Consider the following 57671-nt stretch of genomic DNA (forward strand, 5'->3'; position numbering starts at 1 on the left):
TAACATCATTAATGATGTTAAGCGGACGACGGGAATCGAACCCGCATTCCCAGCTTGGAAGGCTGGAGCACTAGCCATTGTACTACATCCGCAAAGTGTTTCTCTGTATCAGCAACAATATATATAATACACACTTGTTCTGACAAAGTCAACACTTTTGTTATTTAACTTGCCTTTATATCTATTTCTTAATGATGAATAAACATTGCATCACCAAAACTGAAGAAACGATACTTTTCAGCAACCGCATGCTTATAGGCATTTAGAATATTATCACGACCTGTAAATGCGGCAACTAACATTACTAAAGTTGATTTAGGTAAATGAAAATTAGTAATAAAAGCATCAACTACTCGCCACTCAAATCCTGGTTTAATAAATATATCTGTCCACCCAGAATCCGCGTGTAATTCACCATCAAATTTGGCACCAATCGTTTCCAGAGTACGAATTGAGGTTGTCCCAGTAGCCACAATACGGCCACCGTTAGCGCGAACTTCATTCAATGTTTGCGCGGCTTCTTCACTCAATTGATAAAATTCTGAATGCATCTTATGATCGTCAATATTATCTTCCTCAACTGGCCTAAATGTGCCTAACCCAACATGTAACGTTAGCTCAACCAATTTAATTCCCTTGTCAGCAACTTTTTGCAAAAGCTCTGGTGTCCAATGCAACCCAGCTGTTGGCGCAGCTGCTGATCCATTAACTTTTGAATAGACAGTTTGATATCTTTCCTGATCTGCCAACTTTTCCTTAATATATGGTGGTAATGGCATTTCACCCAGTTCTTCTAATATTTCTAAAAAGATGCCATCATAATGGAATTTAATCATACGTCCACCATGTTCTAATTCTTCAATTACCTCAGCCGTTAATTGTCCGTCACCAAACACTATTTTTTGGCCAACTGGATACTTACGTGCAGGTTTAACAAGCGTTTCCCAGACATCATCCTTTTCTTGACGAAGTAATAATACTTCAACATGACCGCCAGTTTCTGGCCGAACACCATAAAGACGTGCTGGTAACACACGCGAATTATTCATCACTAATGCATCACCTGGATTTAGATAGTCTATAATATCGTAAAAATGGCGATCATGAAGTTCACCAGTATCCGCATTCAACTCTAATAATCGCGAACCATCACGCCTTTCTAGAGGTGTTTGCGCAATCAATTCGTGTGGTAATTCATAATCAAAATCATTTAAACTTGTATAATTTTCAGTCATTTATTTGTACTCCTAATTATTTTTATCGGGTAAAGGCAAATGCAGATGTTCATACGCTGCCAAAGTAACAACACGTCCCCGTGGTGTTCGTTGTAAGAAGCCAATTTGTAATAAATATGGTTCATACACTGATTCAATCGTATCAACTTCTTCACCAATATTAGCGGCGATTGTACCAACACCAACTGGTCCACCTTGATAAAATTTAATCATTGTTTCTAAAATTTTGTGGTCTACTTCATCCAATCCCATGCCGTCTATTTGCAATAAAGCAAGCGAAAAATTGACCATTTCGTCAGTAATTGTTTTTAATCCCTTAACAGTTGTAAAATCACGAACGCGTCGCAACAGGCGATTTGCTATACGAGGTGTTCCTCGCGATCGTCTCGCAAGTTCGTACGCACCTTCATCCGCAACTTCAATATTAAAGATATCAGCCGAACGCTGAATTATCTTTGAAAGTTCACCCGGCGTATAGTATGCCATATGCTCAACGATACCAAAACGATCACGTAATGGTTGCGACAACATACCTGCTCTTGTTGTCGCACCAACCAATGTAAATGGTGGTAATGGAAAATGAATTGGATGCGCAGTTGGACCTTCTCCGGCTATAATATCGACATAAAAATCTTCCATTGCAGAATATAACATTTCTTCAACTTGCTTAGGTAAACGATGAATTTCATCGATAAAAAGAACGTCACCCGGTGCCAGTTCGTTTAACAACGCCAATAGATCCCCTGATTTTTCAATTGCAGGGCCAGACGTTGTTCTCAAGCCAACGCCCATTTCGTGAGCTACAACCATTGCAAGGGTTGTTTTCCCTAACCCTGGTGGTCCATATAACAAAATATGGTCTAACGGTTCTGAACGTTGTTTTGCTGCCTCAATATAGACATGCAATCTTTGTTTCAAATCTTCTTGGCCAATATACTGCTGTAATGTACTGGGTCGCAATGTTTGTTCAATCGACTGTTCACCAGTGTCAGTAGACATATCATGTAAAAAGTCCTCTGCCATTTATTTCTCCCCAAAAATTACTGCAATAATCTTAAACCAGAGCTAACATAGGCTGCAGTAGTTAAGTTTGTCTGTTTTGTTAACTCTTTTTCAACACGCTTAATATCTTTTTTAGCATATCCCAACGCCTCTAGTGCTAGTAAAGCATCAGCTAATTCTGAATCCGTCGCTTCTTCTTGTACCGACACGTTGTTATCGTCAATTGATAGCGTCAAATCCGAGAGTTTATTTTGCAAGTCTAACACAATTTGTTGCGCCGTTTTTTTACCAATGCCTGGGAATTTTGTCAAAAAGCCAATATCATTTTGCGTGATAGCGTTAATTAACCCGGTATGATCACTGTTTGCTAAAATTGCTAATGCAGATTTGGGTCCAATTCCTGAAACATTCAGCAGTTTCTGAAATAGATCTTTATCTTCTTTAGTTAAAAATCCATATAAATTCTGATCATTATCGCGAATTATCTGCTCAACATAAACAGTCATTGTACTGTTCAAAGAAAATGCATATGGATTAGCAACTAACACACGATACCCAACTCCCTGTATATCAATCACAATATAGCTTGGTAATATTGCGGTTATCGTACCTTTTAGATATTCGTACATGTTTTTCTCCACTTCTACAAGTCACTGTTTTCATTATAGCAGAAAAAAATCACTAACCTTCGATTTACTGAATGATGACATTTTTAAAATGTGAAATTTTGTACAATAATATTCACATTTTGTTCACATTTCCTGGTTAGTATGTAATTATCGACTTAAAGATAAGTAATGAGCAAGCCTACACTCATCACTTGGTCGTTTCGTCACCCACATGACGAAGAGTTTTTACTTTCCTAGTAAATCTACTCAATTAACATATCTCTTATTAAACCTACAACAAAAAAGAACTGGTTAATAGCCAGTTCTTTTTTGTTGTTTAATGAAAATATTAATAACGTGCACGAATATCACAAAACGAGTAGAATAAATGGTTATAAAAAACAATTTAATTAGGAGACAATAATCATGTTGAAAGAAAAATTGTCAGAAATGCCTACCTGGCGGCGAAATCTATTCGTACTTTGGTTTGGTGTATTCATGACTGGCATAGGTTTTAGTGAGGTCATGCCTTTTTTGTCTCTCTACGTAGACACTCTAGGTAACTTTACCAAAGACCAATTAACACTTTATAGTGGCATAACTTTTTCCATTACCTTTTTAATGACTGCAATCATATCACCTTTTTGGGGTAAGTTAGCTGATAGTAAGGGACGCAAACTCATGCTATTACGTGCATCATTAGGCATGGCTGTTGTGTTCTTCTTAATGGGTGCTGCTCAAAATATTTGGCAACTTATTTTCTTCCGAGCATTACAAGGGCTATTTGGTGGTTTCATTTCAAATGCGAATGCAATGATTGCTACACAAACACCAAAAGAAAAAGCCGGCTACGCATTAGGAACCTTAGTAACTGGCGTAACTGGCGGTCAATTACTTGGCCCATTTATTGGTGGTATATTAGCTTCAATTGTCAGTTATCGTTTATCTTTCATTATTACAGGTATCATATTTTTACTAGTATTTGTACTTGTACTAACACTAGTAAAAGAAGAATTCACGCCCGTTGCACGTGGTGAATCTCTTTCACGCAAAGAAGTATTTAAACAACTAAAGCACCCGCAATTAACTATCAGTTTATTTCTAACCACTTTTATCATTCAAATTGTTAATCAATCAATCAGTCCTATCGTAGCTCTCTTTGTCCGCGAACTAAATCATGGTGCAGTTGGTACAACGTTCTGGGCTGGTGTTGTGGCCGCCATGCCTGGTATAGCAACAATGCTGGCAGCCCCTAGATTTGGTCAATTAGGTGACCGAATTGGTACACATCGGATTATGTTGATTGGCTTTACACTTGCCTTTTCATTTATGTTACCAACAGGTTTTGTTACTGCAGTCTGGCAACTAGCCATCTTACGTTTTATGATTGGTATCTCTGACGCAACCATGTTACCTGCTGTACAAACATTACTAACGAAAACGACACCGACACAAGTCACCTCACGCATATTTGCTTACAATCAATCATTTCAATCACTAGGTTCTGTAGCTGGACCAGCTATGGGAACTGTCGTTGCAATGTTCTTTGATTATCGAGGTATATTCATTGCCAGTGCAATGCTCATTGTTGTTAATGCTGGTTTATTCTTTTATCGCACGAATTCATTAAAAAATGATGATTCACTAAATCTTTAAATTAAAGACCTTGATATACTTTAGCAAGTTGAGACTACCAACTAATGTTTAAAGTATATCAAGGTCTTTTTTAATCTATATTTATACGACGAACCATATGGTAAAGCACTAACAAGGCAAATTGCAATGCGCCAAATGAAATAACAAACACTAAACTATGCATTGATATGGAAGCCATAAAAAGTTTTATGACTTTTTGTGGATCACTGACTATTTCCCACGAATTAATGCGCAAAAATCTGCCCAAATAAATACCATATGCAGAAACAAATGATAAAACGACATAAAACATAATTGTCCAAACGGTTGATAATTTCTGGCAGTATACCCGACCAACAATATGGGCTGAAGAAATCCCCAATATTAATCCGGTCAATACACCTACTGCTAAAATTGCATAATTGAAAAACTGTGTCTCCGTCATTAATCCGGTACCGATTGATGATAAATGACTAAAATCAGTTACCATATACATGGCATTCGGGAAGAACACTAACCAAACAATTGTTATTAAAATCTGTACTAGGCGGTACTTTTTAAAATAACGAATCAATAAGGCCAAGTCAAATGGGATTAGCGCTAAAATTATATTCCAAATTAAAAAATTGTAATTGGTTGGTACCAACCAAATAATCAAAAGTAAACCTAAAATAACTAAGTGTACTCTTACAATATCTGTTTTCATCTTTTTCTTCCAATACTCTGTTATTAATCTGACACGAATACCCCATATCATACAGTAACCAAAATAAATGCATCATAAAAACTTACTTTAGTGTTGCCGTTTTAGCATTTACTTTATTGATGTACGGTACTTCATACCAATTAATTCCGCCCAACTCAATTTGTACTTGTCCAGCCATCTCATTTGTCAGCGCTTGCTTAAATACCGTCATTTCCGAATCGGCAACAGCAATCGTAACAGTCACATCAGCAGCAAATAATGTATCCAAAATTTGATAATTTTTTTGCTCTAACCAATATTTTAGCGGATCAAATTGCTTATACGCAATTTTTAAATTGACTTCATGTCGTTGAATGCGTTCAATCAACCCACTTGCCTCAATACCACCAACAACAGTTCCAGCATAAGCTCTAACAAGGCCACCCGCTCCAAGTTTAATGCCTCCAAAATAACGTGTCACAACGACAGCAACATCACGAATAGCATTGTTTTTCAAAACCTCTAATATAGGTACGCCAGCAGTTCCAGCCGGTTCACCATTATCAGAGTACCGTTGAATTTCATTACGATTTCCTATCAGATATGCCCAAACATTATGCGTTGCTTTTCGGTGGGTCAAACTAATATCGTCAATGAACTGTTTGGCTTCTTCTTCATTGGCTATTCGAGCAATATTCACAATAAATCGTGACTTTTTAATCACTTGTTCCCAAGTATTTTGTTTGTCCGCAATTGTTATATATTTTCCTAACTGGCTAACATGCTCAGCTTGATTTCCTGCCATGGTTCCTCCTTCCATTTCAATAAATGAATAAAACTCGCTTATTCTCAGCATTACCGAAAACAAACGAGCTATAAACTTGTCAAATTAACAATCAATCTTACTCTTCATATTCAAATTGGAAATCTAAAATTTGTACAACGTCACCATTTTCTGCACCTGCTTCATGAAGGGCTTCATCTACACCCATAAACCTGATTTGTCGTGCAAAACGCATCAATGACTCAGTAAAGTTCGTATTTGTACGTTTGAACAATCGTTCAATTTCATTACCAGATAGAATCCAAGTGCCATCTTCATCTCGTGATAACTCAAATGGTTGTTCTCGTTCTTCAAATTCATAATTTGCTTGCTCATCGTCAGCATCCACCATACCCTTAGGTATAAAGACTGGTGTCTCGTCTAGCAAGTCCGCTGTTCGACGTAACAACGGCTCCAACCCTTCACGCGACAATGATGAAATTGGCATAATTTCAATGTCATCTGGCACATTATCATCGTTTCGTAATTGCTCTTCAAACATCTCAAGAGCCGTTTGTGCATCGGGCATATCCATCTTAGTTGGCACAATAATTTGTGGTCGTTCCAATAGTGCTGGATCATAGGCTGCTAATTCTTGATTGATTTTTAAATAATTGTCATAGGGATCTTGTTCGGGATCAACCCCTGACATATCAATCATATGTAAAATTACTCGCGTACGCTCAACATGGCGGAGGAATTGAATACCTAAGCCAACTCCTTCAGAAGCCCCTTCAATCAATCCAGGTAAGTCCGCCATAACAAAGTCACGACCGTCATCTAAACGAACCATCCCCAAATTAGGTACTAATGTGGTGAAGTGATAAGCTGCCACCTTTGGCTTTGCTGCTGTTACAACTGACAACAAGGTTGATTTCCCAACAGAAGGAAAACCAACTAACCCAACATCCGCCAAAACCTTTAACTCTAAGGAAATGTCTAATTCTTCACCTGGCTCACCATTTTCAGCAATTTCTGGCGCCGGATTTTTCGATGAGGCAAACCGGATGTTACCACGGCCACCACGACCACCTTGCGCAATGACTAACCGTTGACCTTTTTCAGTCAAATCGCCAATCACTGCGCCAGTCTCTGCATTTGTAATAGTCGTTCCTTGTGGTACCTTAATGATCAGGTCTTCTGCCGATTTTCCAGTCATCCCCTTGGTTGCACCATTACCACCCACTTGTGCTTTAAAGTGACGCTTATACCGAAAATCCATCAGCGTACGTAGTCCTTCATCTACGACCATAACGACTGAGCCACCATGACCACCATCGCCACCGAATGGACCTCCCATATTAATATATTTTTCATGACGGAATGAAACTGCACCATCCCCGCCTTTTCCTGCTTTAACAAAAATTTTTACTTGGTCGACAAACGCCATCGTTCATGACCTCACTTTCTTTTTAGCTTTCTTGTAGCCAACTGTAAACTGTCGACTTACATTTTACAGTACTTTTTCAGGTTTGACCACCTTTAGTCATCGTGATTTTGCATTGCTGCCAATGATATTCGAATATTATTGGCAACCCTCTCAGATATACCTAGCTTTTTCAAATCGTCTAATGAAGCAGAGGCCATTTTGTTCATTGAACCGTAGGTCGTTAGTAATTTTTGGCGTGTTTTGGGTCCCACACCAGCAATGCCATCTAGTCTTGATCCTAATGAACTTTTAGAATGTAGCTGTCGATGAAATGTAATCACAAATCGGTGAACCTCATCTTGAATGCGCTGTAGCAAATAAAAGCCTTGCGAATTAGGATCAAGGTGGACATGTGCCGCCCCCTCTTCTTTTAACAAATCAGCTGTTTTGTGCTGATCATTTTTAACCATAGCTGCAACTGGTATTGAAAGACCTAACTCATCTTCAATGACTTCTCGAGCAGCATTTAGTTGAATAACACCCCCATCCATCAAAATGAGATCAGGCATTTCACTATGTTCTTTCAACAATCTTGTATAGCGTCTACGAATAACTTCCATTGTTTCTGCACGTTCATCAGCATTTTCAACGGTTTTATTTTTATACTTACGATATTTATTTTTATTCGGTACACCATCTTCAAAGACAACCATTGCAGAAACCATATCTGAACCCTGTAAATGAGAATGATCAAACGCTTCAATGCGGTGAATTTCAGGAATATTTAATGCATCAGCAATTTCTTGCATCGCGCCACTTGTTTTTGATTCATTCATCTCTAGTAAACGGAACTTCTCATCTAGGACAATCTTGGCATTTTTACCTGCAAGTTCTAGTAAAGCACGTTTTTCACCTCGTTGTGGTGTTCGTACTGGAATATTTAATACTTGGGAAATGGCCTCTTTATCTACCCCCGCTGGCACCAAAATTTCCTTAGGTAACACAGCATTCTGTCGATTATAAAATTGAAGAATGAAACTGGTCAATTCTTCTTGGGCAGAACCAACGATAGCAAACAAACGCTTTTCTCTTTTCATTAAACGTGCTTGCCTAATAAAGAAAACTTGAACAGATAACCAACCTCTATTCATATAGAAATTAAATATATCTCTTGGTGTACCATCACGTGAGATAATTTTTTGCTTTTCAACAGTTGCTTCAATAAACTTCAATTGATCTCTCAAGTCTGCTGCTCGCTCATAGGCTAAGTTTGCTGCAGCTTCTGCCATTTTTTTCTGTAACATTTTCGTGACAACTTTAGTATCACCGTCTAAGAAGCGTTTAATCTTTTTTATTTGCTCGTTATAGACCTCTTCAGGAACTTCTTTATAACATGCTCCCAAACATTGCCCAATGTTAGCATATAAGCAAGGACGCCCTTGGTAACCATTGCAACGACGTAACGGATACACTTTTTGTAAAAAGTGTAACGTTTCCTGAGCAGCATAAACATTAGGATACGGTCCAAAATAATGACCACCATCATCTGCAACTTCGTTTGCTAATAGAATTTGTGGATCCCGCTCATTAGTTATCTTGATATATGGATACCCTGTACCACGTTTTAACCTAATATTGTAATACGGTTGGTATTTCTGAATCAGGGTAATTTCTAAAAGCAATGATTCTTTTTCGGAACTGGTGACAATAAAATCAAAATCTGCGATATTTGCCACCAGTTGCTCTGTTTTTCCTGTATGTTCACTTTTAAAGTAAGAGCGAACTCTATTTTTTAAATTTTTAGCTTTCCCGACATAGATTATCTTCCCATCCTTATCTTTCATCTGATAAGAACCTGGTAATTCAGGTAGTAAAGCTAGTTTTTGCTCAATATGTTCTGATGCCATCTATTTGCCTTCCCTAATTATTAGCTGACAATCTAATATGTTATGTTTATCCCAATTTTTCTCATTTAACCAAATTTTAATTAAACATGCTATAATAATGCTAATTATTAAATAGGAGGTCCTTTACATGCCACTACAAACCAAAAGAAATGATGAATTATCTCGCCAAATTGACGAAGTATTTGATATTCCTGATTTGAAAGACAAGAACAAAGATCGTTTCCTCGGAAATAATAAAGACGAGGAAGAAGAAAAATAGTGATAACCAAACGCCGTATTTTTCGGCGTTTTTCTTTATTGATAAGTATCATATCAATAATAACTGTCAATAATCACTTCTACATCATAACAACCCTATGCTACTTTCTCAATAGCATAGGGTTGTTATGGTTAATCTTCAATTGTTTTTTTACTGAATAATCCTTTTAAGCTTAGTAATGCTGCTTTAGTAATATTACCATCTGTATATGTCAACACATTTTTCTTATAAACACGCAACCCGTATCTGGCAAGGAAAATCAACACAACTACTTCCAATAATAGTGCAATTAATGCATCTGTCATATTGGCATATTGTAGTCCTAATCGTGCTGGCATTAAAGTTTGCGAAATGAATGGTACATATGACAAGACATTGATCAAAAGATTATGTGGTTGCCCTTCCAATACAAATGATAAAATATACCCAATCATTGCTACATAAGTAATTGGCGATACAGCCTGTTGCACTTGACTTAAATCATTAATCATTGCTGAGATAATTGCAGTCAAAATCATATACAAGAATATCCCAACAATCGCTAATAATCCGGTCATTATGGCGAAGTTAATATCAACACCAGCTAGCATATCCCTAACCATATCAATATACTGATTTTTAGGCATAAAGATTGCAAAAATTCCGCCAGCTAAAACATAAACAAGACCATGTGTGATTGCAAGACCAGCCACTCCTAAAAGTTTACCGAAAAATTGTACACCTGGTGAAGTGACCGCTAACAAAATTTCCATAATCCTAGAAGACTTTTCGTTGGCAATTTCTTGAGCTATCATGCCAACATATGCCGTTAGAAAAATAAATATAAAAATGCCTAATCCCCCAGCCAACATACTGTTGGCAGTATTAGAAGTTGCACCACCTGCAGATGATTTACCATTTTTATTATAAACAGTCGAATCAAATGCTGGTGGATCCATCAGCGTCTGTAACTGATCCGCGTTTAAGTGCAATTTTGTCGCTTGATTAAGCATATAATACTGATTAATTGTTGATTGTAATGTATCTTCAGATAATGAATCTGCATCAGTAGACATTGTCAGATGATATTGCTCATTAGCAGAGGTTAAATAGCCATCAATTTTATCTCGTTTCAAAGCTTGCTTCGCTTTAGTAGCTGATGGCATATTTTTATATCTTGCACCCACGGCCTTATTTTGTTTTAGATAGGTGGTTAATGATGCATTATTTACAACCGCAACTGTTGGTTTCTCAGTACTTTTAGTGGCGTCCATAACAAATACGATGCCACCAATGACTAACAAGATCAATATTGGTGCTAAGACAATTGACCAAAATCCAAATGTCTTTAGGCGATTAGTGTATGTTTGTCGGGCAACCAAAAATAATTGATGTTTAGTCATTTGTATCACCTCCAGCCACTTCACGACGGAAAATCTCATCTAAAGTTGGTGGTTGTTGTGCAAATACTGGCACATAACCATCTTTAGAAACCGTCCGAAACACTTCTTTTCCCGCATCATCATTAGATAACTTCAAATGTCGACCACGACCATCTTGTTCAACTGATAACACCCCAGGTATTGCCAATAATTCAGCATCAGGAACTGTTGACTCTAAATAAATTTCACTACGCCCAAATGACTCTCTAATCTCTACTAATCCACCACTTAGAACTGTCTGTCCGTGCTTTAACATTAATAATTCATCGGACAATTTTTCTACCCCACTCATATTATGCGAACTAAAGATAATCATGGCGCCATTTTTCTTTAATCGTGAAATTTCATTCATCATTAATTGTGTGTTAACTGGATCAAGACCGGTAAACGGTTCGTCTAGTATAAGTAATGATGGCTCAGTAATAACTGTAGCAATTAATTGTACCTTTTGTGCATTACCTTTTGACAAACTTTGTACTTTGTCAGTGACTTTACCCACCACATCTAATCGTGTCATCCAATGTTTTAATTTTTGTTTTGCATCGGCCTTAGTCATCCCATGAAGTTCAGCAAAATAAATCACCTGCTGCTCAATGCTTAATTTTTGGTATAAACCACGCTCCTCAGGTAAAAATCCAATATTCTGTTTATCATGGTTGGTTATTGCGTGATTATCCCAAGTAATCGTACCGTGAGTTGGCTTAATGAAGTCTAACATCATGCGAAAAGTTGTTGTTTTCCCCGCACCATTTTGTCCAATTAAGCCGATAACATGCCCTTCTTCTAACCGCATATTCATATTATCAACTGCAATCTTATCACCAAATTTTTTGGTTAAATTTTTTAATTCTATCATTTAGAAAACTCCTAACATAGTAGTTTTTAATTTATTGGCAGTTAACACACTATTAGGATAGCATACTTTACCAAGCCCTTTTGGTTTTAAATTAAATGCAATATGACATAATGACTCCTTATAAATGAATAGAGCTGCTAATCCACCAAATTAATTGGTTTGATTAGCAGCTCTTAAACTCACTTTAAAAAGTGAAGTTGATTCAAAATATTAATTCACATTATCCATATAACACTTATTGTGCGTTCTTTTTAAAACGATCCATCATTTCTGGCGTGAATTTTAATTCACGAGGTTTTGATCCATTTGCCGGACCAATCAACCCCCGATCCTCTAATGAATCAATGATACGACCAGCACGATTATATCCCATACCAAAATGTCGTTGAATAGATGATGTTGATGCACCACCTGCTCTAAGAATGAATTCCAATACTTCATCCCATTTTTCATCTAATTCATCAGTCCCCGAATTGTTGCCATTTTCTAATGCCTGTACCTCAGCATCTGATACTGACATTGACTCATCATACTGTGCACTACCTTGTTGCTTAATAAAATCAGTAATTGCAGCAACATCATCGTCAGATATAAAGGCACCTTGCACACGCTGTGGTCCGTTTGAACCAATCGGAGCAAATAGCATATCACCTCGACCTAACAATTTTTCAGCACCATTACCATCTAAGATAGTACGAGAATCAACACCTGAAGAAACCGCAAAAGCCATTCGTGAAGGCACATTCGCTTTTATCAAACCAGTAATGATATCAACAGAAGGTCGTTGTGTAGCAACAATCATATGAATACCAGCCGCACGACCCAACTGGGCAATGCGCACAATGGCATTTTCAACATCTCCAGAAACTGCAGAAGTCATCATTAAGTCAGCCAACTCATCAATGATAACAACTAAATATGGCATTTTCTGAGAAACAACACCTTTTTCTGTTTCGTCACGTTTTGCCACTAATTTGTTATAACCATCAATATTACGGACGCCTTCTTCAGCAAGTAACTTAAACCGTCGATCCATCTCTGCGACAACCTTCTTTAATCCTAGTGCCGCCTTTTTAGGATCTGAAACGACTGGTGTAATCAAATGTGGAATATCGTTATATACTGACAATTCCACTTTTTTGGGATCAACCAGCATCAATCGGACTTGTGATGGTTTTGCCTGCAATAGAATTGATGCTAAAATGCCATTAATAGCAACTGACTTTCCTGACCCTGTTGAACCAGCAATCAATAAGTGCGGCATTTTAGTTAGATCCACTTTTACAACACCACTCGTAACACCTCTTCCAATAGGAACAATCAATGGTTTATCTGTGTCAACACCAGCCTCTTCAACCATATCTCGAAAACCAACTGTTGCTTGTTGATCATTTGCAACTTCAATACCCACAACATTTTTACCAGGAATTGGTGCTTCAATACGTAACGACTTTGCTGCCAATGCTAATGCCAAATCATCAGCCAAGTTTTGAATTTTTGACACCTTGACACCAACCGCTGGTTTAATTTCATACTGAGTAACTGTTGGCCCCAATACAACCTTTTCGACCGTCGCATTAATTTTGAAACTCTGCAATGTTTGATGAAGAATTCGCGCTTTTTCACTTAATGCATCACGTTCTTGTGACTGATCAGTAGAGCCAATATGTTGCAATAACTGTGTTGTGGGCAAACGGTAATTTTTATCACTAACTATCGTTCCTAATCCACTCGCATCAACATCTGGTGTTGGTTCAGTCATTGCTGATGGTGTCACATGTCGATTGGCATGATGTGTTACCTTGTTAGCAGCTTCTTTTTCTGCACGATCTAGAATATCTACATGTGATAATGGCACATCCTGACCAGGTAATAACTCATCATCCGCCAAGTCTTCACCATAAACAACTGGTTCTACTGGATCAGCTGATTGAATCACCCGTTGAGAATCAAAATTTGTTGTCGCTTGTTGTGATGCACTTGGTGCCACAGAAGCAGAAACATTTTTTGTCCGATCAGCAGTCTTTGGCACACGACTAGCTTCACTGTTCTTCATTAACGTTGAATCAACAGACATTGTGGCTTGTTGTTCATGTTGGGAAGTTGGGGCGACAATTTCGGGTACCACAAACTTCGTTACGCTAGCCTCTGAATCGTCATCAGTTAGCGATTGTTTTTTATTGAAATGAACCTCGCCAGACGAAGAGGCCTCGGGTAGCGGTTTTTCTTTCTTTCCCTTTCGTGGACTAAATGGTTCTTCATTAAAGAATTCATTCATCGCCTCTTGTTGCCGGTCTTTTTGTTTGGTACGGAAAGTATTGATAGACTCTGTCACCTTTTCATGAGCAGTGGTTGCTTGTGTTTGGACTAAATCCCCTGCCCCTTCGGCAAACGTAAAGAAATTATCGAATACACCGCGTAATGGCAATCGAAACATAATAACCGTGCCGACAATCAATAAAATAATTGCAATTAACCACGAACCAAAATTACTCATGGTCAAATAAGTATATTGATAGATAATTGCTCCAATAATTCCGCCACCAACAGGTGTTGTTACTGCATGATTATTTAAATCTTGGTTGATCAATTGTTGAATGGTTGCAACATAATCACTATGCAAATTCATTTTGTTAAACAGTAGGATTGATCCTATCAACATTATACCAACATAAAACAATGTAAACCCTAGATAATGATGCCATTTCAATCGAGGTGGCCATGTTCCATATGCCATGACGACTAAGAGTGGTACCAACAAAACAATCAACAATAGTTGATATGATCCGCCAACCAATAATCGAATTAAATTTGCAACTAACTTCCCGATTAAACCAACTTTTGCAATAGCCAATACGGTTAAGATGACTGCAATTAACCCCGAAATCTGTGGTAATCGCGAAATAAACCAGGCTAATGTATCATTATTGCTCTTTTTCTTCCGACTAGATGTCTTTCTTGGTCGCCGATTTGTCGTGCTTTTTCTAGTTGTCGTTTTTTTATATGCCATATGATCCTCCTTTCATAAAAAGTTTAACCTAAAAATTACTTAAGCTTATCGTAATCATATTCATGCGTCAGATCAAGATTAGGGAAACTCTGCTGACGTAAGACCTCATAAATAATAATTGCTGCTGTATTTGATAGGTTTAATGAGCGAATATGCTCGTCATTCTGCGGAATACGCAATGCTTGATCTGGATGCTCTTTCATAAAAGGTTCTGGCAGACCAGTCGTCTCCTTACCAAATAAGAAATAGTAGTCATGATCAGTATTTGTGTAGTCAGCCTGATGGTATGATTTTTTTGCAAACTTCGAAATCAGGAACAATTCATCAGTATCTTTTAAAGTTGCCATAAAAGCAGGCAAATTTTTATGAACTGTAATATCGACGTTATCCCAATAATCCAAACCAGCACGCTTAACATGCTTATCATCTAATTTAAATCCCAAGGGCTCAATTAAGTCTAATTTCGTATTAGTTCCTGTTGCCGTTCTAGCAATATTTCCCGTATTTGCTGGCATCAATGGTTCAAATAAAACAATATGATTTGTACTCATAATTAACTTCTCCTATTTTCTCTAGGTTATTTTAACCTACACGTGATTAATGCATACAAAAACAAGTATAGCACGTACATTCAGTACCTTGTGCTATACTTGTCAAAATTTATTAATGTCTTAATTCTGATCCGTTTCTTTAAACAAATCCGAACTCGTCTGCCACCAATTATAAAAACGATAAATCAATACCTTTAGAATAGCATACCCAGGTACACCAAAGATAACTCCTAAGATACCAAAAATATTACCCGCAGATAGTAAGACAATCAAAACTGTTACAGGATGAATTTTCATAGAAGATCCTAACAATTTTGGTGAAATAATTCGTCCTTCTAACGTTTGTTCGATCATAAAGACGACTAGCACTGAAATTAGCATTACTGGTGACACAAAAATTCCGACAACAACAGCTGGTACCATCGCTAAAAATGAGCCAAGAAAAGGAATAATATTCAAAATTCCTGCAACAATTGCAATTAACCAACCATATGGTAAGCCAATAATCGTATAACCAATTGCAAACATTATCATGACTGCAAAAGCAACTGAAATCTGTCCTCGAATGTAGTTTGAAATTTGAGTACTAATTTCCTTTAGCATTTCCAAAAATGAGCGACGCGCTTTCACTGGTAAAAACTTCGCAATATATGCCGGCATTTGATGCCCATCTTTAAGCAAATAGAAGAGGACAAACGGAAACGTGATAATTGCAATAACAACGCTAGTTACTGTGCCAACAACTGAAGAAACGCCATGTAATCCCTTTTTAGCATATTCAGCTGAGTAGTCTTTCAACCAAGTTGATATTTCACTATTCGTTGTATTGAACCACTTATTAACCGCATTAAATTGTTTATTAGAGGTGAAATGATTAATCATCGTCACAATTTTATGCCAATATGTTGGCCATTCATTAACCAGGCTAATAATTTGACTACTCATCCAAGGGATAAATACAGCTAATCCCCAAATAATCAGCACTGCCAAGACAATAAATTGTATTGAAATCGTTGCAATTCTTGGAAAGTTAAAGCGTCGTTCAGCCCAGTCAACCATCGGATTTAGTAAGAAATAAAACACACCAGCAATAATTATTGGTGCACCAACTGCACTAAAAAATTCTGCAACCGGATCAAAAATAAAGGCCACCTTATGAATCATGAAGACAATAATTAAGAACAACAAAATCATAAACATGGCGGATACGATTTTATTATCCAGCAACCAGCGGTGAAAAATTGATTGGCCATTTGACTTTTCTTTCATGTGTTTGCTCCTTTACATATAACATTTAAATAAATCAGTCTTTTTATAAAAAAGCCCCCATTTGGATGTTCATACATCTTATGTACATCACCATAAGGGGGTTATCATTCAAGATTGGTAATAAAAACTATTAGACAAACAAAACACGAATTGCTTCTGGCACAGCAAAATCCTTTTGAACCAGACGAAGCTTTCCTGTCTCGCTATCACGTGCATAGACTGAAACATTGTCTGTATTTTGATTAGCCGCAACCAAGAATTTCTCATCTGGACTTAAGGCAAAATCTCTTGGGAAATCTCCTTCAGTCGAAATCCATTGTATATGTTCAACCGTTGCGCCATTTTCTTTAACAGCAAATACTGCAATTGAATTATGGCCGCGATTTGACGTGTAAATAAATCGTCCGTCATTTGAAACATAAATGGCAGCACCACCATTATGTGCATCCCAATCTTCTGGAATCATCAACACAGTTTGTAATAAAGTGAATGAGCCATCTGCATTATACTTTAATACTGATAGTTTTGATGACAATTCTCCTAATAAATAGGCATATTGACCATCAGGACTAAAGCGAATATGACGAGGTCCAAAGCCAGCTTCAGTAGTAAAAGTAGCAACTAATTTTAGTTTTCCTGAATCAGAAACATCAAAAGTCAAGACCTTATCAGCACCCAAATCAACAACGACCACACGATTATCCGGCGTTAAATTGCTAAAATGTACATGTGTGCTTTCTTGCTCAGGACGTGGTCCCTTACCTTCGGATTGATATGAGTCCGTCAATGTCAAATCACCATTTTCGGCGATTGCATATACGTCTAACGTTCCCTTATGATAGTTTCCTGTGTATACTAATTGGCGAGATTCATCGACTGCAACATAGGCAGGTGAAGCCCCTTCACTAAGCACTTCCTGTTGTAATGTTGCATGGTCATCTTTATAATCATAGACAGCAACACCACCTTCACCATTGCCCTTATCAACTGCGTACAATTTATTGGCATTGCTTAAGGCCAAATATGTTGGTGACCCAAGTTCTGCGACAAGGTTGGCATTAGATAGTTGACCTGTTTTTGAATCAAAATCCGCAGCATAAATCCCCTTTGATACACGTTTTGTATAAGTTCCAAATAAAATATGTTCTGTTGCCATTTATTTGCTCACTTTCTTAGTCATATTGTATTTTAAATCGCTTACATTATATCATAATTTGAATATATAATTAACTAACATCGCCGCAGTCTAAAGCCTACGACGTTTTTCTACACGACCAACTATAACTGAAGCAACAATTGCAATAGTTAATAGACTAATAATAATAACTAATGAAAATATATTAGAAATATGCAACGTACTACCCAGTGCTTTCATTCCTTCGTTGAAAATCATTTTTACACCGATGAACGCTAATATACCGGCTAAAGCATACTTAATGTAACGAAACATTGGTAAAATACTTGACAATGCAAAGTACAAAGATCGCAATCCCATAATTGCAAAAACATTTGATGTTACCACAATAAATGTATTTTGCGTTACGGCTAATACTGCTGGAATTGAATCTACAGCAAATAATAGGTCTGTCCCCTCAATGAATAATAGTGCAATTAAAAACTGAGTTGCATAGCGTTTACCATTCTCTTTGACTATAAAATGTGGCTCAATAACATCTTCTTTCATTGGCAAAATTTTCCTTAATAACTTTATCAAACGATTATCATTAAGATCCTGTTGCTCTTCCTTCTCAAAGAGCATTCTAATTCCCGTAATGATTAAGAAAATACCGAACAAATACATTAACCAAACGAAGCGTTCTAACAATGCCGCACCACCAAAAATAAATAGCACACGCATAATCAAAGCACCAAAAACACCCCAAAATAACAATCTATGTTGATATTTTATATCAATATTGAAAAAGCCAAAAACCAATATAAAAATAAATAAATTATCGATGCTTAAGGATTTTTCCAATAAGTAGGCCGTAATAAAGTCTAGAGCATGGCCACTTCCCATTGTCGTCCAAATGATGCCACTAAATATGAATGCTAAAATTATCCAAAAGGCACTCCATAATAATGAAGACCGCATCGTTGGTGCATGATTTCCTCTATGAAAGACTCCCAAATCCAATGCTAGCATGATAATAACAAAGATAAAAAACAAAACCCAATAACCTAAACTTACCTCCATCGATATCTCAACTTTCTTTTGTGGTACTGATAGTGTGACAATGTATACAATACATAATCTATAAAGTATACCTGACGAAACCTTAAACATAATTAAAAAGATTGAGATTACAGTAGATATTATAAATAAAATCCATGAATCAACCAATTTGATGTTGGTAGATTCATGGATTTAAACATGTTACAAATAATGAAATCAATTGTAGCAATAATTTTTAATTTGATTTAACATCAAGCGCCATAAAGTTAGCCACTTTTTCTGCTTCATTAGAAACAATCTGCAAAGTTGCCAAACGGTTTTGTTTGACAGCTTCATCTTCAACCATGACCATTGTTTGATCAAAGTATGCAGCAATTGCCGGTTGCAAACCTAATAATGATGAAACTAAATCATCAGTTGTCAACGACTCATTTACCAATAATGATGTTTCTGAATAGAGTTGTTTCTCAGCATCGTTTTCAAATAATGCTGGATTTACAGTAGCCTCTGTTGGGTTTTTAGAAGTTAGACGCATTACTCGAGTTAGTGATTCCACACCCTCACGGAATGTTTGATCATTACTATGAGCTAACAAAGCATTAGCTGAAGTAAACATTTGTGTGGTATCGGTCAATTTACCAGTTGTCACCGCATTAATGACATCATAACGAATTTTTTCGGTCTGCATCGCTTTGACAACACGATCTGTTAAGAAAGTAATTACATCATTAATGACTGACTTCAAATTATTAGCAGCTTCTTCAGGCAGTCCAAAATGTCCATCATCAGCCAGTACTTCATCAACTAATTCTGAAAGAATGATATCGATTGGCAAATGCCAGTCATTTGCGTGCAAAATATTAACAACGCCAGATGCAGCACGACGTAGTGCATATGGATCATTAGATCCTGATGGCATCATACCACCCGCAAAGAATGACAATAAACTATCTAATTTATCAGCTAATGCTAATACTTTACCAAGCACTGATTCTGGTAGAGCACCATCCGCAGAAATTGGCATATAGTGTTCACGAATAGCTTGCGCAACAGCTGGATCTTCGCCAAATAGTAACGCATACTTTTCACCCATAATTCCCTGCAACTCGTCAAACTCTCCGACCATCCCAGTCATCAAATCAAACTTATATATTTCTGCAGCTCGAGCTAGTTGCATTTGTTGATCTGAAGTTAGTGAAATTTGTTGACCAATAATAGCTGCTAGTGCTTGCGCACGTTTTGTATGATTGGCAACAGAGCCTAACTTTGCATGGAATGATACCACTTGTAACTTATCATTATAGAAATCAATGTCATTCTTTTGGTCTTCATGATAAAAGAATTTTGCATCTTCTAAACGAGCAATTAATACTTTCTCATTTCCAGCAATCACGTTATCTAAGTGCTCGCTGTTTCCATTACGAACAGAAACGAAATAAGGTAATAATGCACCTGAATCATCAATAACATGGAAGAAACGCTGGTGTTCACGCATTGAAGTGATCAAAACCTCTTCCGGAAGATCTAGGTACTCAGAATCAAAACGGCCAACGAAAGCGGTTGGATATTCAACAATGTTATTGACTTCCTCCAATAAATCGGCATCCTTTTCAACATGCCAATTATTTTCAGCTGCAAGTTTATCAATTTGAGAAACAATGTTAGCCTTGCGCACACTGGCATCCGCTTGAACATATACTTTTTCTAGATCATTAACATAATCACTAGCCTGAGCAATATTGATTGATTGACCTAAGAAGCGATGTCCACGTGTTTCACGTCCTGAATCTACGTCGACTACGTTAAATGGCACAACCATATCATCTAATAAGGCAACAATCCAACGAATAGGTCGTACATATTCAAACGTATGGCGCGCCCACTTCATTGTCGTTGTAAAGGTCATACTCATAATAACCTCTTTAAAGCCACTTAACACTTCTATGGCTGGCTTTCCAGCTTCAAATTTTGTGACATAAATATACTCATTGCCTTTGAACTCTTTAAAAGTAATATCATCGGTCGTTACTCCTTGACCACGAGCAAATCCCTGTGCAGCTTTTGAATAATTTCCTTCTTTGTCAAAGGCGGCCTTTTTTGCGGGTCCTTTAACTTCTTGTGTTAAATCATCGGCCTTATCTGCAACCTCTGAAATCAAGATAGCTAAACGACGAGGAGTTGAAAATGGCTTGATATCACCATATTGTAATCGATTCTCCTTCATGAAAGTTGCTGCACGTTCAACCAGTTGGTTAATCGCTGGTGTAACCAAATGTGCTGGCATTTCTTCCAAACCAATTTCTAGTAAAAAGTTTGCCATATTAGTTTTCCTCCTCATCAACTGGTAGATACTTTGTACGCAATGCCTCGTCCTTCAATAGCGGGAATCCAAGCTTTTTGCGCTCATCAATAAATGCACGAGCAACTGAACGAGCCATGTTTCGGATACGTGACAGATACTTTGCACGCTCCGTAACAGAAACCGTTCCCCGAGCATCTAGCAAATTAAATGTATGTGATGATTTCAAAATATAATCATATGCTGGATGAACAAGTCCTTCAGCCAACAATTTCTTAGCTTCTGCTTCGTATTCATTAAAATGACGTAATAACATCTCTGAATCTGACTTTTCAAATGAGTAAACTGAATGCTCGTACTCTGGCTCCTTAAAAATATCACCGTATAATACGCCATTTCCCCATTCCAAATCGTAAACTGTTGGGACATCTTGAATATATGATGCAAGACGCTCCAAACCGTAGGTAATTTCAGATGTCACTGCATCAACTTGAATACCACCTACTTGTTGGAAATATGTAAATTGGGTAACTTCCATACCATCAAGCCATATTTCCCAACCAATACCGGCAGCACCCATTGATGGGTTCTCCCAATTATCTTCAACAAAACGAATATCATGTGCTAAGGGGTCAATACCTAGTGCCTTTAATGAATCCAAATATAACTCTTGGATGTTATCAGGTGATGGCTTCATAACCACTTGGAATTGGTGATGCTGATAAAGACGATTTGGATTATCACCATATCGACCATCGGCAGGTCGACGTGAAGGCTCAACATATGCTGCATGCCATGGCTCCGGACCATTTGCACGTAAAAAGGTATATGGGCTCATGGTACCCGCACCCTTTTCAGTATCATAAGCCTCCATCAACATGGCTCCTTGATCAGCCCAAAACTTTTGTAACGTCAAAATAATATCTTGCACACTCATTTTTGCGCTCATTATGACAAATTCCTTTCTTTTGACTGGATAAAACCATAAAAAAGCCCCACATCAACCATAAAACAATGGTTAATGTAGGGACGATAGTTTCGCGGTTCCACCCTACTTCTAGCATCGAAACACTAGCAGCTTTTTTAATTGAGTTTATTAATTAATAGTGCCCCTTAACCATTGATAGACCACCCTCACATTAACGATGGCTCGCTGAGCTAACAACAAGTTAATTTTTCTATTAATTTCTGTAATCATTACAACTTATAAGTTTAGCACGCCTTACTTACTTGTCAATAAGGATATTTCATGACGTTTGGTCACCATTATGTTTCTCTCGTGGCATCACTCGATTTTGCCAAGATGATAATTGCTGAATGAATGATTTTGATTTTAAATGAATCCCTACTTGATCATCATACAATTTATCCATAACCCGTGCCATTTCTTGTTTTGTCTGTGCTTTTAAACTCAAGGTACCAATCATTTTTAAATCAATCTGCGCTAGCTTTGATAGGATACGTACAGCTTTAGTATCTGCATGTAATCGATGTTCGTCAGCTGACCAATGCTGTTGACACAAAGTACCATTGAACTCTTCGGAAAAATCTAATGGTAAATCACTACGACCACAAATCACACACTTTCCCCAAGTTGGTTGCATACCAAAAACTGGTAATAATTGTATTTCAAAGTAATTTGCAATACCTTGTGGATCAAGACCACTATTTAATTTATTCAGCGCTTCTATTACCAAATCATACCATCTCGGAATCGGTTGATTGTCTACAAAAGCTGCGTCAATTAATCCAAGAATATAGGTCATATATGCATTTAAGACAATATCCGTCATTAAAAAAGATGTATCTTTGGTTGCTTTCACATCGTTGATAAAACTCATTCCCGTTGAATTAATTGTGCCTTCAAATGTTGCTGTACGCAAAGGTTGGATTTCGGCAGAAAATTGATATCTCTGGCTTTTACCATGACGAATATAGAACATTCGTTTACCAGCTTGACGAGTTAACATTTTGACCATCAAATCTTTTTCTTTATGATCACGTTGATACATGACAATTGCATCAAAAACTTCTGTCATTTTATTCACCTACTAAAAAAGAGTGAGACAAACATGTAAGATGTCAAACTCTAATTTTTACTATATATCTGAATCTTCCTTATAACCATATGATTGTAGGGCTTGTGGCTTATCACGCCAACGATCTTCTACCTTTACCCAGGTCTCAAGAAAAATTTTATCTCCAAGTAAACGTTCAATATCCTTACGAGCACGTGTACCAATTTCTTTAATCATTGCGCCACGTTTACCAATAATAATATTCTTTTGACTTGGTCGTTCAACAACAATTGTCGCTTGAACATGCAATCGTTGTTCATCTTCCCGTTCAATCTTATCAATGACTACTGCAACAGAGTGTGGTACCTCTTGACGAGTTAATTCTAAAACTTTTTCACGAATCAATTCACTCATAATAAAGCGTTCTGGATGATCAGTTAATTGATCTGCCGGGTAATACTGTGGTCCAGCCGCCATATGATCCATCGTAAACGCTAATAATTCTGGCACACCCTCACCCGTTAGCGCAGAAATTGGGAAAATTTCTGCAAAGTCCATTTGTGCACTGTAATCAGCAATTTGGTTTAGAACCTCTGCACGATTGATTAGATCAACTTTATTGATAATTAAATAAACAGGCGTATTTGATTCCTTTAAGCGTTTAATAATGAAATCATCACCGACTCCACGCTCTTGATCCGCATTCACCAATAACCAAACCATATCAGACTCACGTAAAGCTGACATAGCTGTTTTCACCATGAAATCTCCAAGTGAGTTGTGAGGCTTATGAATACCTGGCGTGTCCATGAAAATCATTTGACCTTCGTTTGTCGTATAAATCCCCTGAATTTTATTTCGAGTAGTTTGTGCTTTAGGTGACATGATGGCAATTTTTTCACCAATCATTTTATTTAAAAGTGTAGATTTTCCAACATTTGGTCGACCAACCAAGGCAATAAACCCCGATTTAAATTCTTGTTCGCTCATTAAAATTCTCTCTATTTTCTTTGTTTATTATCTAAAAATCATTTGTAGGTTAGGTAGTAAATAAGGTTGAAATATCAATATACCAACGATAATCGCAAAAGCAACTGCCGCTAATACACCACCTGATGCAACATCCTTGGCCACCTTAGCTAGTGGATGATACTTCTCACCAACTATCAAATCAACAATTGCTTCCACAACTGTATTCAAAAATTCAGCACTTATCACCGTAAAGACTGCCACCGATATCCACAACCAATCTGAGCGCCCTAAATCTACATAAATACCAACTATCAGAACAACACAGGCAGCAAATATGTGAAAGCGCATGTTACGTTCACGTACCAACAATTCACCAATTCCAGCAATGGCATGCCCAAAGGCTTGGACAAAATGGGAATTTTTGTGAACTTGGTGAGTCTCTTCAGTTTTTTTATTATCTTTTGAGTCCATAACTATCTAATATTTCACGCTGCAAGTCAAACATGATCTTTTCATCTGCTTCACTTCGCATGTGGTCGTATCCGTTTAAGTGTAAGAATCCATGTACAACCAGAAAACCTAATTCTCGTTCATAAGAGTGTTCGAGATATTCAGCTTGCTCACCAATTTTATCAACCGAAACAATGATATCACCAATATTCTTCGCAATATCATCTGCCATCTCGTCATCTATCAACAATGGTAAGTCATCACCATCATCTTCAATAGCAAAAGAAATCACATCAGTTGCTTTATCTAAGCCCCGATACTCACGATTATATCTCTGAATTTCATCATTATTAACAAAAGTTACCGACATTTCGGTATTTTCAGGCAATGACAAATATTTACCAGCATAATTTAAAACATCATTAACTAATTTTACTTGTTCCTCTGGCACGCCTGGTTTTGATTGATCAATTATTGCTAAATCCATTTTTAATCCTTTTCAACTGTTTGTTTTTTTACATCATATGCTTCATAAGCATTAATAATTGCGCCAACAACTGGATGACGAACAACATCATCAGCATTAAATGTTACAAAAGCGATATGATTGACTTCCGCAAGAACTCTTTGCGCCTGAATTAACCCAGACCGTGTCTTAGTTGGTAAATCTATTTGTGAAATATCACCATTAACTAACATTGTTGACCCAAATCCCAGACGTGTTAAAAACATCTTCATTTGTTGCGGCGTTGTGTTTTGTGCCTCATCTAAAATAATAAAAGCATTGTCCAATGTTCGACCACGCATATAGGCCAATGGCGCAATTTCAATCGTTTCACGTTCCATTAGACGTTCAGTATGTTCTTTACCTAAAATAGCATACAAAGCATCATAGATAGGTCTTAGATAGGGGTCAACTTTTTCTTTCAGATCACCAGGTAGAAATCCAAGACTTTCTCCCGCTTCAACTGCTGGACGTGTGATGATGATGCGTTCAACATCCCCTCGTTTTAATGCCGCAACAGCCATAACAACAGCTAGATATGTTTTACCTGTTCCTGCCGGTCCAATTCCGAAAGTAATATCATTCTGACGAATAGCATGAATATAACGTCGTTGACCATAATTTTTAACTCTTACTGGGCGACCTTTAACATCACGCAAAAGTGTCTCAGTATACATATCTTCAAAATACTCGATTGTACCACGTTCAGCCATATTTATAGCGGATACAATATCAGCAGGACTCACCTTAATACCACGTTTTATCAGCGAAGTTAATGCTGTTACAACTGAATGCGTCGCCTCAACTTTGTCTTCATCACCCTTTATCGTTAATTGATCACCAAAAACCGATAAATTAACTGCTAACCCCTCTTCAATCAATTTTAGCTGACTATCTTGCGGCCCAACTAAACCAATTTCTTGTTCTGCATTTTCAAAATGATAAATTTTTTCAACTTGAGTTGCCAACCGTTAAATCCCTCGCATTTCAAAGTTTTTTGCTTAAGTATAGTATACCGCAATTATCTATGTATCGGGGAGAACCCCGTTTTTGAATTTATAACAATGATTGCACTTTTTGGCTAACTAGCTTACCATCAGCTTTTCCTTTAACTTTTGGCATCAATGCTCCCATTACTTTTCCCATATCAGCTTTGCTAGTTGCACCGACTTCACTAATTGTCGCCTTAACAATCTCTTCAACCTCTGATTCAGATAGCTGCTTAGGCATATATTTGTTTAGAACAGCAATTTGTTGTTGAATACCCTCTGCCAAATCTTCACGGTTAGCTTCTTGATAAGAAGTTAATTCTTCAACACGCTGCTTCATTTCACGTGACAATACTGTCATTTCATCATCAGCCGTTAAATCGTGTCCCAACTTAATTTGCTCATTCGATAATGCTGATTTGACCATACGGATAACACTAAGCGTTTCTTTATCCTTTGCCTTCATTGCTGTTTTCATATCTTCTGTTAATTGTGCTAATAGTCCCATGTCTAACTCCCGTTTTTTCTACATTATACAACAAAACCGGACTATCAACGAGGATAGCCCGGTACGAACCGTTTTACCGGCCCTTCTTGTTCTTACGCTTACGTGCAGCCTCAGCCTTCAACTTACGTTGTACTGATGGCTTGATGTAAAATTCACGCTTACGGTATTCTTGTAGAGTACCGTCCTTTGATACACCACGCTTAAAGCGACGGAGAGCATCATCAAGAGACTCATTCTTACGAACAACAGTCTTTGCCATAATGTTTACCCTCCCTTCACGTGTGAAGATTTCAACTTATATGTATGTAATATATGTCGCACACTTTGTTCTTTACTATTCTACCAAAACAGGCTTTTTTGTCAATGTTTACTTTTAAACATTATTTATAATTTTGGCTCATAGAAACCGCCAAAAATACGATCAATACGCCATAATGAAGCCCATGCCGTTGGATCTACACGATATATCGCCTCGTGGAGTTCAAATTGTTCATACATTGAAATAACTGTAAACAGAATTTCTTTTTTATGATGGTTATAACCACCTTCAGCATGGTGAACGATGGTAATACCACGACGTAATCCCTCTTGAATCTCAGCAATCACTTTTTCTGGTTCCTCTGTGACAATCATCACTTGCATTTTTTGCTGTCTAGTATAGACTAAATCAATCACGCGGGCGTTAACCACTAGTCCAATTGCGGTAAATAAAGCATATTGGATACCAAACATAATGCCAGATGCAACTAAAATAAAGAAATTAAAGGTTAGATTAACTGCCCCCATTTTGGCACCAGTCTTACGTCGAATAAGAATTCCAATAATATCTAATCCACCCGTAGATAAACCATTACGTAAGGCAAATCCAGTTCCAAATCCATTGACTGCCCCACCAAAAATAGCCATTGCTAGTGGATCATCTGTCCACAAATGCGTCGGCTGTTTTATCCAATTCATCGCCATGGCTGCTAATAAGATAGCCACGCCAGTAAAGAATGCAAATCGCTTACCAATTTTACGATAGGCTAAAATGAATAACGGTAAATTAAGCAATATCAGCCAAATACCAACTGGTACTTGGACACCAATCAGTCTAAGTATAAGTGTATTCAATAATTGCGCTAACCCAGTAAATCCTGATGAATAAATGTGCCCGGGTGTCCAAAAGAAGTTCAACGCAACTGCTGATGCCAGGGCATAAACCATGGCACTACCAAAACGACTTGAATATTGATGATGATTAAAATACTGTTCTAACTGCTCCATTTTTCCTGTTCTTTCATAATACGGTGCGATAAGTCTGTTTATGATTTTATCATGTGCTGTGAATTTATCCAAATAATTAAAAATGTTTGTCAAAATAGTTTGAACTTTTAAACAACCTATCAAGAAACTGATAAGTCACCAATCATTATAAATTGGAACAGGGCGTCAATCTACCCATCCGGTAGATTGACGCCCTGTAAATGTGTTCAAAAAACTGAATCCTCACTATAATAACTATTTTATAATCGGACTTTTACTCTTCGGCCATATTTGGTGCCGTTACATCAGCGTAGACTGGTGCCGTCAACTTTAAATCTCCAATAACTTGTGCCTTAGCAACAGGTGTTGGTGCCTCAGTCATTGGTTCTGTAGCCTTTGAATTCTTAGGGAATGCAATCACTTCACGAATATTATCTTGACCCGCTAATAACATTGCCAATCGATCAAGTCCCAAAGCAATACCACCCATTGGTGGGAAACCGTATTCCATTCCTTCCAATAAGAAGCCAAATGCTTCATGAGCTGCTTCTTTTGTAAATCCTAGCGCTGCCAACATTTTTTCTTGAACATCCATTTGATGAATACGGATTGACCCAGATCCTAATTCATACCCATTCAAAACCAAATCATAGGATTGTGCATGTGCTTGATGTGCACCTTCAGTCGTTGCCAACAATGGTAAATCTTCTTCATTTGGCATTGTGAATGGATGATGTGCAGCAATCCAACGATCTTCTTCTGGTTGGTAATCGAATAATGGCCAGTTAACAACCCAAGCAAAAGCCCAATTATTTTCATCGATTAATTCAAGTTCTTGTGCTGTTCGACGGCGAAGAGCGTCCAAAGTTGCTGCGACAACATTTGCATTATCCGCCGCAAACAGTAACAAATCACCAGACTTGGCATTTGTTGTTTCTAGTAAAGCTGCTTCCTTCGCCTTAAGGAACTTTGCAATTGGTCCAGAAACTCCCTCATCACCAACTTTTAGCCAGGCAAGTCCTTTTGCACCAAAGCGGGTCACGTATTGTGCCATCTTATCAATATCTTTACGAGAGTAATGATTTGCACCACCTGGCACAACAATGGCCTTTACCTCGCCACCATTCTTAATTGCATTTGCAAAAACACCAAATTCTGCATCGGCCATCAATGCTGACAAATCTTGAAGCTCCATGCCAAACCGCATATCTGGCTTGTCTGTCCCAAAGCGACGCATTGAATCGGCATAATCAAGAACTGGAATAGTTGCTTTATCCAAATAATAGTTCACAGTTCGCTTCATAATAGCAGCTACCCAATCAGAAACCAAATCCATAATTTCATCTTGGTTCATAAATGACATTTCAACATCTAACTGAGTGAACTCAGGTTGACGATCACCACGTAAATCTTCATCACGAAAGGCCCGTGCAACTTGATAGTAACGATCAAAACCAGCACCCATCAATAATTGCTTAAATAACTGTGGTGACTGTGGTAATGCATAAAACGAACCCGGATAAACACGTGATGGTACCAAATAATCCCGAGCACCTTCAGGAGTAGACTTTGCAAGATATGGTGTTTCGATATCAATAAATCCATTGGCGTCTAAGAATTCATGCGTAGCTGCCGTTATCTTTGAACGAATCCGTAAATTACGTTGCATTTCAGGACGACGTAAATCTAAATAACGATATTTTAAGCGCAATTCATCGGAAACATTAATGTCGTCTTCAATATAAAACGGTGTTGTTTTTGATGCTGATAAAATTTTAGCACTTGTTACATGAACTTCAATTTTACCTGAGTGCAAATGTTCATTAACAGCACCCTCACCACGTGATTTAACATCCCCGACAATTTCGATAACATATTCTGTTCGCATATCTTCAGCGACTTTTAGAGCTTCTTCACCAAATTCATTTGAAAAAGCCAATTGTACAATCCCCTCACGGTCACGTAAGTCAACGAAAATTAAGCCACCTAAATCACGTCGCTTTTGTACCCAGCCTTGGAGCGTTACTGTTTGGTCTAAATATTTTTCATCAATTAGGCCCGCATAATTTGTTCGTTTCATTATCAACTATTCTCCTTCATTCTCAGGTGACTCTACATATTCTGGTAAGTTCGTATATAGCTCAGCAAGTTTAACGGCTGTTTCCTTACCTGTTTGCATATTTTTTAAGTTTGCAGATTGTTCTGCCAATTCACGTTCACCAATCGTAATCATGTAACGTGCATTTAATCGATTGGCCGTCTTAAATTGTGCTTTTAACTTACGATCTTCATAATCCCTGTCCGCACTATAGCCAAACGAACGAATAGCTTGTACCATTTGCATCGCTGCGATGTCAGTATCTTGACCTTGATTAGCCACATAAATATCAAGCTTATTTTCATCTGGTAGCGGTGCATTTTCAGATTCAAGCAATAACATCAGTCGTTCTAGCCCAATTCCAAAACCGACTCCAGCCATCTCTGGCCCACCAAATTCTGATACTAAGCCATTGTAACGACCGCCACCAGTAATTGTTGACCACCCATGGCCCAACGCCTTAGCTTTGGTCATAACCTCGAAAATTGTATGGTTGTAATAATCAAGACCTCGAACAACAGTTGCATCAACTTCATAGTCAATTCCCAAAGCATCTAAATATTGTTGAACTTTCAGCCAGTGTTGTTGTGCATCATCAGATAAATAGTCCAAAATCGATGGCGCATTAGCAACAATTTCTTGATCCTTGGCATCTTTTGAATCCAAAACACGCAATGGATTCTTTTCCAAACGTTCTTGAGAATCATGCGATAACTCTTCAAAATGAGGCTTTAAGAAATCAATCAAAGCTTGACGATAATTTTCGCGAGATTCTTTGTCCCCCAATGAATTCACTTTAACTTTTAAATTGGCAATTCCTAACGTCTGGAAAAAATCAACAGCCATTGCAATAACTTCGGCATCTAGTGCTGGTGACTCTGATCCTAGTGCTTCGACCCCAATTTGATGGAATTGGCGCATCCGCCCTGCTTGTGGCCGCTCATAACGGAACATAGGCCCAATATAAAATAGCTTATATGGCTTTGCATGTTCTGGTCCAAATAATTTATTCTCAACAAACGCCCGTACAACACCAGCTGTTCCTTCAGGACGCAACGCAATATGGCGGTCACCTTTATCCTTAAAGTCATACATTTCTTTTGTTACAACATCTGAGGTATCTCCAGCAGAACGTGCAAAAATATCAAAATTTTCAAAAATTGGTGTACGAACCTCTGCATATTGATAGTCGCTGAATAATAACCTAGCAGTTTCTTCTACATAGTGCCACTTAAGAGACTCATTAGGTAGTAAATCAGCGGTCCCCTTTGGCTTTTGAAATAATTGCTTTGCCATAAAACTTTTCTCCTATTCATTTTCAAAAATAAAAAACACCCCCAACGATATCAAACATCGTCAAGGGTGCTAATCACAACAGCACGGTACCACCTTGTTTTTTGGCTAATAGCCGTAACGTGGCTCTACGCACAAAATTGTGACCTTAAAAGCGTCCCCTCAAAAACAACAACACGGACTTTCACCAATCACCGCTCGCTTTGCTTGTTCTAAATGAGTTTTCTTTCTCATTGGTTTTATTTATTACATCTCATTATCTTATAGTTCTAAAATGCCGTCAAGTAAACATTCTATTGCGCCGTTTTCGTTTGATTCGTTAAATAATTTTGAATACCAATTGGTATCGCCTTAGCAATTTTTTCTTGATATGCCTTTGATTTAATGTATTTAAAATCATGATTAGAATTCATATAACCATTTTCAAGTAAGATTGCTGGCACCGAATTATCACGAATAACTAAGAAATTACCATATTCGACACCTTTATTAAGTAATGGCAATGCTAATTTAGCATTGATACTCTTAGCAAGTGCATAAGAACCATTATCTTTATGGTAGTAGTAAGATGTGTACCCTGTTGCTGTATTTGGATCAGGGGATGAATCAAAGTGAAATGAAATAAACATATCTGCATGATTATCTTCAGCCACTTTTGGTATCTTAGCCAAATAAACAATTTTATCTGTGTTACGCGTCATAATCACCCGGGCGCCTGTCTTACGTAATTGTTTGGCAACTCGTTTCGCTAATTGCAATGTATAAGTTTTTTCATATTTGTTATTCGTTGATAGCGAACCAGCATCAGAACCACCATGACCTGGATCAAGTACGATTGTCGTTTCTGATAAAGGCGTGACTGACTTTAGTGGTTGTTGTCGATGTAATAGCCATCCTGCAACCCAGCCAGTTGATTCATCCTCACGTCGAACTTCATACCAGCCTTCTGACTTTTTTAAAATCTGTAAGTGCTCACCTTTTTTAAGTACTGAAATCGGCGCACTTTCAACACCCTTTTGCTTTCGCAATGTCAAATTAGGTATTTGTACGGTTATTTGCTGTTTATGCAACAACACAACCGTCAATGAGACCGCAGTCCCAAGCATAACAATCACAATTGTTAATGGCACCCAGAATTTCATTAACCAAAGTCGCATTAATTGTACTAACTTTTTCATGATCTGACCTCATATTTTGGTTATATATACCAATTAGTTTACCCTTTTTTATATTAAATAGCGATACAAACAAATAAAAAATGAGGATGCGACAAAAAATAATTTAAAATACTTGATAATGGTATCTGCATCATATAAAAGCTATCTCCGTAATTATTTAATTTTTTTGAGGGATATTTAAAAGCCATCAATCTCCCAGTTTTAAACTGGTCGGATCGACGGCCTTAGCAAGTAAGCTAATATTAAAAGGTCTTACCTGTCCACTTATTCGCAGGTAATTTATCAAAATCATAAGTCGCAATATCTGCAACATCTGTCACGACGGCATGCGCCGGTGCAGACATCATCAAATTAATGGCACCTTCTTTTTCCTTCACTAGGATAACCGGTTTCTTAGTTGCTTCTGAATACCCGATTTCCCATGCAGTACCTGGGTCAACGTGTTCATTATCATAATCGATAACTGCAACAACTACTTCAGCTGGATCCAAATGATCCTTATCACCTTTATAAATCGCTTCAGCCCATTCTGGAGATCCAAATTCAAACTCATCATGCACTTCTGTACGTGGACTAAAAAAATCAGAGACTGTTTGATTCTCTGTTAATGCTTTTTCTAAACGCTCAATACGATCAATTTGTTCATCATCAAAAAATGGACCAGCAAGGTAAACACGCTTCATATAATTATCCTCTTTTATTATTCATTTCACTATATTCTATCGAATAAACAACGAACAATCAATTAAAAATAGTGCATTTTAAGGATAATTTGTGAACAAAAATAGATTTTACCAACATTTTATAAACTTTTAATTGCAAACATACTGACGTTGCTCATTTTTTTGACCATGAAGGGTAAATTTAGCACCATCATCTTTTATATCAATTACACGATCCTCTGGACCACGTAATTGGTTATTAAATATTTTTTCATAATCTGGAATTGATACATATTGCCGATTAGCTAATAATGATTCAATCTGACCAGTTACTAATCCAGAATTAAAATGTGGTTGCAAAGTCAGTGAGTAAAACTCACCTTCTGCACCAGAACCATACGAGAACATACCAATTCGATCACCAGCTTCAAGCGATTGTGAATTTTCCAATAACGAATACAAACTCAAATATAAAGAACCTGTATATAGATTACCAATTCGCTTATTGTAGACACGGCTAGCTTCAAATTCATCTAATAATGCTGCTTGTTGCTCATCATTAGCCTCGGGTAACACGTCACGCAAGGCTTTTAACCCCATTTTCGTAAATGGCAAATGGAACGCTAACGCTTTAAAATCAGAAATATCACGACCAGATTTTTCCTTATAGCGTTGCCAAACTGCTTTGAAAAAATCCTGATAAACATTCGATGAATATTTACCATCCACTCTGGCGGTATCAGCATAAATTGGTCGCCAGAAATCCATGATATCACGTGACAAAAATTGATTATCTTGATTAATTTCAGCAATCATTGGATTAGCAGAAACTAGCATCGCCACAGCACCACCACCTTGAGTTACTTCACCACTGGTTTGTAGTCCATATCGTGCGATATCTGATGCAACCACAAGTACCTTTTCTTTCGGGTGCAATGTGACATAATCTCTCGCTTGCATTAGTGCAAAAGTTCCTGCATAACAAGCTTGCTTCAACTCAATCGTTCGGGCATATGGATTGATTCCCAATAACCGTTGTAAATAAACAGCACCCGACTTTGAATTATCAATTCCTGATTCAGTCGCAAATAAAATCATCGTAATTTCCTTACGATCTGAAGCCGTCAACATTTCATCAGCAGCATTGGCGGCCATTGTCACAACATCCTGTGTTGCAGGAATCACGGCTTGCTCTGTTTGACCAATGCCAATTAAATACTTGTTTGGTTCTTCACCACGTGCATTAGCTAATTCAACCATATCAATATACTGATGTGGTGAAAAGAAACTCATTTTATCAATTCCAATAACTGTCATTTTTCTACCTGTCCATTGATTGCAATACTAATTTTCTTCATAATTTCACGAGCCAACGTGATTTTACTTTGTAAGGGTAACATCTCTGGCTCTTTATCTTTTGTCAAAATTGTGACCTGATTCGTATCATAACCAAACCCAACTTGATCCTTTGATACATCATTTGCGATTAACATATCAGCATTCTTCTTTTTTAACTTATTTTGTGCGTAAGTCATCAGGTTCTGTGTTTCAGCAGCAAAGCCCACCAAATACTGTCCTGTCTTCGCTGAGCCCAACTGAGCCAAAATATCAGGATTTTCAACTAAGGTCAAGTTAAGCTCACCGGAATCTTGTTTTTTTATCTTGTTTTGAGCCGTTTGTGCCATACGGTAATCCGAAACTGCTGCTGCCATAATGATAACGTCTGCATGCGGTAAAGCCGTAAACATTTGTTCTGACAACTCCTGAGCAGATTGTATATGGATAGTCCGTACACCGACTGGGTCCGGTAATTGAGAAGTTGCTGATATTAAGGTAACATCTGCCCCCTGTTCAACTGCTGCACGAGCCAATGCATATCCCATTTTACCGGATGAACGATTTGAAATATAACGTACGGGATCAATTGCTTCCACGGTACCACCCGCAGAGATAACGACATGTCTACCCTTTAATTGACCGTTTTTTTGGTAAAGTGCAAGTTCACTATACGCTAAAATTTCATTTGGTTCAGGTAACCTGCCTTTTCCAGTATATCCTTCTGCTAATAGACCATCCACGGGATCAATAACTATATCACCATCGTCTTTAATTTGTTTTAGATTTCTTTGAATAGCTGGTTGCAAGTACATATTCTCATTCATTGCTGGGACGACAATCAGTGGTGAATGCCTTGCAGCCAAAACCGTACTAGCCGCATCATCAGCCACGCCATTCGCTATTTTAGCAATAATGTTTGCGGTCGCTGGGACAACAAAAAAATAATCTGCCCAATCAGCAAGCGTTATATGATCAATTGATTCTCCAGTCTTCTCCGCAAATAAATCAGTCAGAACTGGTTGATTCGTTAGTACAGCCATCGTCTTCGCTGTAATAAATTCTGTTGCGGCAGACGTCATGACAACTTTAACATTCGCATCCATCTTTATTAATAACCGGGCAAATATTGCTGCTTTATATGCTGCAACACCACCACTAATGACTAATACAATGTTTTTTTTTGAAAACATATGCTGTTCTCCTTAGTTTAAAAAATCCAGATATAATTAGTTTACCATGAACGACAAGACTTAAATTAAAAACAAATTGCTACCCGTCATTTTAACGAGAACAACCATAAATAGCAATATTCTAGTTTTTTTTAAATAAAGTCTTGCATCAATTTAATTCATCTGGTATATTATTATCTGTTGTTGAAACAGAAACATTCCGATCAACATTTACATGGCTCATTGGTCAAGCGGTTAAGACTCCGGTTTTTCACACCGGCATCCAGGGTTCGACTCCCTGATGAGCTATTGGTTTCGACCATCAAACTTCATAATTTTGGCTCATTGGTCAAGCGGTTAAGACTCCGGTTTTTCACACCGGCATCCAGGGTTCGACTCCCTGATGAGCTATTGATGTTACTAGGATACTTGTTATCCTAGTTTTTTTGTACTTGAAACATACAAATGATATCGGTATAATGATTAATTGTGATGGAGCTATGGCAGAGTGGTAATGCAGCGGACTCGAAATCCGCCGAACCGGTGTCGAACCGGCGCACGGGTTCAAATCCCGTTGGCTCCTTAATAGATTTTTAATCAATGATTAACACCCTTCTATATGGGGTGTTTTTTTTATTCTATTAATTAGCTTTATTCTTCTAAATCGCCATAATTCTTTTATCAAAAGTAACTACTAAGCTCTTTTTAAGTTAACAAGCGTAATAATTACTTATTAAATATACTCACATTAAGTAAGGATTTTATCTTAAAAAAGTTGGAGATAGTAATGAATAAAATTTTTCAACACGGCACCCTTGAATTAATTATGGCTGGTTTATACGATGGTACCCTTACCTTTTCAGAGTTACTTGAAAATGGTGATACTGGGATTGGCACTACCCACGGTTTAGATGGCGAAGTAACCATTATTGATGGTCATGCCTATCAAACAAAGTCTTCAGGTGAGACCGTAGAAATTGTCGACTTAAACACCACCACGCCATTCGCATCAGCTCATAAGTCATCAACAAACAGTTTAAAGATCAAGTCGTCTCCATTAACCTTTAATTTATTAGATGAATTAATTAATCAACAAAAGTTAACTAACTCATTTTTATCAATCAGGGCTCATGGTACGATTAAAAACCTTCAAGTTCGCGTAGCTCCCAAACAGAATAAGCCTTACCCAGATTTTAGCACAGTAGCAGCAAGTCAACCGGTATTCAATTACGAAAACGTTACTGGTACATTGGTTGGCGACTTCGGCAACGATTTATATACTGGTGTAATGGCTGGTGGCTGGCATATCCATTTCATTAGCGATGATCGAACAATAGGTGGTCATGTGCTATATTTCGATACGGATAACGTTGATCTAGAAATAGACGTATTCGATACACTAAACTTACATTTGCCAACTAACAATACAGACTTTACTGCACACGATGTTAATTTTGCTGATTTACAGGCAGCTATCGCCCAAGCCGAAAAATAACAATTTTATCTAATACAAAACGACGAACCAAGCATCCCCATGTTCATGCTTAGTTCGTCGTTTTTTTAGTTACCAACCAATATGATGACGTCCATTTGGTTCAAGTAACTCACCAGCTTGATAGCCAGCAAACACCTTATGGATAACATCAAATGCTTGTTGTAATTCTTCTTTTTTAATGACTAGTGGTGGTTGAAACCTTAGCGTATTACCACGTAATGAGATCATCAGCACACCATTTTTAAATAGGTTATAGATAATGGTATTGGTCCCTTGCTCATCTCCCAAACCAGTTTCAGGATCAATAATATCAATACCACCATTTAGACCATACAATCGGACATCGCCAATAAAATCAAATGTTGCTTGCTCTTTTTCAAAAAATTGCTTTGCAAATTTACCAAGCTCAGCAGATCTTTCAATCAATTTTTCAGACTTAATCACGTCCAATGTTGCTAATGCTGAAGCAGCACTGATAACATTACCAGCAGTTGTATAAACATTTGCAGGTGCATCAAGACTTTGCATGATTTCCCGTCTACCCAAGACAGCACTTAACGGCAAACCTGAAGCCATTGATTTTCCCATCGCAATCAAATCTGGATGGATGCCAAAATGTTCAAATGCCCAGAATTTACCTGTACGACCATAACCTTGGTTAACCTCATCAACAGCTAACAGGATACCATGATCATGCGCAAAGTCTGCTACCTTTTGCCAATAACCCGCTGGCGGAGCCATAATACCACCATCTCCTTGAATTGCTTCAATCATGATGACTGCTGTTTCTTCAGCTGGCAAATAATTTTCGAATGGTTCTTTAAAAGCAGCAAACATACGCTCAGAAAAAGCTTCATCATTCTCACCAGGTAAGCGTTTATCAGGGGATGGAAATGGTACTTTATAAAATCCAGGCAATAGTGGTCCAATTTTACGACTCATGTTTAAGCTGACTGCTGATGCAGAAATCGAACCATAAGTTGAACCATGATATGCCCCGACAAATGAGACAACATTCGTCCTACCTGTATATCCGCGAGCAAACTTAATGACTGCATCATTAGCATCGGAACCTGAATTACCAAAAACAACCATCCAATCTTTCCAATCTTTTTCATCACCGGGTGCTAATTTTACCAATTCTGAAGCTAATTTAGCCTCTGTTGATGTGGCAAAATATGCAGCAGTATAATGAACTAGCTTTTCAGCCTGATCCTGGATAGCTTTCACAATCTTTGGATGTGCATGCCCTGTATTTGTTGCACTAGCACTTGCTAACAAATCAATGTACTCATTCCCAGCAACATCTTTTAAAATTGCCCCTTTACCTGAGTCAAGAACCACATCAAAATAATAAACGCGCCCAGCGCCAGCAAAATGCTGTTCTTCTTGATTTAAAACATCATTATTTTCAACCATTTTTGCTATCTTACTCCCCCTACTAAGTACTATTTACTTACCTGATTTGCTTCTCAATACTGAATGTTTTGCTCCATAAAGGAAATACACAACAATTCCGATAATAAACCAAATTAAAGCATAAATCTTTGCCTCGGCACTAAGTCCCCAAAATACCCATGCTGACAAAATTGCACCAATTGCTGGGGTGACAGGATAACCTGGCATTTTAAACCCAGCTTCTGGCAAGTCTTTACCTTCTCGCTTATGCAATGAATACATAGCTAGTGAAACAAAAATAAACGCAATCAGAGTTCCTGCAGAAATTAATTCTGAAAGGAACGAAAATGGGAAGAATGATCCAACCAGAACCGCAACAACAGTCAAGACTAACAAGCCACGATTTGGCAATCCCTTGTTTTCAGTAACTTGACCCAACCATTTTGGTAACATACCATCACGTCCAAATGAGTATAGCAACCGTGACCCAGCCATCATCATACCAATCAATGCTGTCAACATTCCAACAACAGCAATAGTTGAAACTGTAGCCGCAACGATTGGATGACCAGCTTGTCGCAATGCCCAACCAACTGGTTCAGCGTTATCAACATACTTGGTGTACTTAAACATACCAACAAGAACCAGTGAAACACCAACAAACAAGACAACGGCAATTAGTAATGATCCTAAAATACCACGAGGCATTGTTTTTTGTGGATTAACGGCTTCTGCGGAATTTGAAGCAATTGAGTCAAAACCAATATATGCTAGGAAAATACCAGACACACCAGCCCAAATTCCTTGGAACCCACCTAACGTCGTGCCATTTGGGTTATATGCAGGAACAAATGGTGAATAATTTTCTGGATGAATGGCTGTTAAGCCAACCACAATAAATAGCAAAACGGCGAGTACTTTGATAACAACTAGTGTCACTTCAACACGAGATGCTTCATGTACACCATGTGATAATAGCCATGCGACTAAAATAATTGCTATAAAGGCCACGATATCAACAAAGCCGCCCTTAGGACCGCTGACAGATGAGGCCCACCCAAATAGTGAATGCGTATCTAATGCACCAGATAATGCTGGTGGCAAATTAATACCAATCTGAGAAATTAATCCTCTAAAGTTTGCTGATAAACCAGAACCAACGAATGCAACTGCAATGATGTATTCAGCTAACAAAGCCCAGCCGGCAATCCAACCGAAGCCTTCACCAAACAAAACATTGATCCATGAATATGCTGAACCAGCAACAGGTAAAGTAGATGCCATTTCGGCATATGCCAAGGCAACAAATCCTGCAACAACTGCTGCCAATAAGAATGAAAATACAACTCCAGGGCCAGCATAATTAGCCGCCACAACGCCCGGTAAAGTAAAAATAGCCGTTGAAACAATTGTTCCAACACCTAATGCTAAAAAGTCCTTCGTATGTAAGATACGTGGCATATCCGCATCTTTGCTAATATATGTGGAAGCATCCTCGCGCTCCAAAAATTTTGACCATAGCCCCATATAAAAATTCTCCTAACTTGGGTGACTTTATCAAGCATGATTTCAAAAACTTAAGCTTAAAAAATTAAAATATTTTTTATTTTAAGTAAAAAATCACCTAATATAATATTACTGGATGAAATTAATATTGCTATCACATAACTAAAAATTAAAAAAATAATAGCTTTATAATATAGTGCTAGCAATGTATCAACCAATTATTTCAATGATACCGCGCTGATTATAAAAGTCAATATTTTTCTAATTTTTTTATCATTTTTTGACTAAATCAGTTATAAGATTAACGTTCTTAAATAAAAAAGAACGGTTTTTTTGAAATCACTCAAAAAAGCCATCCTATTTTTCTTATTCCGTCACTTAATAAGACTACTGTTTATGAATTCCAAAACAGATTTAAAATCTTATCGTACACCTACATATTGTCATGCTTAGTTGATCCACGATCTACATAACCATGTGGGAGAACAATATTATTAACTGCCAGTTCTTCATGATTCATCAACTTTGTTAACATGCGCATGGCAACTGCACCAATATCATAAATTGGTTGTGTAATTGATGACAATTGTGGTCGTGTAATCACCGCAACCTTTGAATCATTGCCTGTAATGATTTCAAAGTCGTCTGGTACATTAACACCTGCATCTGTTAGACCGTTAATCACACCAGCAGCCATTTCGTCATTGGCAACAATTGCTGCAGTCGCCTCTGAATCTTTAATTTCTTGAGCGAGTTGATAACCTGACTGATAGTCATATGTTCCTTGGAAAACTAGCTTCTCATCATAAGCCACATCGTACGCAGCCAAAGCATCTTGATAACCAAGTAGTTTATGTGCCTTGTTCATATAATGATCTAAATCGCCAGTGACGAAAGCAATTTTGGTATGACCCGCTTGCAGCAATCTTGTTGTTGCATCACTCATTGCTGATCTATATTCGATATTAACTGATGGCTGTTCTTCATACTCATCTAACAAGCCAGCCAAAACTACAGGTACATCAGCTTTCTTAAATTCATCACGAATATCATCATTTAAAATGTTACCCATAAATACAATACCATCAACTTGCTTACCAAGAAGATTTTCCATCACTTGAATTTCTTTAGTATTTGACTCATCGGAATTCGCTAAAATAATTTGATAATGATACATTGCCGCAACATCATCAATACCACGAGCTAATTCAGCAAAATAATGGTTGGTAACATCAGGGATAACGACACCAATTGTCGTTGTTCGCCGTGAGGCCAATCCTCGAGCAACTGCATTTGGACGGTACCCCAACTTAGCAATCACCGCATTAACTTTTTCTTTTGTTTCAGCTTTAACATTTGCATTACCATTCACGACACGTGAAACAGTTGCCATTGACACTTTTGCTTCTCGCGCCACATCATAAATTGTGACAGTTTGTTTATCCATTACTATTCTCCTAAAAATACAAATTTTTAATTCAGACTCGAGCGCTAGACAAATTTATTTAATCTAACAGCCATTAACTGATTTTATTTTATGGGAACGCTTACAATGTGATTGTAACATGTTTTCATAATTTGTTTCATCATTTAATAATAATTTCACACAATGGTTAATTGTAACATAACTTTTTATCATAGATGGGCATTTTTTAAAAATGAGCGTACAATTAATCATATATTTCAATTAAAGGAGAATTTTTAATGACCAATAAACTTTCATCAATACAAAGTTGGCTAGAAGAACAACAACTAGATGTTGCATACTTCTCAGATTTTCATTCAATTGATTACCTAACGGGTTTCAATTCTGACCCTATTGAGCGTGTACTCGCTCTAGTGGTTTTCCCACAAGATGAGCCATTTATCTTTGCGCCAGCCCTTGAGGTTGAAGCTGTTAAAAGCTCAGGCTGGTCTCATCCTGTTTATGGTTATCAGGACCAAGAAAATCCATGGGCACTAATTAATGAACATTTGCACGCCCATACACAACATACAGAAAAATGGGCAGTTGAACAAGAGCAACTCACACTAAAACGTGCTTCCCTTATTCAAACGGCTGTTCCAGAAGCAAAGTTTATCGGTAATTTATCACCATTAATGACCAAATTGCACTTGATTAAAACTCCTGATGAAATTATTAAATTACACAAAGCTGGTGAAGATGCAGACCGCGCGTTTGAGTTTGCCTTTAATGCCTTGAAGGCTGGTGTTTCTGAACTCCAAGTAATGGCAAAATTAGAGTATGATTTAAAGTCTTCAGGTGTTGTTGGCATGTCATTTGATACACTGGTTCAATTTGGTGCTCATGCTGCCGAACCACATGGTGACACAGGTAACAATACATTGAAGCCTGGTGATCTTGCCTTATTTGATCTTGGTACTATCTATGATGGTTACGTATCTGACGCAACACGTACGGTTGCTTTCCAATCAGTATCAGATCATCAACGAGAAGTTTATAATGTTGTCTTAGAGGCTGAACTAACTGCCCAAGCTGCCGCCAAGCCAGGCATGACTGCTGGTGAATTGGATGGCATTGCACGAGATATCATCACAAAGGCTGGTTATGGTGAATATTTCGTACATCGACTTGGACACGGAATCGGTTCATCTGTGCACGAATCAATTCAAATTGCACAAGGCAATGACTTAGTTCTACAACCAGGCATGTCATTTTCAATCGAACCAGGAATTTATATTCCTGGCGATTTAGGTATTCGTATCGAAGACTCAGTTATTGTCACAGAATCTGGTGTTGATCCATACACGCACTCACCTAAAGAATTACGTATTATTGAATAATTTTAAAATTAATATATGTTACAAAAAAACGTTAGCTCAAGCCAATCTGGTTGGGCTAACGTTTTTCATTTATTTAATATAGAACTGAAGAACTATTTATCAGCTTCCTCAGATAAACCTTTTTTATCGGTTTCTGATAGTCCAGTTGTTGGCTCCAATACTTCAGGCTCAACCTCATCTTCAAAGCTTTCAAAGGTTTCTGATGCAACTGCATCATCCGTTGGTGAAAGAACAATATCCTCTTCTGTCTGTTCAGCAACATCAGCTTTAATCTGTTCTCTAAAATCATCGGCCTTTGCTTTAGCTTGATTAGATAAGTCTTGTGCTTGATTTCGTAAATCCGTTGCCTTTGCTTGCGCTGAGGCCAACAATTCATCAGCCTTTGCACGTAAATCAGCAGACTTTTCTTCAGCTGATTCCTTAAGGTCTGTCACCTTGGTATCAAAGGCATAGCTCTTATCAGAAACAAAATCATCGGCCTTATCACGAACTGATGCAACGGCATCAGTCGCAGCATAACTGTAATCCACTACTTTATCACGAAAATCAGCTACAACATCATCAAACTTTTCTTTTAAGTCATCTTGTTGTTCAACAGTCAACATCTTGTAGTAACCGTATCCTGCAGCGGCAACTAAACTACCAAATGCGACACCAGCTAAAAATCCTTTTGTCTTTGACATGAATATATCCTCCGTTTTATTAACCAATGGCTATTTTTGCGTAGCTTCAGCTTTTTTTGCATTCTTACGATTCTTTCTAGCTGCATTAGCCGCAAAAAGTGCTGACGCTACTTTCGTCTTGTTTGAACTAGACGATGATCGTACTTTGTCTGTTAAATTATGCGTCGCATCATTTAATTCTGATACTGAGGTCCCCAAATCAGCAATTGCCTGAAAGGCAGGATCAATTGTTGCCACCTTTCCATTCACATCATCTAGCAACGTGTCTACATTAGCTAATATATCATTAGCCTCACGTGCAATAATGTCAACATCTTTCGTCACAACACCTAGTGTTTGCGTCAATCTCACTAAGAATAATCCAATAAATAGAACTAATAATAATACTGCAATAGCTAAAATTATTAGAGCAATTTGTCCACCTGACATATTTTCCCTCCTAGCATTTCTGTGTATACCCACTATTTTAACGTTTTATACCTGTACTGGCAATTGTAAGAATTTTATAGATAAAAGTATACACCAGATATGATATCATCATTACTTTCTAAAATTACCTAACTTGACGTTACTCAAGGCCTAATTCATTAACTAATTGTTCGAATTCATTTAAGCGCTGCTCAAAGACATTGAACGTCTCTCGTAGATAGTCAGGCTTCGTCATATCGACACCTGCTTTTTTCATGACATCAATTGGAAATGCTGATGCACCAGCTTTTAGATACTCCTTATATGCATCAACCGCCGTCTGTCCCCCATGTAAAATTTTATCTGCCAGTGCCGTAGCGGCAGCAAAACCGGTACTATATTGGAAGACATAGAAGTTATAGTAAAAGTGTGGAATACGCTCCCACTCGTGTGCAATTTCTTCATCTACAGTCAATGCTGGCCCATAATAACGTTGGTTCAACTCGCCATAAGCTTCATTCAATACTTCAGCAGTTAGCGGTGTACCACTAGCATCAGTTTCATGCATCCACTGTTCAAATTCAGCAAATTGTGTTTGTCTGAATAAAGTACCCTTGACACCATCGAGATACTGATTTAACACGTATGCCTTTAATTTTTTATCAGTAATGGTACGTAATAGGTAGTCTGTTAACAAATTTTCATTCGTCGTCGATGCAATTTCTGCAAGGAAAATTGGATAGTCACCATATTGGTAAGGCTGACTCGTTCTTGTTAAGTAAGAGTGCACAGAATGACCCATTTCATGTACTAATGTACTTAAATTATTCAAATTATCAACCCAATTTAGTAGAATGAATGGGTTTGTATCATAAGAACCACCTGAATAGGCACCCGAACGTTTACCTTTATTCTCAATAACATCAATCCAACGATTATCAAATGCTTTTTGGACAATTGCTAGATAATCTTCACCCAAAGGAGCTAATGCTTTTAATGCTTCAGCTTGAGCACGTGGATAATCAATTTCATAGTCTGGTTCACCAAGAATTGGCGTATACAAATCATAAGAATGTAGCTCTGAAAGTTTCAATAATCGTTTACGTAAATTCATATAGCGATGCAATAAAGGTAACGCCTTATTTACTTCAGCCACAAGCGTATCATAAACTATCTCAGGCACATTATTAGCAGCCAAAGCAGCTTGACGAGCTGAGTCAAAATGGTGCACCTGGGCTAAATAATTATGTCCCTTGACATGACTACCAATCAACGACGCAAACGTATTATCTAGTGCCATGTATGATGCGTAAAATGTTTTAAACGCATTTCTACGTACATCCGGATTAACAGATTCTAATAATCGTGAATAAACCCCGTCTGACAAGGTTTCTAATTCACCTTCATCATTTTCTACAGCATCAAACTGGATGTCAGCATTATCCAACATACCAAATGCTCGTTCTGAAGCACCAAAAACATCCCCTGCAGCAGCTAATAATTTTTCTTCATTTTCAGGAAGGACATGACCTTTTTGTGTCAAAATATCATCAAAGTAGTGTTGGTAATCATTTAGACGTGGCTCAGCTGCAAAAAATGCTGCAAGCTGCTCCGCAGAAAGTGAGAGAACCGTTGGGTCAAAAAATGCAATTGCGGCAGAAACCTTAGCGGCAATTGTTTCGGCCTTATTACTTAATCCCTGATAAAAACCATTAGCTGTATCTTGATCTGATTTCATTGATGCATAGACGTATAGCTTCTCTAAGTCACGCATTAACCCTAAGCCGTATTGCAGTGCATTGTATAATGACGTGCCCGATTCTGTTGCACTGGTGGCAAAAAAATCTGCAGTGTTTAGACGCTCTGCTAATTCATCATAGGCATCTTGCCAAGCTTCATCACTAGCAAAAATTGTACTAAGATCCCATGTTGCTGATTCTGGTAGTTCTTCACGTAAAGGTAGTTCTTTAACCATTATTGTCCCTCATTTCAGTCTAATATAATCTTCATTTTATCATAGTTTGTTTGTCTATTCAGTGCTAGTTCGATAGTTTCCTTGATAGGATATGAGAATCAATAAAATAAGCTTCTCGGAATGCTTCGAGTTTATCTTGATAAGTGTCAAACCATTTCACTAAGTTGCCTAGTTTAAATTTTCCATTTGTATATTCAATTTGATTCGCCTTAAGAGCATCATTTAAAAAATGATAAAGCCATAGTTTTTGTACATCCCTTACCATTACACAACCAAATTGCTGCCAATCTTGAACAATACATCGTTGCAGCATTTCATCCATACTAACCGACTTGTTCTCTAAAACCATAATAATACGAACAGCAACTTGCCAATGTGGTATCTTAAGCCCACCTGGGAGTGAATATTGCGCATGGCAAATCCAAGGAATGCCAACAATATTTCTATTTTGTTTATAAAGATACTCTTGTATCTCACGGATTTTTGGCTTTGCAAGTATAACTGACTGTTGTATCTTTAACAATTGTTGCAGCTGATTATTTACTCGGGTTTTGCGAGTTACTAAACCACCATTATCAATTTGCCACCATCCCTGATAGTAAATATTATGCTTATAATTCCAAAAAAATATTTTTAATTCAAAATTATGGATAACTGCAAATTTCGCCATCGTTGTCGCTAATATTCGCTTTTTTTGATAAGTTTCACCTAAAATCCACAATGTCTGTAAATGTAAATTTCGATAACCAGCCATCCGCTTTCGAACCTGTTCAAGCGTAATGGGAGCACACTGAAACTCAATTGCCGTCCATTTATCGCCTCTTCTTATCATTAGGTCTGGTCGCTGCTGGATTTCACTAAGCCAAGGCTCCAGCTTCACTTCATCATATTTTTTACTAAAGTATTGAAATAGAGCTAATTTTCCTTGAAGGTGCAATGCCGATTCGCCTTCACTACTAGCATCACAGTTTGCAAGAATTTTATGTGCGTAGTGGGCTATCTTGATTTTGCCTTTTTTTAAACAAACGGACTCACCACACCCTGGACATACATACTCATCATTTAATCTTGCCAAATTAGCATCCATATACTCTTTTGTATGTGCATGTCGCGCAATTAACATCATTCAACCTCCATAAATAGAGACGAAAACTAATGTATTTTTTACAAAAAAACTGAGACAGAGATTTCTGTCCCAGTTCCACTGGATCATATTACTTAAAGTAGCTTAATACTTGTTCAAGCGCATTATCATTAAAAACAATTTGACCGTGTTCCACCAAAACCTCAGCAGATACTTCTGAGACTTTGGCAAATTCTCTAGCAACGCCTGTCAAATCCTTAATATCATAATTATTTTGCAGGGCTTGACCATCTATACCTAAGATATAGTAAAACTTACTGTGATACTTTACTAATTTTGTGCTGAAAGCAAAATCTTGTTTTTGCATCATTAGTGAAAATTGAATGATATTCTCAAAATCATCAAATTGCAGTACCAACTCCTGATCATTAATGTTTTCTGAAGTTAATAATCTATCGACTAAATGGTTCTGCTTATCAGATGTAGAAACATCTTTCATCTGTGATTGCTTTATAATTGATTGGTCTGCTACGTTCTGACTATCCTTACTGTCGCTAGCAAGCAATTTATCTAATAAGTCATCAGAAACATCATCATTAGACTCACCGGCATCTCGCTTACCAAGTACGGAATTCAGCATCCCCTCCATCATTGTTTTGTCATCAATATTTTTAGAAATAAATAGTTCTAAACCATTTCGATTAGGCAATACTTGGAAGGTTACGGCTTCGTTATCTTCAAAATCACCATCAACATCGACTTCTTCTAAAATACTATAGAAGAACTCTTCAATTTCATCTTGGTTGCCCAGCAAATCAACAATTGAAATACTACGCTCCGCTAAATCATCATTTGTGACAACAACGCGAATGGTATCATCATTTATTCGTTCCATTTCCATAATGGGCACCCCTTTCTTCTCAACTAAATATGAGAAATCGTTCTAACAATATATTATAACAAATTCTTGGTTTATTCGTCGAATACATTGTAAAAAAGTTGATGCCATATTAGAACATCAACTTTAAATAACTTATTTTGACAAAAATTAATTCTATAAATCAACCATAGCGGTGACGCGAGCCAATTCTGCCTGACGCATTTCATGAGGTAAGAATCGTCGAATTTCATCTTCATTATAACCGACCTGCATACGTTTTTCATCCATAATCAATGGACGCTTCAATAGTGCTGGTTGATTATGCAACAAATCAATCAATGAACTTAACGACATATCGTCTAATTTAATGTCTAATTCTGTAAATAGTTTTGACCTTGTTGAGATAATTTCTTCGGTACCATCCTCAGTCATACGCAAAATATTTTTAATCTCTTCACGAGTTAATGGTTCTTTAAATATATTTCGTTCTTGATAAGAAATCTCATTCTCCTCGAGCCATGCACGCGCTTTTCGGCATGATGTACAACTTGGTGATGTATATAACGTTACCATAATGGGCCTCCTCTCGGCACTACAATGATACGACTATTCATACTAATGTTTCTTATAGTGTCCATTATAACGGTATCGGCCAAAACATGTAACCCTTTTTTGTCAAATAATTGTAATAAATTAAAAAAATCTCATTTTTTAGTCAATCTCAGTTAAACTATACGTTTTATATTGGTTTTTTATCTGATTCTGTTGCCATCGAAATGAGCGTCTCTTTCAGTTCTGATTCCATATCTTTCATTTGCTGTTCTGCTGCAACACGTTTGTCCCGACCTTCTTTTTGAATAATCATTGTTTCTTTGATAGTTTTAATCAATTGGTCCTGTGTGTGTTGCAATGTTTCGATATCGACAATGCCACGCTCATTTTCCTTGGCTGCTTCAATTGTATTTTGTTGTAACATATCCGCATTTGACTGCAGTAATTGATTCGTTGTATCAGACACAGCTCGTTGGGCATTTACTGCTTTCTTTTGTTTCAACAATGTTAGGGCAATCGTAACTTGATTTTTCCACAGCGGAATCGCAGAGTTAACTGATGTTTGAATTTTTTCAGCCAGAACTTGGTTAGTTGTTTGAATCAGTCTAATTTGTGGTGCTTGTTGCAATGTCATTTGTTGCGTCAACTTTAAATCGTTCACTCGCTTTTCAAGCCGGTGCTGGAATTGTATTAAATCTTGCACTTTTTGGGCTAATAATTGATTATCTGACTGCTGTGCCAGCTTTTGTGCAGCTGGTAATTCTCTTTTTTCAATATCTGTTAATTTCATTTCTGCCCCAACAATGTGGACATTTAGCTGATTGAAAAAAGACATATTTTTACTGTACAAATCATCAAGCATACGGTTATCAGCCATTAATTCCGTTTGAAAATGTTGTAACTGTCCGGCAACATGATCAACTTGTGCGCCGATTTTTTGATATTTTGCCGTTAGTTCATAAATGGATTTTTGCATATTTTTAAATATACGCGCAAAGAATCCCTGTTTAATAGGTGTTAATTCAGTTGGATTAGCCTGAGAAAGATTGAACATCAACTCTGTCAATGTGTCTCCAATTGGTCCAACATCTTGTGACTGTACCTTTTCCAGTACTTCCTGCGAAAAATCAGTTAGGTCTTTCTGGGTATCTTCACCATATGAAATAATTGAATCCAAATGTTCCACATCAAGTTGTTGTGCAAGTTTTAAAGCTTCTGATCGATCCTTTGACGTTAACTGACCCACTCTATCGATTCTACTACTTGTCAAATCTTTTTGTGATTGTTGCTCTTCATTCATGCCTATCTCCCAATGTATCCTTTGTTGTATTCATCCGACTATTTAAATTATTCATATCCTCACTGATTACTAACCGGTAATCTTTACATATATTCATCGATAATTCTTTAATCAATTGTCGTGCCGTTTTTAACTGTTTTTTATCTTCATCACTAATAACAGAATGATTTGCAATTTCTACATAACTCACTAACAATTGTTCTAAATTAGGTAATCTACGATATGCAAAGTCGTTCACCGTGAGCAATTGGGTTGGTTTCTCTGCTAATTTATTTAAAATAGCCTCAATATATGTGACAACTTTTGTTTCTATTGCAATTCTTCTAAGTCCCACAGTTTGCTGAAACAAAACTTTTACGTGCCATGCCGATTTCTGCATAGGCTTAAATGTTTGTTTAAAAACACGGCTATCACGTCGTGTTAAGCCACTCTTATTGATTTTTAAACGAGGATGTTGTTTTAATTGCGTGAGCTTAGCATGTGGCATGACAAATAATTCCCGTAACCCAACGACCAACATAATTAATAGTCCCTGTGATATTAATCCTAATTGTGGACTGCCCGCAACTAATAAAATAAGTACAATTGGTAGAACCCATCGAAAGCTCTTTTTGATTGATACACCTAATACAGCAAGACTACCTATAAAAAGCCAAGCTGCTGCATTTGTATAATGACTAAAAATGATGGCCAAAATGAATAATCCCCAAAATAATGTCCATCTTATTTTGCGAAAATATTGCTTTGGTATATGGTCCAAATCCATCATACTGTTCCTCCAACCTTCATTTTTTTCATTATACAATATTCAATCATTAAATTAGTAACAAAACCCCGTAATACCTAATGTTCATCAGTTGCTTGTTGCAGTTGATGTTCTTCAGCAAATATCACTTCTTCTCTAGCTTCTTTTTGTTCCAAATCCGCCAAATATCGTCGTGACCAACGATAAACAATCAAAACTAAAATCATAATTGCAATAGAAATTGATTGAATCAATATTCCCATCGTGTCATCATGATAAACTAGTAAATTGCGGAGCATTGCTGTAATTCCAATATACATGAAATTTTGTAATGAAATGTGCTTTTGTAAAAAATATTCTTGTGTTAATACAACAAACTCAAAGAATAAAAACGTTTCTAAAATCAATCGCGCAATGCTATAAAAATTTTTCTGAAGGTCTGTTTGCCAAACCATTTGCACCAAAATCCACAAATCCTTGACAAAAAAACCAAACATAATTATTCCTAAGATAAGCATACCCACGCCTAAAAAAATGTTATATCCTTTTTCAAGATGCTTATAACCCATATAAGATCCTCCATTCATTTACTATCTCAATAGTACCAAACCGGCATCTGAAGTGATAGTTTTTTAAATAACCGAACAAAAATAAAATTGTACATACCATAATACTTAATTTATGAGTGCTACAAAAATGTTACCAGTGCAAAATAAAAGCCCTAAAAATCCTAAAAATGAAGGATTCTTAGAGCTATTTTGAGTGCCGTCGACAGGCATTCACTTTCCTATTATATAGGTGTTTACGAGGTGTGTGTAGCAAACTTGTAGCAAATATCCTGTTTCAAATAATGCAAAAAGTCTCACCAGATAGAGTGACAGCTCTAACCAGTGGGGATTTTTAAAATGTTCTATCCTAGTTACAAATAACCAATAAGATGAGATAAATCATGTAGTACGTAAATCAACAAACTTTGTAGGAATAAGTAGGATAACTAGTAGACGGTTATATCCACCAAATATCTACACAATTATTTTAATACAATATTTTAAACAACCTACAAAAAAACCACCAGTCGCATAATCTGGTGGTTTGAACCATGACAAATAGCAAATACAAAATGGTAAGATATCACAGTTTTAATAGTTATGTGACTCGATCAACACATAACTACTTGTAGAGCAGCTGGAAGAGATACTAAGCCCTACATGATAATCATAACACATAGCAAAAAAGCCCACCAGTCGCAATGACCAGTGGGCTGAACCATGAAAGGAGCAAATACAAAATGGTAAGATATCACGGTTTTAATAGTTACGTGACTCGATCAACACATAACTAATGTAGAGCAGCTGGAGAATAGCTTCGATAGATATCATGCTCTACGTAGGAATTATAACACACAACAAAAAGCCCACCAAACTATTCAATCGAATAACCTAGTGGGCTTAATTTTGCGACCGACATTAATGTCGGTCCCTTATTTAGTTAATAACGAATTGGCATTGTACCAGATGTTGCCATAAACACCTTCAACGATACCAGCACCATTTGAGGCGTTATCGTATCGATCAATTGTACCATAGCTGTAACCAGTTTTGAACTTAACTGTATCGCCAACACGAGTTGCTGCATAGTTACCACGAGTGATGTTATCTAGCATAGCTAGTGGAATACCATTGGCCGTCCACGAGGCGTCTTTACCGCCAGCAAGGTCGTAATTGATAGCCTGCCACATACCATTGACATAAGCAATCTTGTCCACACGGAAGCTCTTGTAAGCCGTGAAACGATTACCCGCATTCTTAAACTGCTTGATGGCTAATGTGTCTGGCTTGTTCACCACTGGCTTACTTGGCGTGATATTTGGCACCACAGCGTTCTTATCAGTGCCAGCTGTAAAGAAGTTGTCGTACAGAATTGAAGCGTCAAAACGTCCCAATGAGCTGGCGAAGGTTTGGTTTGACGTCCATTGCCAAGCGTGCTCAGTTGAATAAAGCTTCATAGCCGATGTGGGTACGTATGGGTATTGCGCCAACCACGCCTTTTCCCCAGCAGGACTGACACTTGATGAGTAACCACCAGTGTAAGTGGTTGAGCGGTAACCATACGCCCGCACACGGTTTTCAAACGCTGTTGCAACTGGTTGCATACGTGAGCCCATTGACAATTGGTATGAGTTCTCAATATCAACTGCCAAGACAGCACCAACAGGTAAGCCGTCAGCCTTTGCCATACGAACCGCATAATCAGCTTCAGCAATCGCCCCAGCAACTGTCGTTGATGACAGGAAATGGTACCCGTTGATGTAAACACCAGCAGCCTTAGCGGCTGCAATGTTTCCTGGTGCGGTGTAATCATGGAAAGTCGTTCCTTCTGAAATCTTGGTGGTGATTGCCTTAACACCGTAATTGTTGCGCATATACACGAACTCTGGCGCTGTCATTTGGCCGTTATGATTAGACGTATCGACCATATCCACACGAGGTGTGTCAGCATGGACAGTATCAGATGATACATAGCCAACACCTGCGAATGCTAAAAAAGCACCTGTCACAACAAGTGCTTGCTTTAATTTATTCATAACATCTCCTTTATTTTAATTGGTCAGTCGTATCAGGTACTTGAGTGACCTTAGCTGGCGATTCTATTTGCGATTTAGCTGGTGTCTCAACAACACCACCACCTGATACAACACCGAGAATTCCTAGAATAGTCAGCATGGTGTTAACAACAGCAACAATAGCGTTCCAGTCACCCGTAAATTTAATCCCAAAAGCCGCAAATAATTGCTGAATTAGGACAATCAATAAAGAAAGCAGACCAGCAATCATCTTTCCAGAGTAACTACCGTCTGCATTCTTAAGCGAATTATTTATTTTTTTAATCATTGTGTTTGAAAACCTCCTTAGAAAGGTTGATTAGTTTTTCATCATGACGTTCCAAGATACGATCATGACCATCTAAGCGTTTATCGATGGCATTAATACGAATTTCTTGCTTATCAAACGTCTTGTTCAGCCTATCCAGACTGTCAATTAAACTATCCATGCGACTAGATATGGGATATAGCGAACCTTTGATTGCTGTTTTAAATATGAACCCTACAGCAGTTGATACACCACCGATAATACCAACAATTGCTGCAATATCTGCCCAATGCAAATTAACAAAAATATGATCACCTCTTTTCGACTAACTTATTGCCTGATTACTTAACATCAGTTTCACCTGTGGTTACTGTTGTATCAGAGGCCTGACTAGCTAACTCAGTTGCCTTTTTGTCTGCCGCATCAAACACTGTGTTTTGGAAAGTCGTTAGACTATCACGGAATAACTTAGTGTTAGCACGATAAACGTCTTGATTAGAAATATAGTAATTCACGCTAGGTACTGCGCTCTCATCAACGGAACCGTTGAAGTTTACGAATGGTTTATTGTCAGCTGCTTGTAGTTGTGCTGAAAATGAAATTGATTGTTTAATATCCATGATTAATTCTCCTGTTCTGTTTCTAGGGCATCAAAAAAAGCATCGAAAGCTTCTGCATATTGTGGATCAATATCTTCATTCCACTCTGCAAAATATTCTTTCAACGCTTTCATAAGGGTTGGTTGGTTAAGTTCAATAGTTACTTCTTCATTTAATAGCACCGCATGTTCGGTATGATACTCGATTGGCGCAACGCCATCTGACCAATTAATTTGTCCCTGCTCATTAACCTCACCGTTAAAATCAGCTACCAGTTGCTTTTCTGACTCGGCTAAGTTTTGTAACTCAGCGTTTAAACTAGCAACTAGTTTTGTTCTAGCTCGACTAACCTGTGCTGGCAAGGTTAATGATTGTAGGAAATTTCCTACTGGTACGAGTGCTTTGTTTTGTAAATTCATTTGTGTCTCCTAAATATTGTATCCTGCTTTTCTGGCTACATTGGCAAGCGAAACGACGTTATTACCGTGTTTTAAATAAATTTCTTCACTTCCAAATAAGATAGCACCCCCAGATGTTCCCTTATCCGACCCCATCATAGCTGGATAAGTTGTGCCGTTATATACAATTGGTCTAAATTGAAGCGCCTGGTAAGAACCAGGCACATCAAAATGCCCGTGTAGATTCAAATTTCCATACTTTTCCTCATTTCCAAAATGACGAAAATCATCCAACATTGTCCAACCTTGTGGGTAGTTTGTTTGTGATGAAGCATACTGACTATTCCACACTAGTAGGTCTGTAATACCATAACTTGAGTTAGTTATTCCAAACTTTATACCATCACCACCATAAAAATTTTTTCCTCCACCTTTCCAAAAAATATCATCCTTCTTGGTTGTGTGCCAGCCCTTCAAAACAATCGACAAATAGTCAACCGTTGTATTATCAAGACGTAGCCAACCTGTATAACCTATACGCTCAGCGGAATCTGAAGTATAATCGATTTTTCCATTCGAAAGTTCAGTAACCGACCGACCAGTTGTCACAGCAAAACCAGTGTCTGAGATAGCCATATTAGAACTATCTGTAGATACAACCATTCCTGAACTATCAATTTTCACACTAGAGTATGCACTATTCCAGTACGATTTAATAAAGTTCGTAATGTTACCACTTAGGCTGCTGACATCTAGATTAATAACGTTAATCTTTGCTGCATTGATTGTTCCAGTAGTAATATTTGAGGCATTCAAATTTTTGAAGTTACCACCTTTAGCATAAAAATCACCTGTAACAGTTACGTTACCGTCTAAGGTGATTTGCTTACCAACGATACGAGTATTGGATGTGTCACCATTAATACCACTGATTAATTTACCTGAATTGTCTTGAATACCAATTGCCCAGTTATCTTTAAACAGTTGCAAAATGGTATCAGTATTATGGTAGCCACCAGGCATATAAGCCATGGCTGTATTTGTAAATGTCAACATTGGACGAGATAGATAAGCATTTGTTCCTTCACGTGTTTGGAAAGAAACACGTATGTGATGAGCATTTGTAGGAACTGAAACATTTTCCCATTTTTGTGTTTGCCACCCTTTACCTACGGGTGTATCCCATCTTTTATTCACACTACTAATGGTTGACCCATCAGCATTTTTAAATTGAATCCATAAGTTGGCATAATTGTTCATCGTATTGGTAGTTGCGTCCCATGAAATTGAAACAACCGTTCCACCATTATTTCCTGGTAATGCTACATCTTGTTCCAAATAGGCATAATACTTAGTTGTATTCCCATCAACGTTCACGTTTACTGTATTAACACCGACAACTGTTTCTCCATTTCTTAGATAGCTACGATAAAAGTTGCTATTAAAGCCACCAGCTCCGTTATTAGCAACGTTCCAGCCTTGCAAATCTGGTGTAAATTGTGTGTTAAATAAGCGATTTACTTGCGATACACTGGCCATAATACCCTCGGCTGATTGTTCAATAGCTGATTGATAACCAGTCGTTGCCGATTGAATTTGGCTGATAGTGTAATCCTTAGATTGCTGTAAAGTGTTTTTATCACCTGTTGTACGATCCTGAATTTCATCAGTAATTTGATCGGCTAGTTGCGTATGAATTGATTCAACGGTTGCATTGTTATTGTAGTTACTTGGCGTATAAGTACCAATTGTTTTTTCGAATGCAAGCATCGGTTTAGCTAAATAAGCTGTAACTTTTTCTGACGCATAAAACATTACCTGCAACGTTCTGGCACCATCAGGTATCGCCAACCCTTCTATTTTTTGAACTGGCCACTTACCACTTGTGTCTGACCAATCAGCTTGCTTTGCTGTGCCAATAATTTTATTTGATGAATCATAAAATCCCAACGAAACTGTTTGTTTACCAGTCGTACTTGGATTGGTATATGATTGCCAACTTAATGAGACATATCCTCTAGCTCCTGGCGTTGAAGCCAATGTAACGGTCTGTGCAAGTATCGACACTGCAACGTTGTCATTCATTGTATTAAAGCCAACCGTAACTTTATTGACAGTTTGGTCAAAATAGGAACGGTAAGGTGCTTTACCAACACTACTTGTATCCCAACCTTCTAAATCTGGATCGAATTCCGAGTTATTAAGATGGTTGACCTGACCCATACTCTCCACAGTAGTCTGTACACCCTTAGCTGTTTGGATAGCTGTTGTAGCATCAGACTGTGCCTTTGTAGCAACCGTCATACCGTTAGCTGCAAGCGCCGCTGTGGCAGATAGACCATTCTTTGGATCCATTACTAATCCGGTAATGTGGTCGATGCCTAATTCTAATGCTGCGACACGGGTGTTGTTGTTGTAATTTCCTGGGACGTAGTCACCGATGGTATTAGTAAAGCTTACCATTGGCTGGAAGATATAAGCGTTAGTTCCTTCTCTTGTTTCAAAACGAATATCAACTTGTTTGGCATCAATTGGTATTGAAATGTTTTCCCACTTTAAAACGTTGTACTTGTTCAAAGTGCTGTCGTTCCAATTACCCATTGTATTTTTACCAAGAGACACACCGTTTACATCTTGCCACACTAACCAAATATGACAATAATTATCCATTCTTCGAGTGTTGACACGCCATGTTAAAGACATAACATCTGTACTAAGACGTGTGCTTGGCAATAAAATGGTTTGTGATAACCTAGCAAATGTACTAGCATCTGCGTTTACAGTGTTAAATCCAATACCTCGTGAACCATAAGTAGCAAACGATGCATACGGAGCATTACTTCCTTTGTCGGCATATAAAGTCCACCCTTCCAAATCAGGATTAAACTCCGTATTCATCAACTGATTAACTTGCCCTTGCGCATTGGCTTTCGCTTGTAACTCGGTAACAGTCTGCGATATACCATTAATCGTTTGTTGCTGTACAGAATATTTGCCACTTAAATCACCAGTCGTTTTATCGAAGTCAGTCTGACTAACCTTAGAAGTGATCTGATTGTTCAGAGCGTTGATACTTGCGGTGTTCGCAGAAACTTTCTTATCATTTGCTGTTTCATACTTAGCCACATCTGCGGTAACTGCATCAGCAGTCGCTTTAACCTGACCGTACTTCGTGGTTAAGTCACGAGTGACAGTATCAAAATCATTCTGTGAAACTTTACCGGCTAATTCGTTATTAGCTGCAATAATATCAGATTGTGCTTTTGATACTTCTGAACCCAATTCTTGCTTAGCTTTCGCCAATTCTGAATTAGCACTACTTAACGCACTATTAGCTTGTGCCTTAGCGTATGCTGATGCACTGTTTGCCACGGTGTCTGCATGAGCTGACGCACTGTTCGCCATTGATGCTGCATTACTAGAAAACACCGCCCGTTCAACAG

General features: G+C 37.6%; 51 protein-coding genes, 4 tRNA genes and 1 pseudogene (1 of these 56 running past the window's edge). 7 read left to right on the plus strand and 49 right to left on the minus strand.

Translation table 11 applies throughout. The features are described from left to right. Positions 1–20 precede the first annotated feature (20 nt). The 4 genes from HMPREF0877_RS05875 to ruvA all read right to left on the minus strand — a co-directional run bounded on the left by HMPREF0877_RS05875 (position 21) and on the right by ruvA (position 2866). A tRNA-Gly gene (locus HMPREF0877_RS05875) sits at positions 21–92 on the minus strand. A gap of 96 nt (positions 93–188) precedes the next feature. Next, on the minus strand, positions 189–1235 hold the full coding sequence (gene queA / locus HMPREF0877_RS05880; RefSeq protein ID WP_002828364.1) for a tRNA preQ1(34) S-adenosylmethionine ribosyltransferase-isomerase QueA: 1047 nt from the start codon (positions 1233–1235) through the stop codon (positions 189–191). Positions 1236–1247: 12 nt separating this feature from the next. Continuing rightward, a complete protein-coding gene (gene ruvB, locus HMPREF0877_RS05885) occupies positions 1248–2258 on the minus strand; it encodes a Holliday junction branch migration DNA helicase RuvB (RefSeq protein WP_002828365.1) in 1011 nt (336 codons plus the stop codon). 17 nt (positions 2259–2275) lie between these two features. Beyond that, positions 2276–2866 (minus strand): Holliday junction branch migration protein RuvA, encoded by a 591-nt coding sequence (ruvA, locus tag HMPREF0877_RS05890; RefSeq protein ID WP_002828366.1) that lies wholly within the window; start codon positions 2864–2866, stop codon positions 2276–2278. A gap of 405 nt (positions 2867–3271) precedes the next feature. Here ruvA and HMPREF0877_RS05895 point away from each other — a divergent pair, with 405 nt between their 5' ends. Continuing rightward, positions 3272–4501: a multidrug efflux MFS transporter gene (locus HMPREF0877_RS05895; RefSeq protein WP_002828367.1), complete on the plus strand. Its 1230-nt coding sequence runs from the start codon at positions 3272–3274 to the stop codon at positions 4499–4501. Positions 4502–4571: 70 nt separating this feature from the next. Here the strand turns inward: HMPREF0877_RS05895 and HMPREF0877_RS05900 are convergent, their stop codons facing one another. The 4 genes from HMPREF0877_RS05900 to uvrC all read right to left on the minus strand — a co-directional run bounded on the left by HMPREF0877_RS05900 (position 4572) and on the right by uvrC (position 9264). Beyond that, the gene (locus HMPREF0877_RS05900; RefSeq protein ID WP_040760795.1) at positions 4572–5186 is read right to left on the minus strand and encodes a DUF1361 domain-containing protein; all 615 of its coding nucleotides are present in this window, start codon (positions 5184–5186) and stop codon (positions 4572–4574) included. An 82-nt stretch (positions 5187–5268) separates the two neighbouring features. Then, positions 5269–5970 (minus strand): YigZ family protein, encoded by a 702-nt coding sequence (locus HMPREF0877_RS05905; RefSeq protein WP_050755320.1) that lies wholly within the window; start codon positions 5968–5970, stop codon positions 5269–5271. A gap of 97 nt (positions 5971–6067) precedes the next feature. Beyond that, the gene (gene obgE / locus HMPREF0877_RS05910; protein ID WP_002828373.1) at positions 6068–7378 is read right to left on the minus strand and encodes a GTPase ObgE; all 1311 of its coding nucleotides are present in this window, start codon (positions 7376–7378) and stop codon (positions 6068–6070) included. 92 nt (positions 7379–7470) lie between these two features. Next, positions 7471–9264 (minus strand): excinuclease ABC subunit UvrC, encoded by a 1794-nt coding sequence (gene uvrC, locus HMPREF0877_RS05915; protein WP_002828374.1) that lies wholly within the window; start codon positions 9262–9264, stop codon positions 7471–7473. 127 nt (positions 9265–9391) lie between these two features. Here uvrC and HMPREF0877_RS10440 point away from each other — a divergent pair, with 127 nt between their 5' ends. Further along, a complete protein-coding gene (locus HMPREF0877_RS10440; RefSeq protein WP_002828375.1) occupies positions 9392–9523 on the plus strand; it encodes a hypothetical protein in 132 nt (43 codons plus the stop codon). Between the two features lie 131 nt (positions 9524–9654). Here HMPREF0877_RS10440 and HMPREF0877_RS05920 read toward each other — a convergent pair whose 3' ends face one another. The 23 genes from HMPREF0877_RS05920 to coaBC form a co-directional block, all read right to left on the minus strand. Continuing rightward, complete coding sequence (locus HMPREF0877_RS05920) at positions 9655–10905, minus strand: ABC transporter permease (RefSeq protein WP_002828377.1); 1251 nt, start codon at positions 10903–10905, stop codon at positions 9655–9657. After that, positions 10898–11800 carry an ABC transporter ATP-binding protein gene (locus HMPREF0877_RS05925; RefSeq protein ID WP_002828378.1) on the minus strand — a complete coding sequence of 301 codons (903 nt, stop codon included), beginning with the start codon at positions 11798–11800 and terminating at the stop codon, positions 10898–10900. The genes HMPREF0877_RS05920 and HMPREF0877_RS05925 overlap by 8 nt, the downstream gene beginning before the upstream one ends. 235 nt (positions 11801–12035) lie before the next feature. Beyond that, positions 12036–14810, minus strand: a complete 2775-nt coding sequence (locus HMPREF0877_RS05930) for a DNA translocase FtsK (protein WP_002828379.1) — start codon at positions 14808–14810, stop codon at positions 12036–12038. Between the two features lie 35 nt (positions 14811–14845). Continuing rightward, positions 14846–15361, minus strand: coding sequence for a tRNA (cytidine(34)-2'-O)-methyltransferase (locus tag HMPREF0877_RS05935; RefSeq protein WP_002828380.1), 516 nt, complete (start codon positions 15359–15361; stop codon positions 14846–14848). A gap of 120 nt (positions 15362–15481) precedes the next feature. Next, the gene (locus HMPREF0877_RS05940) at positions 15482–16630 is read right to left on the minus strand and encodes an AI-2E family transporter (protein WP_002828381.1); all 1149 of its coding nucleotides are present in this window, start codon (positions 16628–16630) and stop codon (positions 15482–15484) included. A gap of 130 nt (positions 16631–16760) precedes the next feature. Beyond that, entirely contained in the window at positions 16761–17786 is a 1026-nt protein-coding gene (locus HMPREF0877_RS05945; RefSeq protein ID WP_002828382.1) for a lactonase family protein, read from the minus strand. Between the two features lie 90 nt (positions 17787–17876). Beyond that, positions 17877–18827 carry a TerC family protein gene (locus tag HMPREF0877_RS05950; RefSeq protein WP_040760797.1) on the minus strand — a complete coding sequence of 317 codons (951 nt, stop codon included), beginning with the start codon at positions 18825–18827 and terminating at the stop codon, positions 17877–17879. 214 nt (positions 18828–19041) lie between these two features. Beyond that, complete coding sequence (gene glyS / locus HMPREF0877_RS05955; protein WP_040760799.1) at positions 19042–21126, minus strand: glycine--tRNA ligase subunit beta; 2085 nt, start codon at positions 21124–21126, stop codon at positions 19042–19044. Position 21127: 1 nt separating this feature from the next. After that, complete coding sequence (gene glyQ / locus HMPREF0877_RS05960; RefSeq protein ID WP_002828385.1) at positions 21128–22054, minus strand: glycine--tRNA ligase subunit alpha; 927 nt, start codon at positions 22052–22054, stop codon at positions 21128–21130. 298 nt (positions 22055–22352) lie between these two features. After that, on the minus strand, positions 22353–23144 hold the full coding sequence (recO, locus tag HMPREF0877_RS05965; protein ID WP_002828386.1) for a DNA repair protein RecO: 792 nt from the start codon (positions 23142–23144) through the stop codon (positions 22353–22355). A 60-nt stretch (positions 23145–23204) separates the two neighbouring features. Next, the gene (gene era, locus HMPREF0877_RS05970) at positions 23205–24113 is read right to left on the minus strand and encodes a GTPase Era (RefSeq protein WP_002828387.1); all 909 of its coding nucleotides are present in this window, start codon (positions 24111–24113) and stop codon (positions 23205–23207) included. Positions 24114–24140: 27 nt separating this feature from the next. Next, entirely contained in the window at positions 24141–24566 is a 426-nt protein-coding gene (locus HMPREF0877_RS05975; RefSeq protein WP_002828388.1) for a diacylglycerol kinase family protein, read from the minus strand. Next, on the minus strand, positions 24550–25032 hold the full coding sequence (gene ybeY, locus HMPREF0877_RS05980; RefSeq protein WP_002828389.1) for an rRNA maturation RNase YbeY: 483 nt from the start codon (positions 25030–25032) through the stop codon (positions 24550–24552). The genes HMPREF0877_RS05975 and ybeY overlap by 17 nt, the downstream gene beginning before the upstream one ends. A gap of 2 nt (positions 25033–25034) precedes the next feature. After that, a complete protein-coding gene (locus tag HMPREF0877_RS05985; protein WP_002828390.1) occupies positions 25035–26018 on the minus strand; it encodes a PhoH family protein in 984 nt (327 codons plus the stop codon). Positions 26019–26106: 88 nt separating this feature from the next. Continuing rightward, positions 26107–26547 (minus strand): GatB/YqeY domain-containing protein, encoded by a 441-nt coding sequence (locus HMPREF0877_RS05990; RefSeq protein ID WP_002828391.1) that lies wholly within the window; start codon positions 26545–26547, stop codon positions 26107–26109. 73 nt (positions 26548–26620) lie between these two features. Continuing rightward, on the minus strand, positions 26621–26806 hold the full coding sequence (gene rpsU, locus HMPREF0877_RS05995; RefSeq protein ID WP_002828392.1) for a 30S ribosomal protein S21: 186 nt from the start codon (positions 26804–26806) through the stop codon (positions 26621–26623). 125 nt (positions 26807–26931) lie between these two features. Then, positions 26932–27813: a YitT family protein gene (locus HMPREF0877_RS06000; RefSeq protein ID WP_040760806.1), complete on the minus strand. Its 882-nt coding sequence runs from the start codon at positions 27811–27813 to the stop codon at positions 26932–26934. Positions 27814–28066: 253 nt separating this feature from the next. Then, a complete protein-coding gene (gene aspS, locus HMPREF0877_RS06005) occupies positions 28067–29872 on the minus strand; it encodes an aspartate--tRNA ligase (protein WP_002828395.1) in 1806 nt (601 codons plus the stop codon). A gap of 6 nt (positions 29873–29878) precedes the next feature. Next, positions 29879–31186, minus strand: coding sequence for a histidine--tRNA ligase (gene hisS / locus HMPREF0877_RS06010; RefSeq protein ID WP_002828396.1), 1308 nt, complete (start codon positions 31184–31186; stop codon positions 29879–29881). A 290-nt stretch (positions 31187–31476) separates the two neighbouring features. Then, positions 31477–32361: an N-acetylmuramoyl-L-alanine amidase family protein gene (locus tag HMPREF0877_RS06015; RefSeq protein WP_002828397.1), complete on the minus strand. Its 885-nt coding sequence runs from the start codon at positions 32359–32361 to the stop codon at positions 31477–31479. Positions 32362–32603: 242 nt separating this feature from the next. Continuing rightward, positions 32604–33044 carry a nucleoside 2-deoxyribosyltransferase gene (locus HMPREF0877_RS06020; protein WP_002828398.1) on the minus strand — a complete coding sequence of 147 codons (441 nt, stop codon included), beginning with the start codon at positions 33042–33044 and terminating at the stop codon, positions 32604–32606. A gap of 129 nt (positions 33045–33173) precedes the next feature. Further along, the gene (locus tag HMPREF0877_RS06025) at positions 33174–34340 is read right to left on the minus strand and encodes a hydroxymethylglutaryl-CoA synthase (RefSeq protein WP_002828399.1); all 1167 of its coding nucleotides are present in this window, start codon (positions 34338–34340) and stop codon (positions 33174–33176) included. Further along, positions 34337–35551 carry a bifunctional phosphopantothenoylcysteine decarboxylase/phosphopantothenate--cysteine ligase CoaBC gene (gene coaBC, locus HMPREF0877_RS06030; protein ID WP_002828400.1) on the minus strand — a complete coding sequence of 405 codons (1215 nt, stop codon included), beginning with the start codon at positions 35549–35551 and terminating at the stop codon, positions 34337–34339. The genes HMPREF0877_RS06025 and coaBC overlap by 4 nt, the downstream gene beginning before the upstream one ends. A gap of 216 nt (positions 35552–35767) precedes the next feature. On the opposite strand from coaBC, the gene HMPREF0877_RS06035 reads away from it, so the two are divergent. From HMPREF0877_RS06035 to budA, 4 genes are all read left to right on the plus strand, one after another. Further along, positions 35768–35839: transfer RNA gene (locus tag HMPREF0877_RS06035), tRNA-Glu, on the plus strand. 30 nt (positions 35840–35869) lie between these two features. Beyond that, positions 35870–35941: transfer RNA gene (locus tag HMPREF0877_RS06040), tRNA-Glu, on the plus strand. 83 nt (positions 35942–36024) lie between these two features. Next, a tRNA-Ser gene (locus tag HMPREF0877_RS06045) sits at positions 36025–36113 on the plus strand. Between the two features lie 204 nt (positions 36114–36317). Continuing rightward, positions 36318–37025, plus strand: a complete 708-nt coding sequence (gene budA / locus HMPREF0877_RS06050; RefSeq protein ID WP_002828402.1) for an acetolactate decarboxylase — start codon at positions 36318–36320, stop codon at positions 37023–37025. 69 nt (positions 37026–37094) lie between these two features. On the opposite strand, the gene HMPREF0877_RS06055 is transcribed toward budA, so the two are convergent. The 3 genes from HMPREF0877_RS06055 to ccpA form a co-directional block, all read right to left on the minus strand. Next, positions 37095–38444, minus strand: a complete 1350-nt coding sequence (locus HMPREF0877_RS06055) for an aspartate aminotransferase family protein (protein ID WP_002828403.1) — start codon at positions 38442–38444, stop codon at positions 37095–37097. A gap of 33 nt (positions 38445–38477) precedes the next feature. Beyond that, positions 38478–39950 carry an APC family permease gene (locus HMPREF0877_RS06060; RefSeq protein WP_002828404.1) on the minus strand — a complete coding sequence of 491 codons (1473 nt, stop codon included), beginning with the start codon at positions 39948–39950 and terminating at the stop codon, positions 38478–38480. Between the two features lie 412 nt (positions 39951–40362). After that, positions 40363–41376, minus strand: a complete 1014-nt coding sequence (gene ccpA, locus HMPREF0877_RS06065) for a catabolite control protein A (RefSeq protein ID WP_002828405.1) — start codon at positions 41374–41376, stop codon at positions 40363–40365. Positions 41377–41633: 257 nt separating this feature from the next. On the opposite strand from ccpA, the gene HMPREF0877_RS06070 reads away from it, so the two are divergent. After that, a complete protein-coding gene (locus HMPREF0877_RS06070) occupies positions 41634–42734 on the plus strand; it encodes a M24 family metallopeptidase (protein WP_002828406.1) in 1101 nt (366 codons plus the stop codon). A gap of 92 nt (positions 42735–42826) precedes the next feature. On the opposite strand, the gene HMPREF0877_RS06075 is transcribed toward HMPREF0877_RS06070, so the two are convergent. From HMPREF0877_RS06075 to HMPREF0877_RS06150, 15 genes and pseudogenes are all read right to left on the minus strand, one after another. Next, positions 42827–43417: an ATP synthase subunit B family protein gene (locus HMPREF0877_RS06075; protein ID WP_002828407.1), complete on the minus strand. Its 591-nt coding sequence runs from the start codon at positions 43415–43417 to the stop codon at positions 42827–42829. Positions 43418–43447: 30 nt separating this feature from the next. Then, complete coding sequence (locus HMPREF0877_RS06080) at positions 43448–43846, minus strand: DUF948 domain-containing protein (protein ID WP_002828408.1); 399 nt, start codon at positions 43844–43846, stop codon at positions 43448–43450. Between the two features lie 139 nt (positions 43847–43985). Then, complete coding sequence (gene pepF, locus HMPREF0877_RS06085; RefSeq protein ID WP_002828409.1) at positions 43986–45800, minus strand: oligoendopeptidase F; 1815 nt, start codon at positions 45798–45800, stop codon at positions 43986–43988. A 64-nt stretch (positions 45801–45864) separates the two neighbouring features. Beyond that, a complete protein-coding gene (locus HMPREF0877_RS09845; protein WP_050755321.1) occupies positions 45865–46923 on the minus strand; it encodes a competence protein CoiA in 1059 nt (352 codons plus the stop codon). Between the two features lie 91 nt (positions 46924–47014). Beyond that, positions 47015–47785 (minus strand): adaptor protein MecA, encoded by a 771-nt coding sequence (locus HMPREF0877_RS06095; RefSeq protein WP_002828411.1) that lies wholly within the window; start codon positions 47783–47785, stop codon positions 47015–47017. Positions 47786–47938: 153 nt separating this feature from the next. Next, the gene (spx, locus tag HMPREF0877_RS06100; RefSeq protein WP_002828412.1) at positions 47939–48337 is read right to left on the minus strand and encodes a transcriptional regulator Spx; all 399 of its coding nucleotides are present in this window, start codon (positions 48335–48337) and stop codon (positions 47939–47941) included. A gap of 166 nt (positions 48338–48503) precedes the next feature. After that, the gene (locus HMPREF0877_RS06105) at positions 48504–49616 is read right to left on the minus strand and encodes a toxic anion resistance protein (RefSeq protein WP_002828414.1); all 1113 of its coding nucleotides are present in this window, start codon (positions 49614–49616) and stop codon (positions 48504–48506) included. Further along, complete coding sequence (locus tag HMPREF0877_RS06110; protein ID WP_002828415.1) at positions 49609–50385, minus strand: 5-bromo-4-chloroindolyl phosphate hydrolysis family protein; 777 nt, start codon at positions 50383–50385, stop codon at positions 49609–49611. The genes HMPREF0877_RS06105 and HMPREF0877_RS06110 overlap by 8 nt, the downstream gene beginning before the upstream one ends. 74 nt (positions 50386–50459) lie before the next feature. After that, complete coding sequence (locus HMPREF0877_RS06115) at positions 50460–50930, minus strand: phosphate-starvation-inducible PsiE family protein (protein ID WP_040760810.1); 471 nt, start codon at positions 50928–50930, stop codon at positions 50460–50462. 911 nt (positions 50931–51841) lie between these two features. Further along, positions 51842–52945, minus strand: coding sequence for a GH25 family lysozyme (locus HMPREF0877_RS10395; RefSeq protein ID WP_002828417.1), 1104 nt, complete (start codon positions 52943–52945; stop codon positions 51842–51844). Between the two features lie 52 nt (positions 52946–52997). Continuing rightward, a pseudogene (locus HMPREF0877_RS06130) lies at positions 52998–53252 on the minus strand (phage holin); the annotation flags it as partial. Then, positions 53245–53526 (minus strand): hypothetical protein, encoded by a 282-nt coding sequence (locus HMPREF0877_RS06135; RefSeq protein WP_002828419.1) that lies wholly within the window; start codon positions 53524–53526, stop codon positions 53245–53247. The gene HMPREF0877_RS06135 and the pseudogene HMPREF0877_RS06130, both read right to left, overlap by 8 nt. 46 nt (positions 53527–53572) lie before the next feature. Further along, positions 53573–53851 (minus strand): hypothetical protein, encoded by a 279-nt coding sequence (locus tag HMPREF0877_RS06140; RefSeq protein WP_002828420.1) that lies wholly within the window; start codon positions 53849–53851, stop codon positions 53573–53575. Between the two features lie 2 nt (positions 53852–53853). Beyond that, on the minus strand, positions 53854–54249 hold the full coding sequence (locus HMPREF0877_RS06145) for a hypothetical protein (protein WP_002828422.1): 396 nt from the start codon (positions 54247–54249) through the stop codon (positions 53854–53856). A 9-nt stretch (positions 54250–54258) separates the two neighbouring features. Next, a protein-coding gene (locus tag HMPREF0877_RS06150) for a phage tail spike protein (protein WP_002828424.1) crosses the window boundary here: on the minus strand, positions 54259–57671 show its 3' portion. 1438 nt of this gene lie beyond the right edge of the window; 3413 of the gene's 4851 nt are visible here — the last part of the coding sequence; the start codon falls outside the window, past its right edge; it ends in the stop codon at positions 54259–54261.

Origin of the sequence: Weissella paramesenteroides ATCC 33313, from assembly GCF_000160575.1 — a bacterium.
Classification (GTDB): Bacteria; Bacillota; Bacilli; order Lactobacillales; family Lactobacillaceae; genus Weissella; species Weissella paramesenteroides.

Excerpts from the sequence above, each read along its gene's own strand:
- HMPREF0877_RS05935 (WP_002828380.1), bottom strand. The coding sequence starts at position 15,361 with ATGAGTACAAATCATATTGTTTTATTTGAACCATTGATGCCAGCAAAT.
- HMPREF0877_RS06095 (WP_002828411.1), bottom strand. The coding sequence starts at position 47,785 with ATGGAAATGGAACGAATAAATGATGATACCATTCGCGTTGTTGTCACA.
- HMPREF0877_RS05905 (WP_050755320.1), bottom strand. The coding sequence starts at position 5,970 with ATGGCAGGAAATCAAGCTGAGCATGTTAGCCAGTTAGGAAAATATATA.
- HMPREF0877_RS06140 (WP_002828420.1), bottom strand. The coding sequence starts at position 53,851 with ATGGATATTAAACAATCAATTTCATTTTCAGCACAACTACAAGCAGCT.
- HMPREF0877_RS05895 (WP_002828367.1), top strand. The coding sequence starts at position 3,272 with ATGTTGAAAGAAAAATTGTCAGAAATGCCTACCTGGCGGCGAAATCTA.
- HMPREF0877_RS05940 (WP_002828381.1), bottom strand. The coding sequence starts at position 16,630 with ATGAAAGAAAAGTCAAATGGCCAATCAATTTTTCACCGCTGGTTGCTG.
- aspS (WP_002828395.1), bottom strand. The coding sequence starts at position 29,872 with ATGAAACGAACAAATTATGCGGGCCTAATTGATGAAAAATATTTAGAC.
- HMPREF0877_RS05920 (WP_002828377.1), bottom strand. The coding sequence starts at position 10,905 with ATGACTAAACATCAATTATTTTTGGTTGCCCGACAAACATACACTAAT.
- HMPREF0877_RS06055 (WP_002828403.1), bottom strand. The coding sequence starts at position 38,444 with ATGGTTGAAAATAATGATGTTTTAAATCAAGAAGAACAGCATTTTGCT.
- HMPREF0877_RS10440 (WP_002828375.1), top strand. The coding sequence starts at position 9,392 with ATGCCACTACAAACCAAAAGAAATGATGAATTATCTCGCCAAATTGAC.
- HMPREF0877_RS05975 (WP_002828388.1), bottom strand. The coding sequence starts at position 24,566 with ATGGACTCAAAAGATAATAAAAAAACTGAAGAGACTCACCAAGTTCAC.
- HMPREF0877_RS06105 (WP_002828414.1), bottom strand. The coding sequence starts at position 49,616 with ATGAATGAAGAGCAACAATCACAAAAAGATTTGACAAGTAGTAGAATC.
- era (WP_002828387.1), bottom strand. The coding sequence starts at position 24,113 with ATGAGCGAACAAGAATTTAAATCGGGGTTTATTGCCTTGGTTGGTCGA.
- HMPREF0877_RS06000 (WP_040760806.1), bottom strand. The coding sequence starts at position 27,813 with ATGGAGCAGTTAGAACAGTATTTTAATCATCATCAATATTCAAGTCGT.
- hisS (WP_002828396.1), bottom strand. The coding sequence starts at position 31,186 with ATGGCAAAGCAATTATTTCAAAAGCCAAAGGGGACCGCTGATTTACTA.
- HMPREF0877_RS05990 (WP_002828391.1), bottom strand. The coding sequence starts at position 26,547 with ATGGGACTATTAGCACAATTAACAGAAGATATGAAAACAGCAATGAAG.
- rpsU (WP_002828392.1), bottom strand. The coding sequence starts at position 26,806 with ATGGCAAAGACTGTTGTTCGTAAGAATGAGTCTCTTGATGATGCTCTC.
- HMPREF0877_RS05945 (WP_002828382.1), bottom strand. The coding sequence starts at position 17,786 with ATGGCAACAGAACATATTTTATTTGGAACTTATACAAAACGTGTATCA.
- HMPREF0877_RS10395 (WP_002828417.1), bottom strand. The coding sequence starts at position 52,945 with ATGAATAAATTAAAGCAAGCACTTGTTGTGACAGGTGCTTTTTTAGCA.
- queA (WP_002828364.1), bottom strand. The coding sequence starts at position 1,235 with ATGACTGAAAATTATACAAGTTTAAATGATTTTGATTATGAATTACCA.
- obgE (WP_002828373.1), bottom strand. The coding sequence starts at position 7,378 with ATGGCGTTTGTCGACCAAGTAAAAATTTTTGTTAAAGCAGGAAAAGGC.
- glyQ (WP_002828385.1), bottom strand. The coding sequence starts at position 22,054 with ATGAGCGCAAAAATGAGTGTGCAAGATATTATTTTGACGTTACAAAAG.
- HMPREF0877_RS06060 (WP_002828404.1), bottom strand. The coding sequence starts at position 39,950 with ATGGGGCTATGGTCAAAATTTTTGGAGCGCGAGGATGCTTCCACATAT.
- HMPREF0877_RS05900 (WP_040760795.1), bottom strand. The coding sequence starts at position 5,186 with ATGAAAACAGATATTGTAAGAGTACACTTAGTTATTTTAGGTTTACTT.
- HMPREF0877_RS06115 (WP_040760810.1), bottom strand. The coding sequence starts at position 50,930 with ATGGGTTATAAGCATCTTGAAAAAGGATATAACATTTTTTTAGGCGTG.
- HMPREF0877_RS06075 (WP_002828407.1), bottom strand. The coding sequence starts at position 43,417 with ATGTCAAAGACAAAAGGATTTTTAGCTGGTGTCGCATTTGGTAGTTTA.
- HMPREF0877_RS09845 (WP_050755321.1), bottom strand. The coding sequence starts at position 46,923 with ATGTTAATTGCGCGACATGCACATACAAAAGAGTATATGGATGCTAAT.
- spx (WP_002828412.1), bottom strand. The coding sequence starts at position 48,337 with ATGGTAACGTTATATACATCACCAAGTTGTACATCATGCCGAAAAGCG.
- HMPREF0877_RS05930 (WP_002828379.1), bottom strand. The coding sequence starts at position 14,810 with ATGGCATATAAAAAAACGACAACTAGAAAAAGCACGACAAATCGGCGA.
- glyS (WP_040760799.1), bottom strand. The coding sequence starts at position 21,126 with ATGGCAAACTTTTTACTAGAAATTGGTTTGGAAGAAATGCCAGCACAT.
- HMPREF0877_RS06110 (WP_002828415.1), bottom strand. The coding sequence starts at position 50,385 with ATGATGGATTTGGACCATATACCAAAGCAATATTTTCGCAAAATAAGA.
- HMPREF0877_RS06070 (WP_002828406.1), top strand. The coding sequence starts at position 41,634 with ATGACCAATAAACTTTCATCAATACAAAGTTGGCTAGAAGAACAACAA.
- HMPREF0877_RS06020 (WP_002828398.1), bottom strand. The coding sequence starts at position 33,044 with ATGAAGCGTGTTTACCTTGCTGGTCCATTTTTTGATGATGAACAAATT.
- ruvA (WP_002828366.1), bottom strand. The coding sequence starts at position 2,866 with ATGTACGAATATCTAAAAGGTACGATAACCGCAATATTACCAAGCTAT.
- budA (WP_002828402.1), top strand. The coding sequence starts at position 36,318 with ATGAATAAAATTTTTCAACACGGCACCCTTGAATTAATTATGGCTGGT.
- recO (WP_002828386.1), bottom strand. The coding sequence starts at position 23,144 with ATGACAGAAGTTTTTGATGCAATTGTCATGTATCAACGTGATCATAAA.
- HMPREF0877_RS06080 (WP_002828408.1), bottom strand. The coding sequence starts at position 43,846 with ATGTCAGGTGGACAAATTGCTCTAATAATTTTAGCTATTGCAGTATTA.
- HMPREF0877_RS05925 (WP_002828378.1), bottom strand. The coding sequence starts at position 11,800 with ATGATAGAATTAAAAAATTTAACCAAAAAATTTGGTGATAAGATTGCA.
- ybeY (WP_002828389.1), bottom strand. The coding sequence starts at position 25,032 with ATGGATTTAGCAATAATTGATCAATCAAAACCAGGCGTGCCAGAGGAA.
- ccpA (WP_002828405.1), bottom strand. The coding sequence starts at position 41,376 with ATGGATAAACAAACTGTCACAATTTATGATGTGGCGCGAGAAGCAAAA.
- HMPREF0877_RS06145 (WP_002828422.1), bottom strand. The coding sequence starts at position 54,249 with ATGAATTTACAAAACAAAGCACTCGTACCAGTAGGAAATTTCCTACAA.
- coaBC (WP_002828400.1), bottom strand. The coding sequence starts at position 35,551 with ATGTTTTCAAAAAAAAACATTGTATTAGTCATTAGTGGTGGTGTTGCA.
- HMPREF0877_RS05950 (WP_040760797.1), bottom strand. The coding sequence starts at position 18,827 with ATGGAGGTAAGTTTAGGTTATTGGGTTTTGTTTTTTATCTTTGTTATT.
- uvrC (WP_002828374.1), bottom strand. The coding sequence starts at position 9,264 with ATGGCATCAGAACATATTGAGCAAAAACTAGCTTTACTACCTGAATTA.
- pepF (WP_002828409.1), bottom strand. The coding sequence starts at position 45,800 with ATGGTTAAAGAACTACCTTTACGTGAAGAACTACCAGAATCAGCAACA.
- ruvB (WP_002828365.1), bottom strand. The coding sequence starts at position 2,258 with ATGGCAGAGGACTTTTTACATGATATGTCTACTGACACTGGTGAACAG.
- HMPREF0877_RS06025 (WP_002828399.1), bottom strand. The coding sequence starts at position 34,340 with ATGACAGTTATTGGAATTGATAAAATGAGTTTCTTTTCACCACATCAG.
- HMPREF0877_RS06015 (WP_002828397.1), bottom strand. The coding sequence starts at position 32,361 with ATGAAAAAGTTAGTACAATTAATGCGACTTTGGTTAATGAAATTCTGG.